Annotated in this window: 55 protein-coding genes and 2 pseudogenes (1 of these 57 only partly in view); 26 read left to right on the plus strand and 31 right to left on the minus strand. The window is 61.1% G+C overall.

Going from position 1 to position 54,845, the window contains the following annotated elements:
• Positions 1 to 28: 28 nt before the first annotated feature.
• Entirely contained in the window at positions 29 to 697 is a 669-nt protein-coding gene (locus BLO80_RS12670) for an HAD family hydrolase (protein ID WP_092328085.1), read from the plus strand.
• Positions 698 to 822: 125 nt separating this feature from the next.
• Here BLO80_RS12670 and ppnN read toward each other — a convergent pair whose 3' ends face one another.
• Positions 823 to 2,196 carry a nucleotide 5'-monophosphate nucleosidase PpnN gene (gene ppnN, locus BLO80_RS12675; protein ID WP_092196679.1) on the minus strand — a complete coding sequence of 458 codons (1,374 nt, stop codon included), beginning with the start codon at positions 2,194 to 2,196 and terminating at the stop codon, positions 823 to 825.
• Positions 2,197 to 2,413: 217 nt separating this feature from the next.
• On the opposite strand from ppnN, the gene BLO80_RS12680 reads away from it, so the two are divergent.
• The gene (locus BLO80_RS12680) at positions 2,414 to 2,947 is read left to right on the plus strand and encodes a DUF3087 family protein (protein WP_092328083.1); all 534 of its coding nucleotides are present in this window, start codon (positions 2,414 to 2,416) and stop codon (positions 2,945 to 2,947) included.
• A 4-nt stretch (positions 2,948 to 2,951) separates the two neighbouring features.
• On the opposite strand, the gene BLO80_RS12685 is transcribed toward BLO80_RS12680, so the two are convergent.
• The 9 genes from BLO80_RS12685 to BLO80_RS12725 form a co-directional block, all read right to left on the minus strand.
• Positions 2,952 to 3,422: an arsenate reductase ArsC gene (locus BLO80_RS12685; RefSeq protein ID WP_092328082.1), complete on the minus strand. Its 471-nt coding sequence runs from the start codon at positions 3,420 to 3,422 to the stop codon at positions 2,952 to 2,954.
• Positions 3,423 to 3,607: 185 nt separating this feature from the next.
• Positions 3,608 to 3,835 (minus strand): hypothetical protein, encoded by a 228-nt coding sequence (locus BLO80_RS12690; protein ID WP_092328080.1) that lies wholly within the window; start codon positions 3,833 to 3,835, stop codon positions 3,608 to 3,610.
• 63 nt (positions 3,836 to 3,898) lie between these two features.
• Positions 3,899 to 4,078 (minus strand): con-10 family general stress protein, encoded by a 180-nt coding sequence (locus BLO80_RS12695; RefSeq protein ID WP_082343568.1) that lies wholly within the window; start codon positions 4,076 to 4,078, stop codon positions 3,899 to 3,901.
• Positions 4,079 to 4,298: 220 nt separating this feature from the next.
• Positions 4,299 to 4,862, minus strand: coding sequence for an ATP-dependent Clp protease proteolytic subunit (locus BLO80_RS12700; RefSeq protein WP_092328079.1), 564 nt, complete (start codon positions 4,860 to 4,862; stop codon positions 4,299 to 4,301).
• A gap of 115 nt (positions 4,863 to 4,977) precedes the next feature.
• Positions 4,978 to 6,033, minus strand: coding sequence for a DNA topoisomerase IB (locus BLO80_RS12705; RefSeq protein ID WP_092328077.1), 1,056 nt, complete (start codon positions 6,031 to 6,033; stop codon positions 4,978 to 4,980).
• Positions 6,034 to 6,223: 190 nt separating this feature from the next.
• Complete coding sequence (modC, locus tag BLO80_RS12710; protein ID WP_092328076.1) at positions 6,224 to 7,303, minus strand: molybdenum ABC transporter ATP-binding protein; 1,080 nt, start codon at positions 7,301 to 7,303, stop codon at positions 6,224 to 6,226.
• A 3-nt stretch (positions 7,304 to 7,306) separates the two neighbouring features.
• The gene (gene modB, locus BLO80_RS12715; protein ID WP_092328074.1) at positions 7,307 to 7,987 is read right to left on the minus strand and encodes a molybdate ABC transporter permease subunit; all 681 of its coding nucleotides are present in this window, start codon (positions 7,985 to 7,987) and stop codon (positions 7,307 to 7,309) included.
• On the minus strand, positions 7,988 to 8,740 hold the full coding sequence (modA, locus tag BLO80_RS12720; protein WP_092328073.1) for a molybdate ABC transporter substrate-binding protein: 753 nt from the start codon (positions 8,738 to 8,740) through the stop codon (positions 7,988 to 7,990).
• Positions 8,741 to 8,965: 225 nt separating this feature from the next.
• Positions 8,966 to 10,039, minus strand: coding sequence for an NAD(P)H-dependent flavin oxidoreductase (locus tag BLO80_RS12725; RefSeq protein ID WP_092328072.1), 1,074 nt, complete (start codon positions 10,037 to 10,039; stop codon positions 8,966 to 8,968).
• Positions 10,040 to 10,186: 147 nt separating this feature from the next.
• Between BLO80_RS12725 and BLO80_RS12730 the strand changes: the two genes are divergently transcribed.
• Complete coding sequence (locus tag BLO80_RS12730; RefSeq protein ID WP_092328070.1) at positions 10,187 to 10,675, plus strand: GyrI-like domain-containing protein; 489 nt, start codon at positions 10,187 to 10,189, stop codon at positions 10,673 to 10,675.
• Here the strand turns inward: BLO80_RS12730 and ada are convergent.
• The 5 genes from ada to BLO80_RS12755 form a co-directional block, all read right to left on the minus strand.
• Positions 10,639 to 11,712 (minus strand): bifunctional DNA-binding transcriptional regulator/O6-methylguanine-DNA methyltransferase Ada, encoded by a 1,074-nt coding sequence (ada, locus tag BLO80_RS12735; protein ID WP_092328069.1) that lies wholly within the window; start codon positions 11,710 to 11,712, stop codon positions 10,639 to 10,641. The two genes, BLO80_RS12730 and ada, sit on opposite strands and share 37 nt — an antisense overlap.
• Before the next feature lie 87 nt (positions 11,713 to 11,799).
• On the minus strand, positions 11,800 to 12,480 hold the full coding sequence (gene alkB, locus BLO80_RS12740; protein ID WP_092328067.1) for a DNA oxidative demethylase AlkB: 681 nt from the start codon (positions 12,478 to 12,480) through the stop codon (positions 11,800 to 11,802).
• The gene (locus BLO80_RS12745) at positions 12,467 to 13,195 is read right to left on the minus strand and encodes a 2OG-Fe(II) oxygenase (protein WP_092328066.1); all 729 of its coding nucleotides are present in this window, start codon (positions 13,193 to 13,195) and stop codon (positions 12,467 to 12,469) included. The genes alkB and BLO80_RS12745 overlap by 14 nt, the downstream gene beginning before the upstream one ends.
• 300 nt (positions 13,196 to 13,495) lie before the next feature.
• Positions 13,496 to 13,666, minus strand: a complete 171-nt coding sequence (locus BLO80_RS29945) for a hypothetical protein (protein WP_092328064.1) — start codon at positions 13,664 to 13,666, stop codon at positions 13,496 to 13,498.
• Between the two features lie 28 nt (positions 13,667 to 13,694).
• Positions 13,695 to 13,997 (minus strand): DUF1883 domain-containing protein, encoded by a 303-nt coding sequence (locus tag BLO80_RS12755; RefSeq protein ID WP_003182962.1) that lies wholly within the window; start codon positions 13,995 to 13,997, stop codon positions 13,695 to 13,697.
• 202 nt (positions 13,998 to 14,199) lie between these two features.
• Here BLO80_RS12755 and BLO80_RS12760 point away from each other — a divergent pair, with 202 nt between their 5' ends.
• Positions 14,200 to 14,550: a hypothetical protein gene (locus BLO80_RS12760; RefSeq protein WP_092328063.1), complete on the plus strand. Its 351-nt coding sequence runs from the start codon at positions 14,200 to 14,202 to the stop codon at positions 14,548 to 14,550.
• Between the two features lie 108 nt (positions 14,551 to 14,658).
• Positions 14,659 to 14,889, plus strand: a complete 231-nt coding sequence (locus BLO80_RS12765; RefSeq protein WP_072411518.1) for a hypothetical protein — start codon at positions 14,659 to 14,661, stop codon at positions 14,887 to 14,889.
• Between the two features lie 30 nt (positions 14,890 to 14,919).
• On the opposite strand, the gene BLO80_RS12770 is transcribed toward BLO80_RS12765, so the two are convergent.
• Together BLO80_RS12770 and BLO80_RS12775 are read right to left on the minus strand one after the other, a co-directional pair.
• Positions 14,920 to 15,201, minus strand: coding sequence for a hypothetical protein (locus tag BLO80_RS12770; RefSeq protein ID WP_053122949.1), 282 nt, complete (start codon positions 15,199 to 15,201; stop codon positions 14,920 to 14,922).
• A 114-nt stretch (positions 15,202 to 15,315) separates the two neighbouring features.
• Positions 15,316 to 15,528 carry a hypothetical protein gene (locus tag BLO80_RS12775; protein WP_072411522.1) on the minus strand — a complete coding sequence of 71 codons (213 nt, stop codon included), beginning with the start codon at positions 15,526 to 15,528 and terminating at the stop codon, positions 15,316 to 15,318.
• Between the two features lie 234 nt (positions 15,529 to 15,762).
• Here BLO80_RS12775 and galU point away from each other — a divergent pair, with 234 nt between their 5' ends.
• From galU to ahpF, 4 genes are all read left to right on the plus strand, one after another.
• On the plus strand, positions 15,763 to 16,602 hold the full coding sequence (galU, locus tag BLO80_RS12780; protein WP_003182953.1) for a UTP--glucose-1-phosphate uridylyltransferase GalU: 840 nt from the start codon (positions 15,763 to 15,765) through the stop codon (positions 16,600 to 16,602).
• A gap of 292 nt (positions 16,603 to 16,894) precedes the next feature.
• The gene (gene gorA, locus BLO80_RS12785) at positions 16,895 to 18,250 is read left to right on the plus strand and encodes a glutathione-disulfide reductase (RefSeq protein WP_092328061.1); all 1,356 of its coding nucleotides are present in this window, start codon (positions 16,895 to 16,897) and stop codon (positions 18,248 to 18,250) included.
• A gap of 241 nt (positions 18,251 to 18,491) precedes the next feature.
• Positions 18,492 to 19,055 carry an alkyl hydroperoxide reductase subunit C gene (ahpC, locus tag BLO80_RS12790; protein WP_092328060.1) on the plus strand — a complete coding sequence of 188 codons (564 nt, stop codon included), beginning with the start codon at positions 18,492 to 18,494 and terminating at the stop codon, positions 19,053 to 19,055.
• Positions 19,056 to 19,178: 123 nt separating this feature from the next.
• On the plus strand, positions 19,179 to 20,741 hold the full coding sequence (ahpF, locus tag BLO80_RS12795; protein WP_092328058.1) for an alkyl hydroperoxide reductase subunit F: 1,563 nt from the start codon (positions 19,179 to 19,181) through the stop codon (positions 20,739 to 20,741).
• Positions 20,742 to 20,916: 175 nt separating this feature from the next.
• Here ahpF and gloA read toward each other — a convergent pair whose 3' ends face one another.
• Positions 20,917 to 21,438, minus strand: coding sequence for a lactoylglutathione lyase (gene gloA / locus BLO80_RS12800; protein ID WP_072411528.1), 522 nt, complete (start codon positions 21,436 to 21,438; stop codon positions 20,917 to 20,919).
• A gap of 195 nt (positions 21,439 to 21,633) precedes the next feature.
• Between gloA and BLO80_RS12805 the strand changes: the two genes are divergently transcribed.
• Positions 21,634 to 22,170 carry a DUF4946 domain-containing protein gene (locus BLO80_RS12805; RefSeq protein ID WP_092328057.1) on the plus strand — a complete coding sequence of 179 codons (537 nt, stop codon included), beginning with the start codon at positions 21,634 to 21,636 and terminating at the stop codon, positions 22,168 to 22,170.
• 108 nt (positions 22,171 to 22,278) lie between these two features.
• Here BLO80_RS12805 and BLO80_RS12810 read toward each other — a convergent pair whose 3' ends face one another.
• The 3 genes from BLO80_RS12810 to BLO80_RS12825 all read right to left on the minus strand — a co-directional run bounded on the left by BLO80_RS12810 (position 22,279) and on the right by BLO80_RS12825 (position 25,545).
• Positions 22,279 to 22,644 (minus strand): histone-like nucleoid-structuring protein, MvaT/MvaU family, encoded by a 366-nt coding sequence (locus BLO80_RS12810; protein ID WP_092328055.1) that lies wholly within the window; start codon positions 22,642 to 22,644, stop codon positions 22,279 to 22,281.
• A 224-nt stretch (positions 22,645 to 22,868) separates the two neighbouring features.
• Positions 22,869 to 24,413 carry an EAL domain-containing protein gene (locus BLO80_RS12815; protein ID WP_092328053.1) on the minus strand — a complete coding sequence of 515 codons (1,545 nt, stop codon included), beginning with the start codon at positions 24,411 to 24,413 and terminating at the stop codon, positions 22,869 to 22,871.
• A gap of 268 nt (positions 24,414 to 24,681) precedes the next feature.
• Positions 24,682 to 25,545 (minus strand): LysR family transcriptional regulator, encoded by an 864-nt coding sequence (locus tag BLO80_RS12825; RefSeq protein WP_092328050.1) that lies wholly within the window; start codon positions 25,543 to 25,545, stop codon positions 24,682 to 24,684.
• A 240-nt stretch (positions 25,546 to 25,785) separates the two neighbouring features.
• Here BLO80_RS12825 and BLO80_RS12830 point away from each other — a divergent pair, with 240 nt between their 5' ends.
• A complete protein-coding gene (locus BLO80_RS12830; RefSeq protein WP_092328048.1) occupies positions 25,786 to 26,730 on the plus strand; it encodes a DMT family transporter in 945 nt (314 codons plus the stop codon).
• Between the two features lie 250 nt (positions 26,731 to 26,980).
• Complete coding sequence (gene hppD / locus BLO80_RS12835; RefSeq protein WP_060741677.1) at positions 26,981 to 28,057, plus strand: 4-hydroxyphenylpyruvate dioxygenase; 1,077 nt, start codon at positions 26,981 to 26,983, stop codon at positions 28,055 to 28,057.
• A gap of 165 nt (positions 28,058 to 28,222) precedes the next feature.
• Here the strand turns inward: hppD and rarD are convergent, their stop codons facing one another.
• The 3 genes from rarD to BLO80_RS12855 form a co-directional block, all read right to left on the minus strand.
• Positions 28,223 to 29,107, minus strand: coding sequence for an EamA family transporter RarD (gene rarD, locus BLO80_RS12845; protein ID WP_092328045.1), 885 nt, complete (start codon positions 29,105 to 29,107; stop codon positions 28,223 to 28,225).
• Between the two features lie 145 nt (positions 29,108 to 29,252).
• Positions 29,253 to 30,266 carry an aldo/keto reductase gene (locus BLO80_RS12850; protein WP_092328044.1) on the minus strand — a complete coding sequence of 338 codons (1,014 nt, stop codon included), beginning with the start codon at positions 30,264 to 30,266 and terminating at the stop codon, positions 29,253 to 29,255.
• 195 nt (positions 30,267 to 30,461) lie between these two features.
• Positions 30,462 to 31,772 carry an MFS transporter gene (locus BLO80_RS12855; protein WP_092328042.1) on the minus strand — a complete coding sequence of 437 codons (1,311 nt, stop codon included), beginning with the start codon at positions 31,770 to 31,772 and terminating at the stop codon, positions 30,462 to 30,464.
• Between the two features lie 186 nt (positions 31,773 to 31,958).
• Here BLO80_RS12855 and BLO80_RS12860 point away from each other — a divergent pair, with 186 nt between their 5' ends.
• From BLO80_RS12860 to BLO80_RS12885, 8 genes and pseudogenes are all read left to right on the plus strand, one after another.
• Complete coding sequence (locus BLO80_RS12860) at positions 31,959 to 33,083, plus strand: sugar diacid recognition domain-containing protein (RefSeq protein ID WP_092328041.1); 1,125 nt, start codon at positions 31,959 to 31,961, stop codon at positions 33,081 to 33,083.
• 284 nt (positions 33,084 to 33,367) lie between these two features.
• Positions 33,368 to 34,504 carry a glycerate kinase gene (locus BLO80_RS12865; RefSeq protein ID WP_092328039.1) on the plus strand — a complete coding sequence of 379 codons (1,137 nt, stop codon included), beginning with the start codon at positions 33,368 to 33,370 and terminating at the stop codon, positions 34,502 to 34,504.
• Positions 34,505 to 34,690: 186 nt separating this feature from the next.
• Positions 34,691 to 35,461, plus strand: a pseudogene (locus tag BLO80_RS30615) (MCP four helix bundle domain-containing protein); the annotation flags it as partial.
• The gene (locus BLO80_RS30620; RefSeq protein WP_371914572.1) at positions 35,453 to 36,316 is read left to right on the plus strand and encodes a methyl-accepting chemotaxis protein; all 864 of its coding nucleotides are present in this window, start codon (positions 35,453 to 35,455) and stop codon (positions 36,314 to 36,316) included. The pseudogene BLO80_RS30615 and the gene BLO80_RS30620, both read left to right, overlap by 9 nt.
• 42 nt (positions 36,317 to 36,358) lie before the next feature.
• On the plus strand, positions 36,359 to 37,549 hold the full coding sequence (locus BLO80_RS12875) for a pyridoxal phosphate-dependent aminotransferase (RefSeq protein ID WP_092328036.1): 1,191 nt from the start codon (positions 36,359 to 36,361) through the stop codon (positions 37,547 to 37,549).
• A gap of 110 nt (positions 37,550 to 37,659) precedes the next feature.
• A complete protein-coding gene (locus tag BLO80_RS30260; RefSeq protein WP_256574196.1) occupies positions 37,660 to 38,517 on the plus strand; it encodes a hypothetical protein in 858 nt (285 codons plus the stop codon).
• A 126-nt stretch (positions 38,518 to 38,643) separates the two neighbouring features.
• The gene (locus BLO80_RS12880; RefSeq protein ID WP_256574197.1) at positions 38,644 to 40,767 is read left to right on the plus strand and encodes a hypothetical protein; all 2,124 of its coding nucleotides are present in this window, start codon (positions 38,644 to 38,646) and stop codon (positions 40,765 to 40,767) included.
• Positions 40,768 to 41,013: 246 nt separating this feature from the next.
• Positions 41,014 to 43,473: an autotransporter outer membrane beta-barrel domain-containing protein gene (locus tag BLO80_RS12885; RefSeq protein WP_092328034.1), complete on the plus strand. Its 2,460-nt coding sequence runs from the start codon at positions 41,014 to 41,016 to the stop codon at positions 43,471 to 43,473.
• Positions 43,474 to 43,523: 50 nt separating this feature from the next.
• Here BLO80_RS12885 and BLO80_RS12890 read toward each other — a convergent pair whose 3' ends face one another.
• Together BLO80_RS12890 and BLO80_RS12895 are read right to left on the minus strand one after the other, a co-directional pair.
• Positions 43,524 to 43,985 (minus strand): hypothetical protein, encoded by a 462-nt coding sequence (locus tag BLO80_RS12890; protein WP_092328033.1) that lies wholly within the window; start codon positions 43,983 to 43,985, stop codon positions 43,524 to 43,526.
• A 288-nt stretch (positions 43,986 to 44,273) separates the two neighbouring features.
• Positions 44,274 to 44,606, minus strand: a pseudogene (locus BLO80_RS12895) (efflux RND transporter periplasmic adaptor subunit); the annotation flags it as partial.
• A gap of 303 nt (positions 44,607 to 44,909) precedes the next feature.
• On the opposite strand from BLO80_RS12895, the gene BLO80_RS12900 reads away from it, so the two are divergent.
• Together BLO80_RS12900 and BLO80_RS12905 are read left to right on the plus strand one after the other, a co-directional pair.
• Entirely contained in the window at positions 44,910 to 45,611 is a 702-nt protein-coding gene (locus BLO80_RS12900; RefSeq protein ID WP_072411561.1) for a response regulator, read from the plus strand.
• A 4-nt stretch (positions 45,612 to 45,615) separates the two neighbouring features.
• Positions 45,616 to 46,917 (plus strand): ATP-binding protein, encoded by a 1,302-nt coding sequence (locus tag BLO80_RS12905; RefSeq protein WP_092328031.1) that lies wholly within the window; start codon positions 45,616 to 45,618, stop codon positions 46,915 to 46,917.
• A 55-nt stretch (positions 46,918 to 46,972) separates the two neighbouring features.
• On the opposite strand, the gene BLO80_RS12910 is transcribed toward BLO80_RS12905, so the two are convergent.
• Positions 46,973 to 47,614 carry a DUF1345 domain-containing protein gene (locus BLO80_RS12910; RefSeq protein ID WP_092328030.1) on the minus strand — a complete coding sequence of 214 codons (642 nt, stop codon included), beginning with the start codon at positions 47,612 to 47,614 and terminating at the stop codon, positions 46,973 to 46,975.
• 579 nt (positions 47,615 to 48,193) lie between these two features.
• Between BLO80_RS12910 and BLO80_RS12920 the strand changes: the two genes are divergently transcribed.
• Positions 48,194 to 50,272, plus strand: a complete 2,079-nt coding sequence (locus BLO80_RS12920) for a putative bifunctional diguanylate cyclase/phosphodiesterase (protein WP_092328028.1) — start codon at positions 48,194 to 48,196, stop codon at positions 50,270 to 50,272.
• Between the two features lie 6 nt (positions 50,273 to 50,278).
• On the opposite strand, the gene BLO80_RS12925 is transcribed toward BLO80_RS12920, so the two are convergent.
• Positions 50,279 to 51,382: a DNA alkylation repair protein gene (locus BLO80_RS12925; RefSeq protein WP_092328027.1), complete on the minus strand. Its 1,104-nt coding sequence runs from the start codon at positions 51,380 to 51,382 to the stop codon at positions 50,279 to 50,281.
• A 250-nt stretch (positions 51,383 to 51,632) separates the two neighbouring features.
• Here BLO80_RS12925 and BLO80_RS12930 point away from each other — a divergent pair, with 250 nt between their 5' ends.
• Positions 51,633 to 51,944, plus strand: coding sequence for an RcnB family protein (locus tag BLO80_RS12930; RefSeq protein WP_092328025.1), 312 nt, complete (start codon positions 51,633 to 51,635; stop codon positions 51,942 to 51,944).
• Positions 51,945 to 51,947: 3 nt separating this feature from the next.
• On the opposite strand, the gene BLO80_RS12935 is transcribed toward BLO80_RS12930, so the two are convergent.
• Together BLO80_RS12935 and BLO80_RS12940 are read right to left on the minus strand one after the other, a co-directional pair.
• The gene (locus BLO80_RS12935; RefSeq protein WP_053122893.1) at positions 51,948 to 52,271 is read right to left on the minus strand and encodes a protealysin inhibitor emfourin; all 324 of its coding nucleotides are present in this window, start codon (positions 52,269 to 52,271) and stop codon (positions 51,948 to 51,950) included.
• Entirely contained in the window at positions 52,271 to 53,332 is a 1,062-nt protein-coding gene (locus BLO80_RS12940) for a M4 family metallopeptidase (RefSeq protein ID WP_092328024.1), read from the minus strand. Before BLO80_RS12940 ends, BLO80_RS12935 begins: the two co-directional genes overlap by 1 nt.
• A gap of 145 nt (positions 53,333 to 53,477) precedes the next feature.
• Between BLO80_RS12940 and BLO80_RS12945 the strand changes: the two genes are divergently transcribed.
• Positions 53,478 to 53,819, plus strand: a complete 342-nt coding sequence (locus BLO80_RS12945; protein WP_092254046.1) for an FKBP-type peptidyl-prolyl cis-trans isomerase — start codon at positions 53,478 to 53,480, stop codon at positions 53,817 to 53,819.
• Between the two features lie 132 nt (positions 53,820 to 53,951).
• The gene (locus BLO80_RS12950) at positions 53,952 to 54,722 is read left to right on the plus strand and encodes an ArsR/SmtB family transcription factor (RefSeq protein WP_092328022.1); all 771 of its coding nucleotides are present in this window, start codon (positions 53,952 to 53,954) and stop codon (positions 54,720 to 54,722) included.
• Positions 54,723 to 54,782: 60 nt separating this feature from the next.
• Here the strand turns inward: BLO80_RS12950 and BLO80_RS12955 are convergent, their stop codons facing one another.
• Positions 54,783 to 54,845, minus strand: partial view of an AraC family transcriptional regulator gene (locus tag BLO80_RS12955; protein WP_092328021.1) — the 3' end only. The gene runs 732 nt beyond the window's last position; the window shows 63 of its 795 coding nt (coding positions 733-795); the start codon falls outside the window, past its right edge — the gene reads right to left on this strand; it ends in the stop codon at positions 54,783 to 54,785.

The raw sequence follows: 54,845 nt of genomic DNA on the forward strand, positions 1-54,845 counted from the left end.
TACCCGTCATGCCGCCACCGAGGATCCGATGCCTGCCAGCCCTCTACCCAACCTTGCTTACCGCGCCTTCCTCTTCGACATGGACGGCACACTGCTCAATTCCATCGCCGCCACCGAGCGAATCTGGACACGCTGGGCCCTGCGCCATGGCTTGGACGTGGCGACGTTCCTGCCGACCATCCATGGGGTGCGCGCCATCGACACCATCGCCCGCCAGCACCTGCCAGGGGTAGATGCCCAGGCCGAGGCCGAGCAGCTTACCCAGGAAGAAATCGAAGACGTCGAAGGGGTGGTGCAAGTGCCCGGTGCTCTGGCGTTTGTGAAAAGCCTGCCGCCAGAGCGATGGGCAATCGTCACCTCAGCGCCCATGGCATTGGCCTTGCGGCGTATGGAAGCGGCGGGGATCCCGCGCCCGGCAGTGATGGTCACCGCCGAGGACGTGAGCGACGGCAAGCCCGACCCCACCTGCTATCGCCTGGCGGCCGAACGCTTGCAGGTGACGCCCCAGGAGTGTCTGGTGTTTGAAGACGCCGAGGCCGGTATTCGGGCAGGCGAGGCCGCCGGGGCCGATGTGATGGTGGTGACGGCAACGCACACGCACCCTGTGGTCACCCTTCATCCGCAGATCAAGGATTACCGCAGCCTGGGTGTCGAGGTGGGTGCGGGCGGGTTGATGCGGTTGATTCCGATTTTGTGACCACAGCAAAACCCCTGTGGGAGCGGGCTTGCTCGCGAATGCGGTGTATCAGCCAACGTCAATATCCACTGATCTGACGCCTTCGCGAGCAAGCCCGCTCCCACACCGGCTCTGGGGCGTTGTGGTCAGGTCACCACGCGATAACACGGCACGTATGCCGCGCCGCCCGGCAGTTTCATGCGGTGTTGGGCGACGAAGGCCTGGAGCAGGCGGTCGAGGGGTTCCATGATGGCGGCGTCGCCGTGGATCTCGTAAGGACCGTGCTCTTCGATCAGGCGGATGCCCTTGTCCTTGACGTTACCGGCCACGATCCCCGAGAACGCCCGGCGCAGGTTGGCGGCCAGTTCGTGGGCGGGCAGGTCACGGCTCAGGCCGAGGCTGGCCATGTTGGCGTGAGTCGGGTCGAACGGGCGCTGGAAGCCCTCGTCGATCTTCAGCAGCCAGTTGAAGTGGAAGGCGTCGTTGCGCTCGCGGCGGAACTGCTTGACCTCCTTGAGCCCCTGGGTCATCTGCCGGGCCACTTCGGCCGGGTCGTCAATGATGATCTGGTAGTGCTTCTGCGCGGCCTCGCCCAGGGTCGCACCGACGAACGCATGCAACTGGTCGAGGTACGGCGCGGCGCTTTTCGGCCCGGTGAGCACGACGGGGAAGGGCAGGTCCTCGTTGGCTGGGTGCATCAGGATGCCCAGCAGGTACAGGAACTCTTCCGCCGTACCGGCGCCGCCGGGGAAGATGATAATGCCGTGGCCCACACGCACGAAGGCTTCCAGGCGTTTCTCGATGTCTGGCAGGATCACCAGCTCATTGACGATCGGGTTCGGCGCCTCGGCGGCGATGATTCCCGGCTCCGTCAGGCCCAGGTAGCGACCACCATGGATGCGCTGCTTGGCGTGGGCGATGGTGGCGCCTTTCATCGGGCCTTTCATCACGCCCGGGCCGCAGCCGGTGCAGATGTCCAGGCTGCGCAGGCCCAGTTCGTGGCCGACCTTCTTGGTGTATTTGTATTCTTCGGTGTTGATCGAGTGACCGCCCCAGCACACGACGATTTTCGGCTCCACGCCAGGACGCAGGGTGCGGGCGTTGCGCAGCAGGTGGAACACGTAGTCGCTGATGCCCTGGGACGAGCTGAGGTCGATGCGCTGGCTGTCCAGTTCGTTCTCGGTGTAGACGATATCGCGCAGGGCACTGAAGAGCATTTCCCGGGTGCTGGCGATCATTTCGCCGTCGACGAACGCATCGGCTGGCGCGTTCAGCAGCTCCAGGCGTACGCCCCGGTCCTGCTGGTGAATGCGGATCTCGAAGTCCTTGTAGGCTTCCAGGATGGTCTTGGCGTTATCGACATGGGCGCCGGTATTGAGAATGGCCAGGGCGCACTGGCGAAAGAGGGTATAGATACTGCCGGAACCGGCTTCGCTCAGTTGCTGGACTTCGCGCTGGGACAAGGTCTCCAGGCTGCCCTTGGGGCTTACCGAGGCGTTGATTACATGTCTTTGAGTCATTCAGCTTTCCTTGAAAACGATGCCATGCACACAACGACGGCATCTTGAAAAAAACGTCCACGCGGAAAGATCGCACGATCCTTGCGCTATCGCCATGGACTTCGATCCGGGCCCGGCTAGTCGGCGGCCATACAAAATGAGCCCCAGCATAGCTAAATCGACCAGGCAGGCGATAATGCGTGACTCTTTTGATGCCGTACAAGGAAATTGCGCCGCGATGTTCGAGATCAAACCGTGGGATGGCGATACCTACCGCAGGCAGACCCGCCGCAGCACCCTGATCATCGCGGTGGTGTTCCTGGCCCTGGCGATGCTGCTGTCCAGCCTGGCCGTGATGCTGTTGGGTACGCCCGGAGGCGATAACTTTCGCTTCAACCTCGGTGGGGTGATTGTCGCCGTGTTGGCGATGGCCGTGCTGATGCGCCAGTATTTCTGGTCGCAGCCGTGGATGGCCGCCGCGGTATATGGCTGGCAGCTCAAGCGCAGCCTGATGAAAATCACCAACGTGATGCATCAGGTGACGGCCGGTGTGCAAGCCCAGGACCCCACCGCCATGAAGCTGCTTCGCTTCTATCACCTGGGACTGGCCCAGATGCATCAGCTGGACGCCAACTCCAGCGCCCAGGGCTCATTGGCGCGTGAAGCCGACGGGCACCTGGCGAACATGCAGGCGCTGGGCCTGGACACCGAACAGTCGCGCCTGGACCCAAGCTGGATCGAGACGGTGAAGCAGGCGTATAACGCCGGTTGAGCTGTCAGAGGGTGCCGATGCGGTCCAGCTCGGCTTTCAGGGCCTGGGCGTCCAACTGGTCGAAGGGCAGGGCGAAGAAGGCCCGGCAGCGGGCTTCGATGCGGTCCAGGGTGCTGTGGAACGCCTGGCCGACCTGATCATCGTTGCCTTTGACCTCCGACGGGTCCGCCAGGCCCCAGTGGCTCTTGAGCGCCGGACCGAAATACACCGGGCAGGCCTCGTTGGCGGCGTTGTCGCACACCGTGATCACGATGTCCGGCGGGCTGCTCTCGAAAGCATCGTTGCCTTTGCTGCACAAGCCGTTGATACAGATACCGGCCTCCTGCAAGGTGCTCAGGCTGCGCGGCAGCACTTGGCCCTTGGGAAAGCTGCCGGCGCTGACGGCTTCGAACCCGGCCGGGGCCAGATGGTTGAACATCGCTTCGCTGAGAATGCTGCGGCAGCTGTTGGCGGTGCACATGAAGAGGACTTTCATCGATTCGGCTCCGATAGGCGCGGGGTGGGCTGCGCCGGAGTATATATGGATACTCGGATATATGAAATTCCATATTTCAGCGCCGTTGGATGGTTGGAATACCAGTGCGTGGCGAAGGAGTTTGCTCCTTAGCCGCAGGGTGTTCGAAGTGTCAAACAAACAGGGCGTTACGGAATTAGTTTGAATTATGGCTGTTTGAAATGTCCCGGCACGCCATGTTCTTCTTCGTTGGGCCTGGTTTTCTTCTGAACTTGCACATCGCTGAGTTCAACTTTCTCGAGTTCACTGAATGTCGCCCTCAACAAGGCTTCGGCTTCGCTGACACTCAATGTCTCGGAGCGGGCCTCGACCACGCGATTGTCGGGTTGGCCGTTGCTGATGAAACTGATAATGAATCGATCCCGGCTGCTCATGGGCGACCTCTGTACGGTCAAGCGCCAGGGCGCAGCGTGACTGCGTCCTGGCGGTTTTCCAGGTTACGATTTTCTGCCGCCGCCATGGCTGCGTTCGCCACCTTTCCTGCCGGCTTCAGAGGCTTTTTCCCGGTCGTTTGCAAAATTGCCGCCCGAAGCGTGTCCGCCTTTCTTGCCGGCTTCCGATGCTTTTTCACGATCATTTGCAAAATTACCTGGGTTCTTGTTTCCAGTGTTAGCCATGTTGAGAATCCTCATTTTGGTTAAGCGAGCAACTGCCTCGCCTAACTGTGAAAGAAGATTCCCGGGGGAAGTTTAATGAAAACGTTTCGTTGGCGACGAACGGTTATAGCTCGAATAAAAGCAAAGGGGAAAGTTATACAGCCGCTTCGCTTGAAAGTTGTACAGGATTACTGGGTTTTATTGATGAACCCATAAGCATTTTATTTATCAATGACATTGTTTAATCTTCACCGCCGCTGACTTTCCAGTGCTTGGCCTCCACAGGAAACACGACTTGCTCGACCCGATGGGCGATGCCGAAGGCCAGGGAATTTTCAGCCGGAATCACCCGTTCCTCGGCGCACAGGCACTTGAAGATATCCAATTGAGTCGCGGCGCCAGCGGTTTCCTTGACGTAGATCTCCACGTACCGCGCCACGTCGTTGTCCAGGCTGGACAGGTACTCACGCAGACGTGAATGGTCCACGGATTTCTGGCCGAAATACCAGTTCATCGGATGAATCAGGAACCTCGAGTGCGGGGTGGTGGTGCGGTCGCTGGCGGCCAGGAACATGATGATGCCCATCGACTCGATGTTGCCGGCGTTGACCGCCCGCACCGGCACTGGAAGGGACTTGATGAAGGTGTAGAGCGTAAAACCGAAGTTGGTGCTGCCGCCGACGGTGGAGAGGTTGAGCATCAGCGAGTCGGCACCTTTTTCAATGGCTTCCAGGCAATTGTCCCGGAAGCGTTCCGTGGTGCCCTGATCGATCTGGCAATGGAAATGGACAATGTGTTCGGACATCTGAAGCTCCTGTCGATTTCACCCTTTTAAAGTCTGCGCGTGGTCGTGCCGTAAAATTGGGAGTCCGGTGGCCTGCCGATGTTCCGCCTTCTTGGCTCGTTACGGGTGAATCGCGTCAAGCCGATTGCGCCTGTTCGCATGCCTCGGCGGCTTGTGTCATCCGTTGCAAGAATAGCGTCAATCCGGCTTCTTCTTCGCTGAGGCCTTTGCGGGCCCGGGGTTTGGGCAGTGCCTTCAGGGCGCCGAGCAGGAAACCCTCCACCACCGCCGGGTGGATGTAGCATTTGCGACAGACGGTCGGTGTGTTACCCAGTTGTCGGGAGACCTGCTTGACCATCTCGGTGACGTGTCTCTTGGCTTCGGTCTCAGTTTCCCAACGCAGCGCCCGCAGCCCGGCCAGAGCGGCTGCGCTGCCGGCCCAGGTGCGATAGTCCTTGGCGGTGAAGTCGGCGCCGGTCAGGGTCTTGAGGTAAGCGTTGATGTCCGAAGAACTGATGGAGTGGCGCTCGCCGTGTTCGTCCAGGTACTGGAACAGGTTCTGCCCGGGAATCTCCTGGCAGCGCTTGATGATCCGCGCCAGGCGCCGGTCCTTCACGGTGATCTGGTGCTCGATGCCGCTTTTGCCGCGGAACTGAAAGGCGATGGCACTGCCGTTGACTTCCACATGCTTGTTGCGCAGGGTCGTCAGGCCGTAGGAGCGATTGTCGCGAGCGTATTGGGGGTTGCCGACGCGGATCAGGGTCATGTCCAGGAGGGTGATGACCGTGGCCATGACTTTGTCGCGGCTGAAACCGGGCGTGGCGAGGATTTCTTCCAGGCGTTTGCGCAGGCGCGGCAGGGCGCGTCCGAATTCCAGCATCCGCGAATACTTGTCCGCATCGCGCACCTCACGCCAGCGCGCGTGGTAGCGGTACTGCTTGCGCCCGCGGGCATCGCGCCCGGTGGCCTGGAGATGACCTCGGGGGTCGATGCAGATCCACACATCCGTGTAGGCCGGCGGCACCGCCAGGGCGTTGATGCGCTGGATCTCGGCCGCATCGGTGATGCGCTGGCCCTGCGGGTCGAAATAACAGAACTTGCCACGCAATTTCTTGCGGGTGATGCCGGGGGCGGTGTCGTCGACGTAATGCAGGTCGGCCGGCAGTGCATCCGGCGGCAGGGTGTCGGGCATGAAGAAAGTCCTTGGCAGCGAATCCGGTGGCCTGTGATCGATTGACCGCAGCCCGTTGCGGTCGTGCCAAGATTCTGCGGCTACCCGCAACCCTTGTGGGAGCGAGCTTGCTCGCGATAGCGGTGAATCAGCTTGCATCAATGTTGGATGTACCGCCGTCATCGCGAGCAAGCTCGCTCACACAAGGGGACTACGCCAACACTGCCACCGCCTTGATCTGCGCCCACAACGCCAGCCCCGGCCGCAGGTTCAACTGGTCGCGGGAGTAACGGGTAATGCGCGCCAGCAGCGGAGTACCGGCGGCTTCCAGGCGGACCAGCACATGGGCGGCGTTGTCGGCGGCCTGTTCGCTGACTACCGTGACTGGCAGGCGGTTGAGGATGCTGGTCTGGGCATCGTTCGCCAGGCTGAGACTGACGTCCCGGGCCTGGACTTTGAAGCGCAGCGGCTGGCCGAGGGCCAGGGACGTGTGGGCGACGCGTACGGTCAGTTGGCTGTCGGGCAGGTTCAGGGTCAGCAATTGATACGCCGGGTCATAGCCGCTGACCTTGCCCTCGATCACCACCCCGGCGTCATCCCCCAGGGCCAATGGCAGGTCGAGCCGGGCCAGGGTTTCGCCGATGGGGCCGCTGGCCTGCGCGCGGCCAGCGTCGAGCAGCACGATGTGATCGGCCAGGCGCGCCACTTCGTCCTGGGAATGGCTGACATACAGCACCGGGATGTCCAGCTCATCGTGGAGTCGTTGCAGGTAGGGCAGGATTTCGTTTTTGCGCCGGGTATCGAGGGCCGCCAGCGGCTCATCCATCAGCAGCAGCCGCGGGCTGGTGAGCAAGGCTCGGGCGATGCCCACCCGTTGGCGCTCGCCGCCGGAGAGGTTGTGCGGCTGGCGCTCGAGCAAGTGCCCGATACCCAGCAGATCGGTGGCCTGGTTCATGTCCACTCGCCGTTGTGCCGGCGCGATGCGCTTGAGGCCGAACGCCAGGTTGGCCCGTACCGACAGATGGGCGAACAGGCTGGCCTCTTGGAACACATACCCCACCGGCCGCTTGTGGGGCGGCACGAACACGCCGTGCTCGCTGTCCTGCCACACTTGGCCGTTGACCTCGATAAAGCCCCGGGCCGGCCGCTCCAACCCGGCAATGCAGCGCAGGCAAGTGGTCTTGCCGGAGCCGGAAGGCCCATACAGGGCGGTCACGCCACGGCCTGGCAGTTGCACATCCAGGTCCAGGGAAAAAGCTCCGTGGTCGAGTTGCAAGTGCGCGTTGATCATCGATCAGCCCCAACCGGCACGGGTTCGGCGGCTGGAATACAACGCCAGCAGCACCAGGAATGAAAACACCAGCATCGCCGCCGCCAGCCAGTGGGCCTGGGCATACTCCAGGGCTTCGACATGGTCGTAGATCTGCACCGACACCACCCGGGTTTTCTCCGGGATGTTGCCGCCGATCATCAGCACCACGCCGAATTCGCCGACGGTGTGAGCGAAACCCAGAATCGCCGCGGTGATGAAACCGGGACGGGCCAGGGGCAGGATGACGCTGAAAAACGTATCCCAGGGCCCGGCTCGCAGGGTGGCGGCGACTTCCAGGGGGCGACTGCCGATGGCCGCGAAGGCGTTTTGCAACGGTTGCACCACAAACGGCATGGAATAGATCACCGAGCCGATCACCAGCCCGGTAAAGCTGAAGGTGAGGGTGCCCAACCCGAGGGCCTGGGTGAGCTGGCCGATCCAGCCGTTCGGCCCCAATGCCAGCAGCAGGTAAAAGCCAATCACCGTTGGCGGTAGCACCAACGGCAACGCCACCACCGCCCCCACCGGCCCGCGCAACCAGGAGCGGGTGCGTGACAGCCACAACGCGATGGGCGTGCCGACGAGCAGCAGGATCACCGTGGTCAAGGACGCCAGCTTCAGGGTCAGCCAGATGGCGGCGTAGTCGGCGCTGGTCAGGGGCATTTAGCGTTGGTAACCGTAGGCTTGGATGATGGCAGCGGCTTTCGGGCCTTTGAGGTAATCCACCAGGGCCACGGCGGCGGGGTTGTCCCGGCCCTTGGTGAGGATCACCGCGTCCTGTTTGATCGGGTCATGCAGTTCGGCCGGGACGATCCACGCCGAACCGCCGGTGACCTTGCCGTCCTTGTAGATCTGCGACAAGGCGACGAAGCCCAGCTCGGCGTTGCCGGTGGAGACGAACTGGTAGGCCTGGGTGATGTTCTGGCCTTCGACGAGCTTGCTTTTGACCTGGTTGGTCAAGCCCAGCTTGTCCAGCACCTGGGTCGCGGCCAGGCCATAGGGCGCGGCTTTCGGGTTGGCGATGGACAGGTGTTGGAAGTCGTTGCGCTTGAGGACCTGGCCCTGGTTGTCGACATAACCGGCCTTGGCCGACCACAGCGCCAAGGTGCCGACAGCGTAGGTGAAGCGCGAGCCCTTGACGGTGTCGCCTTCGCTTTCGAGCCTGGCCGGGGTGGTGTCGTCGGCGGCGAGGAAAACCTCGAATGGCGCGCCATTCTTGATCTGCGTGTAGAACTGCCCGGTGGCACCGTACGCCGCCACCAGTTTATGCCCGGTGTCTTTTTCGAAATCGGCGGCAATGGCCTGGATCGGCGCAGTGAAATTGGCGGCGACCGCCACCTGCACCTCGGCGGCCTGGACGGCGCCAATAGTCAGGAACGGGATCAACAGCAACGGCGCGAAGCGGGTGAGGCGCATAGATGAGGCTCCGAGGGCAGGTTCGCTATATATCGGAATATATAGCGAATGGCCGACAAACGGAACGCGGCATTTTGTCGGGGCAACGAGAAGGCGAGGACTGGCCCCATCGCGAGCAAGCTCGCTCCCACAGGGGATAGGGGAGCAACCGGCAATCCGGACACACCACTGGACCTGTGGGAGCGAGCTTGCTCGCGATGGCGGCCTGACAGGCGATGACGACCGTCAGGGCCGCCCACGGTTGTTGAATCGGGCCAATGCCTCTTCAGCCAACCGCCGGGTCAGTTCGGCGCTCGACAGCTCGCGGCCCATTGGAAACGCCTGGCCGGCCCAGAGGTTGCTGAAGTCCGCTTCGCCCTTGGCGCGCAACGGCATCAATGCGCCGCCCGCCAGGGGAAATGCCGGCGCGAGCGGGCTCATCGGGCCTACTTCGCGCATCACCCGGTTGACGATGCCCCGGGCCGGGCGGCCGGTGAACAGGTTGGTGACGGCGGTCTGGCTTTCCTTGGCCGTGCGCAACGCCCGGTGATGGGACGCGCTGATTTTCGCCTCGGGGGTGAACAGGTAGGCGCTGCCCAGTTGCACCGCCGAGGCGCCCAGGGCGAATGCCGCGACAATCCCGCGCGCATCGCCAATGCCGCCGGTGGCGATCACCGGTACCTTCACCGCATCCACCACCTGCGGCAGCAAGGCAAACAGGCCGACCTGGGTGTTGAGGTCGTCGCTGAGGAACATCCCGCGATGGCCTCCGGCTTCATAGCCCATGGCGATGATCGCGTCGCAACCGTGCTGTTCGAGCCAGATGGCTTCCTCGACGGTGGTGGCCGACGAAAGGATTTTCGCCCCGGTGGCCTTTACCCGGTCCAGCAGGGATTTTTCCGGCAGGCCAAAGTGGAAACTGACCACCTTGGGACGCATCTCCTCCAATACCCGGCAGGCGGCATCATCGAAGGGGGTGCGGTTGGACACCGGGGTCGGTGCGTCGAAGTCGACGCCCAGTTCCTGATAATACGGCTTGAGCCGTTGCTTCCAGGTCTCGGCCCGCTGTTCGTCGAAGGCCGGCGGTTGGTGACAGAAAAAATTCACGTTGAACGGCTTGTCGGTCTGTTCGCTGATGGTCGTCAGCGCCTGGCGCAACTGCTCGACATCGAGCATCGCCGCCGGCATCGAACCCAGCCCGCCGGCATTGCAGGTGGCGACCACCATGGCCGGCCCGGTCACCCCGGCCAGCGGCCCCTGGATGATGGGCAGCTCGATACCGAGCAGATCAAGAAGGCGAGTGTCTGGCCACTGGCTCATGTGCGGGTCTCCGACGGCAGAAGGAAACAGCGTTTTTAGCAGGTGTGGGCCGGCGAGGGCCAGTCGAGTTTTTCAATCGCCCTCGGCAACTTGATCCCGTCGGTGGGAGGGTTACCATGCGGCTTCAGTCATCAAGGAGCCTGACCCATGGACGTGAAACTCAAGACCGTCGAACCCTTCACCGTGGCCGGTTTGCAGGTGCACACCCGCAACACCGACGAGCAGCGGCCCGACACGGCGAAGATCGGCCCGATGTGGCAGCAGTTCTTCAACGAAGGGTTGTTCGACAGCATCCCGGCCCGGCAGTCGGAGTCGTTTGTCTATGGGGTGTATTCCAACTACGAGTCCGACGCCACCGGCTACTTCGATGTGACGGCCGGCGTACAGGTGGATGCGACGAGCGCCGGTTACCCCGCCGTGGACATCGAGGGCGGCGACTACCTGGTGTTTTCGGCCAAGGGGCCGATGCCCGATTGCGTGATCCAGACCTGGGGCCTGATCTGGGCCTACTTCGCCGATAACCCACAGACGCTACGCCGCTTCACCACCGATTTCGAGGTCTACAGCGGCCCCGACTCGGTGGCGATCTACATCGGCGTTCAGTCCCCGGCCGAGCGCTCCAGCGCCAGCAGCTGACGCTTGCGCTCCACGCCCCAGCGATAGCCCGACAGGTTGCCGTCGCTGCGCACCACCCGGTGGCAAGGGATCGCCACCGCCAGGCTGTTGGCGCCGCAGGCCTGGGCCACGGCGCGCACGGCCTTGGGCATGCCGATGCGCTGGGCGATCTCGGCGTAGCTGGCGGTGCTGCCCGCGGGAATGTCCCGCAACGCTTGCCAGACCCGTTCCTGAAAGGCGGTGCCGCGCAGGTCCAAGGGCAGGTCCAGGCCCAGGGCCGGTGCTTCGACAAAGCCCACCACTTGGGCAATCAACTGCTCGAATTCCCGGTCGGCGCCAATGAGGTTGGCCCGGCGGAATTTGTCCTGCAGGTCCCGCACCAGCGCGTCGGGGTCGTCTCCCAGCAGGATCGCGCACACGCCACGCTCGCTTTGCGCCACCAGGATCGCGCCGAGGGAGCATTGGCCGACGGCGAAACGGATGTCGGTGTTCTGCCCGGCGGCGCGGTAGTCCGTAGGCTTCATGCCCAATACCTTGTCGGCGGCTTCATAAAAGCGGCTGTTGGAATTGAAACCGGCGTCGTACAGCGCCTCGGTGATCGTGCCGCCATCGGCCAGGCGTGCGCGCACCTTGCGTGAGCGATGGGCGGCAGCGTAACCCTTGGGCGTCAGGCCGGTGACGGCCTTGAAGACCCGATGAAAGTGGAAGGGGCTCAAGCCGGCGCTTGCTGCCAGCTCATTCAGGCCTGGCAGTTCCTCGGCCGCCTCGATCTGCCGGCAGGCCGCCGCGACTCGGGCCGCTTGTTGGGCGGCGATCTGGGTCTGGTCCCGGGCCACGCGCTTGCTGGGCCGGTAGCCGGCGGCCTGGGCCTGTTCCGGCGTGTCGAAGAATTCGACGTTGCGTGGGTTGGGCAGGCGCGACAGGCTGCTGGGGTGGCAATAGATGCCGGTGGTTTTCACACCATAGACGAATTGCCCATCGGCGCGCGGATCCCGGGCGAGCACGGCGGCCCAGCGGGGATCCAGTTCAGGGGCAAGATTGTTCGAAGTATTGTTCATGGTCGTTATCCCATTGGCCCGTTTTGCCTACAGTAGCGAGCCATCCAAGTGACGACACTCCGGGGCTTGCGGTTGAATTCTGCACCTTCATCCGGCGGTGCGAAACGTCAGGTTGATTCGCTGGGCCCCCAGGCGCGGGTGTTGTCCTTCCTTGAGCGGCAACACGCCGTGGTAACGCAACCGGTCCACGCCGCCCCAGACCACGATGTCACCATGGAGCAGCGGGATGCGCAGGCTCTTGTCGCTGCGCTCGAAGCCGCCGAACTGGAACACCGCTGGCAAGCCCAGGGAGATCGAGACGATGGGCGCGGCGAGGGAGCGTTCGTCCTTGTCCTGGTGCAGCGACATCCGCGCGCCGGGCACGTAGCGGTTGATCAGGCAGCTGTCGGGTTCGAAATGCTCGAACTGCGCCTGCCGGGCGGCGGCCTGGGCCAGTTCGCGAAACACCGCCGGCATGTCGGGCCAGGGGTGGCCGGTCTGCGGGTCATGGGCGGTGTAGCGATAGCCGCTGCGGTCGGTGGTCCAGCCCAGGGCGCCGCAACTGCTCAAGGCCACCGACATGGTAAAGCCACCGGGCGTGACCATCTGCCGGAACGGCGCAGCCTGCAGGACGCTTTCCAGCGCCGGCAGCAAACGGTCGAGCCAGGGCAAGGCGAACCCACGCAGTACGAAGGATTGTTGGCCAATCTGTTCGATCTGGCCGGACGTGGTGGGCGCCTGGTCGGCGAACAGGTCCAATGTGAACGGTGTGTCGTTACTGCGCATCATGAAAAATGATTCCCAAGGTGTGCCGTCTGCCGCTGTGCACGCGGCTGACGCCATGGCGCATGTTCACCCGATAATAACCGCGAACGCCTTTGACTGGCCGTTGGTGCACGGCAAATACCACGGCGTCGCCCTGTTTCAGATCGATGACCTGGGGCCGCGACTGCATGCGCGGGCGCTGTTCAGTGAGGACAAACTCGCCGCCGGTAAAGTCCTGGCCCGGTTCCGACAACAGGATCGCGACCTGCAAGGGGAACACCTGCTCGCCATACAGATCCTGGTGCAGGCAGTTGTAGTCCTGCGGACCGTATTGCAGCAATAAGGGCGTCGGACGCGATTGTCCCGCAGCGTGACAGCGTTGGATGAAGTCGGCGTGCTGGTCGGGATATCGCCCTTCAAGGCCCATGCATTCGTTCCAGCGGTTCGCCAGCGGCACCAGCATTGGGTACAACGCCTGACGCAGCTGTTGGATGAGGTCCGGTAGCGGATAGCGGAAATACTGATACTCGCCGCGCCCGAATCCGTGGCGGGCCATGATCACCCGGGAACGAAAAAGCCCGCTCTCTGCGTATAAACCGCTGAGCATTCGACATTGCGTGGCGGGCAGCAGGTTGCGGATGAGCGCGCTGCCGTCCTGCTCGAGGCTGTGTTCCAGGGCCGACCCATCCAGGTGATTTATTCGTTGGGTCAGTGAGGGCAGATGCGGGGGAGTGGGCATGATGACAATCCTTGGTGCAAAGGATTGCTCAGTCTGGGGAGTGCTTCGTTGGTCAGCACTCCGGTTCTTGCGATGCATTAATGTCCTGAGTCGCTCCCGTCAGCAGGCACGACGAATCCTCTGTGGCGAGGGAGCTTGCTCCCGCTCGACTGCGTAGCAGTCGTAAAACCTGCCAGCGCGGTCTGCTTGCAAGAATGCACCAGACAATGGGGCGGCTTCGCCGCCCGGCGGGAGCAAGCTCCCTCGCCACAAAAGCATTGGGCCCACCTTGATGCCAAAAAAATTTATCAGGGTGAGTCTTTACAGCGCTTTGCTGACGCCGATGTCGCTGATCACATCGTCGGTTTCGCCATGCAGCTTTTGCAACGCGGCCCGGGCTTCTTCCTCGGTGCCGGTTTCCATCTGCGCGAATTCGAAGCGGCGTTCGCCGTTTAGCTTGTACTTGATGACATATTTGGTCGTCTGGGCCACGGTTTTGCCTTTCTTGAAAGGGCGATGCTCAGCTCAGTTTCGAGCTGGAACGCCGGATGATTTTGATCTTGTGGGTCAGGGTCGGCTTGCGCGTGACGCTGATTGCACGACGGTTGACGGTGTCGATGGTGATGTTCCAGAAACCGGTGCTCGGCGCCGTGATCCTGGCCGGGAACGTGTCGAACGCGCCACCGTGATAGGTGTGCCGGCCGCCGTTCTTGAAGCTGCGGAAGTTGGCGTCGTTCATCAAACGGATGTTGCACATTTGGGAGCATTCGATGACGACTATGTCGTCTTCGTTCAGGTGCTCGCGCTGGTGAATGAATTTCATGGGCGCCTCCAGAAGGGCTTTTTCTACAAAATCAAAACGATAGCAAGGGGCAATGAGGCGCAGTTTATCAGCCTCGAGTGTTAATATCCGTCTCGCGCTCCAGGCTTTGTTCATTTATCGCAGGTGGCGGGGAAAAAAAGCGGTGCGGCGCCGGAGCAAAACGGCGTCTGCACTGTCGGAGGATCTTTATTGGAGGAAACATATGAAGCGCAGCGTGTGGGTGTTGGCATTGGCCATGAGTGGATGTGCATCGGTATCGGACATCAATCAGACGCCTCCCACCATGAGCGTCATCTCCGGAAAGAAACCACACGAATATGCCAAGTGCGTTGCCGACAAGCTGGCCAGCAGCCGTGGCTCGCTGCAAATGGAGCCGCACAAGAGCGGCGTGCGGCTGATCGTGCCGGGCAAACTGTCGTCCTTGCCGGCGGCGGTGTTCGACATTGACGAGCGTTCCAGTGGCAGCAGCATCAAGCTGCACGAAAGCATGTCCAACGTGCCGGTGCGTCCGGGCGACGTGCAGGATGCGGCCAACGCCTGTATTTCCGGCTGAGCACCGTCAGCGCCTGACGAGCGGGCGGCCATCGGCTAGACTGGCGCCCTCGACAAAAAATGCCGCCACGGTCAACGTTGGCGGCATTGTCATTCATGGAGTCAGTCGATGAAACGCGAGCAGGTGCGCGAGCGCCATGCAGAAGGCCTTATTTATGCCACCCACGTGATTCAGAACCCGGCGAACCCGGGCGAATGGGTGGTGTTCTTCAAGAAAAGCGCAGGGCGCAGTTTTTTCCTGGTGGATGAGCAGGACGAAGTCGAGTCCTTCAGCCAACTCGATGACCTGATCGAGACCATACGCGGGCTGGGCATCAAGACCGCCGAGATCCACATCTAGTGTCCTGTATCGCAGATACAGGACACTCGCTTATTTACAGACCACCACGACACTGCGGCTGCTGAAGTTGCCGACGTCGACGCCCAGGGTCTTCTCGCTTTCCTTGGCCTGGGGCGTGCCGTCGGTGCCGACGATGCGGTAGCCGGTGCCGGCACAGGACGCATCGGCCTTTTCATAGCAAGTCGCCCAGGAATTGGCCTCGCCCGAGCAGTCGATGGCCAAGCCCTGCTCGCCATTATCGAGATAGGTTTTTTCGGCCGAGGCACAGCCCGCCAGGGCCAGGACTGTAAACAGCGCCAGAAGTGTCTTCATGGGATCGTCATCGAGGAGGAAAGGGCAACGGCGAGATTATAGCGAATGGCCATTGCGGTACAGCGAAACCGGCCTCGTTCGATGCCCGGGTGGCATCGACTAGGGCCGGTCTGGTCATTTCTTGCGGCGGGGGCTGCGTGCGGGGGCGCTTTCGCGTTCATTCGTCGCTGGGGCAGCGCGTTCGTCCTGGAATACCGCAGCCACTTCCACTGCCATGGCCTTGCTAGGCAAGGGACCGGCGACCTGCTCGCCGTGGTAGTTGATAATCCACCACTGGCCGTCCTTGCCCTGGCTGACCGAATAACCGTTTGCGTTTCTTGCCGACATCTAGCTGCCTCAATTGGCTTGATCAAGGACGCCATGATACGTCAAATGCTCGCAAACAGCGCTCACTGGCGTACAGTGGACCGCTGCTGCCATCGAAACGAAAGGCGATTGAACTATCCGCCGTTTTTTATTTCTCTATGATGGCACCGGTTGGCCAGTGCGGGCATTGTAAGGTGCCCGTCGCCTGATTAGACTGCGCCGAAACTCGTACACACCGCCTTTTCAAGGACTTATATGATCAAGAAATGCTTGTTCCCAGCAGCCGGTTACGGTACTCGCTTCCTGCCAGCGACTAAAGCCATGCCCAAAGAAATGCTGCCGGTGGTGAACAAGCCACTGATCCAGTACGGCGTCGAAGAAGCCCTCGATGCGGGCCTGACTGAAATCTCCATCGTGACTGGCCGTGGTAAACGCGCGCTGGAAGACCATTTCGACATCAGCTACGAGCTGGAAAACCAGATCAAAGGCACCGACAAGGAAAAGTACCTGGTCGGCATCCGCAAACTGCTGGATGAGTGCTCGTTCTCCTACACCCGCCAGACCGAAATGAAAGGCCTGGGCCACGCGATCCTGACCGGCCGCCCATTGATCGGCGACGAACCGTTCGCCGTGGTCCTGGCGGACGACCTGTGCGTCAACCTCGAAGGCGACGGCGTCCTGACCCAGATGGTCAAGCTGTACAAGCAGTTCCGCTGCTCCATCGTGGCGATCCAGGAAGTCGATCCGCAGGAAACCAACAAGTACGGCGTGATTGCCGGCGAAATGATCCGCGACGACATCTACCGTGTTCACAGCATGGTTGAAAAACCAAAGCCTGAAGACGCACCGTCGAACCTGGCGATCATCGGTCGCTACATCCTGACCCCGGACATCTTCGACCTGATCGAACAGACCGAGCCAGGCAAGGGCGGCGAAATCCAGATCACCGATGCCCTGATGAAACAGGCCCAGAACGGCTGCGTCATGGCCTACAAGTTCAAGGGCAAGCGTTTCGACTGCGGTGGCGCTGAAGGCTACATCGACGCGACCAACTTCTGCTTCGAGAACTTCTACAAGACCGGCAAGGCTTACTGATAGCCGCCGCGCCTTGAAAAACGCCCCGACTGGTTCGGGGCGTTTTTTTGCGCGGGGAAAAGTCTCGCACACAAGCAAACCCCCTGTGGGAGCGAGCTTGCTCGCGATCGCGGTGTGCCAGCCAACATCAATGCTGCTGATCCGACGCCATCGCGAGCAAGCTCGCTCCCACAGGAATTGCGTTTAATCCAGCCCGGCTGGCTTTTTTCGTTTTCCGCCCCCATAACCCACCGCAACGCTGCCTCAGGTGAAAACAGCAGGTATGCTGATGACCTGCCGAAGGAGATAGAAAATGGCCTATGATTTTGACTTGTATGTGATTGGCGCCGGTTCCGGTGGTGTGCGAGCTGCGCGGTTCGCCGCCGGTTTTGGGGCAAAGGTGGCCGTGGCGGAAAGTCGCTATCTGGGCGGGACCTGCGTCAACGTGGGCTGCGTGCCGAAAAAACTGCTGGTCTATGGCGCGCATTACGCCGAGGACTTCGAGCAAGCGTCGGCCTATGGCTGGACGGCGGGCGAGGCGAGTTTCGAATGGGCCACGCTGATCGCCAACAAGGACCAGGAGATCAATCGCCTCAACGGCATCTACCGCAACCTGCTGGTCAACAGCGGCGTCACGTTGCACGAAGGTCACGCCAGGCTGACCGGGCCCCATGAAGTCGAGATCAACGGCCAGCGTCACACCGCCAGGCATATCCTGATCGCCACCGGCGGCTGGCCGGTGATCCCGGACATTCCGGGGCGCGAGCACGCCATCAGCTCCAACGAGGCGTTCTTTCTCAAGGAGCTGCCCAAGCGCGTCATCGTGGTGGGCGGTGGCTACATTGCGGTGGAGTTCGCCGGGATCTTCCACGGCATGGGCGCGCAGACGTCGTTGCTGTATCGCGGCGAACTGTTCCTGCGCGGTTTCGACGGTGCGGTGCGCAAGCACCTGGCCGAAGAACTGACCCGTCGTGGCTTGGACTTGCAATTCAACGCCGACATTAAATCCATCGAAAAACTGGACGACGGCAGCCTGAGGGTCGAGCTCAAGGATGGCAAAACGTTAATCACCGATTGTGTGTTCTACGCCACCGGCCGGCGGCCGATGCTCGACAATCTCGGCCTGGAGAACACCACCGTCGCGGTGGACGAGAAGGGTTTCGTCAAGGTCAACGAAAAATACGAGACCACCGAACCGTCGATCCTGGCCATTGGCGACGTGATCGGTCGCGTCCAACTCACCCCTGTCGCCCTGGCCGAAGGCATGGCGGTGGCGCGGCGTCTGTTCAAGCCCGAGCAATATCGACTGGTGGATTACCGGATGATCCCCACCGCCGTGTTCAGCCTGCCGAACATCGGCACGGTGGGCCTGACCGAGGAGCAGGCCAGGGAAGAGGGGCATGAGGTCGAGATCTTCGAAAGCCGTTTCCGGCCGATGAAGCTGAGCTTGACCGACTGCCAGGAGCGCACCCTGATGAAACTGGTGGTGGATGCCCAGACCGACAAGGTCCTGGGTTGCCACATGGTCGGCCCGGATGCCGGTGAAATCGTCCAAGGCTTGGCCATCGCCCTCAAGGCCGGTGCCACCAAGCGCGACTTCGACGAGACCATCGGCGTGCACCCGACCGCCGCCGAAGAGTTCGTGACGATGCGTACGCCCGTCGCCTGACGCGGCCCGTAGCCGTTGCGTAGGAGCTGACGAGTGCAACGAGGCTGCGATCTTTCCCCCAGACACTTGAGTCCCCAGCGGAAGATCGCAGCCTCCACCAGCACCTACAGATTTTTTCTATCTATATAGATTCCTGATAGCCAAAACCAATCATTCACATCAGGTTTGCCAATGAGCCAGCGGGGGGATGAGTGGTTAAGATTCCCTCCATCAACTTCTCAACCCTGATGGAGAAACATCGATGCCTATCATCAACAGCCAAGTTAAACCGTTCAACGCTACCGCTTTCAAAAACGGCGCATTCGTCGAAGTCTCGGATGCCGACCTGAAAGGCAAGTGGTCTGTCGTGTTCTTCTATCCGGCCGACTTCACCTTCGTTTGTCCAACCGAGCTGGAAGACCTGGCTGACAACTACGCCGAATTCCAGAAGTTGGGTGTCGAGGTCTACAGCGTCTCCACCGACACTCACTTTGCCCACGCTGCCTGGCACAACACTTCGCCAGCCATCGGCAAGATCCAGTACACCATGATCGGCGACCCGACCCACGTCATCTCCCGCAACTTCGACGTGTTGATCGAAGAAGTCGGCCTGGCTGACCGCGGTACTTTCGTGATCAACCCTGAAGGCCAGATCAAGATCGTCGAAATTAACGACGGTGGTGTAGGCCGCGACGCTTCCGAGCTGCTGCGCAAGATCAAGGCCGCTCAGTACGTAGCCGCTCACCCGGGCGAAGTCTGCCCAGCCAAGTGGAAAGAAGGCGAGGCCACCCTGGCTCCGTCCCTGGACCTGGTCGGCAAGATCTAAGTCTGTGAGTCATCCGAGGGCGATCCGCTCTTAATCAAGTAAGCCGCTTCGCCCCAAAAAACGCCCGGGCGAGATTCGCTCGGGCGTTGTTTTTTCTGAAATTCAAAAATGGAAATCGCCCGTATGTTGGACGCCAATCTTAAAGCTCAGTTGAAGTCATACCTGGAACGGGTCACCCAGCCGATCGAGATCGTCGCCTCCCTCGACGACGGTGCGAAATCCCAGGAAATGCTCGCGTTACTCCAAGACGTTGCCAGTCTTTCCGACAAGATTACTTTGCTCGACAACGGTACCGATGGGCGCAAGCCGTCGTTTTCGTTGAACCGCCCGGGCGCCGATATCAGCCTGCGTTTTGCCGGCATCCCCATGGGCCACGAATTCACTTCGCTGGTGTTGGCCCTGCTGCAAGTCGGCGGCCACCCATCGAAGGCCAGTGTCGAGGTCATCGAACAGATTCGCGCCCTTGAAGGCGAGTTCAACTTCGAGACGTATTTCTCGCTGTCGTGCCAGAACTGCCCGGACGTGGTCCAGGCGCTGAACCTGATGGCGGTGCTGAACCCGAACATTCGCCACGTCGCCATCGACGGCGCGCTGTTCCAGGCCGAAGTCGATGAACGTCAGATCATGGCCGTGCCCAGCATTTACCTGAACGGCGTGAACTTCGGCCAGGGCCGCATGGGCCTGGAAGAGATTCTCGCCAAGATCGACACCAGCGGCATCGAACGCCAGGCTGAGAAAATCAGCGCCAAGGATGCCTTCGATGTGCTGGTGGTCGGCGGCGGCCCGGCTGGCGCTTCGGCGGCGATCTACGCGGCCCGTAAAGGGATCCGCACCGGTGTGGCGGCCGAACGTTTCGGCGGCCAGGTGCTCGACACCATGGCCATCGAGAACTTCATCTCGGTCCAGGAAACCGAAGGGCCGAAACTGGCCGTTGCCCTGGAAGAACACGTCAAGCAGTACGACGTGGACATCATGAACCTGCAGCGTGCCGACGCCTTGCTGCCGGGCAAGGACGGCAGCCTGCATGAAATCAAGTTCGCCAGCGGTGCGAGCCTCAAGGCCAAGACCGTGATCCTGGCGACCGGTGCTCGCTGGCGCGAAATGAACGTGCCGGGCGAGCAGCAATATCGCAACAAGGGCGTGGCGTACTGCCCGCATTGCGACGGCCCGTTGTTCAAAGGCAAGCGCGTGGCGGTGATCGGCGGTGGTAACTCCGGCGTCGAGGCGGCGATCGACCTGGCGGGTATCGTGGCCCACGTCACCTTGCTGGAGTTCGATGTGCAATTGCGTGCCGACGCGGTGTTGCAGCGCAAGCTGCACAGCCTGCCAAACGTGACAGTGGTGACCAATGCCCAGACCACCGAAGTGACGGGGGACGGCCAGAAGGTCAATGGCTTGCGCTACAAGGACCGTCCGAGCGGTGAAGTGCGGGACGTGGCGCTGGAAGGGATCTTCGTGCAGATCGGCCTGTTGCCCAACACCGATTGGCTCAAAGGCACCGTCGAGCTGTCGCCGAGGGGGGAAATTATCGTCGATGCCCGTGGTGAGACCTCGATCCCAGGCGTGTTCGCCGCCGGTGACGTGACCACTGTGCCGTACAAGCAGATCGTGATCGCCGTGGGCGAGGGCGCCAAGGCTTCGCTGAGCGCCTTCGACCACCTGATCCGCACCTCCGCGCCGGCATAAACAGCCGAAAGCGGCAAGACAAAACCCCATGGGCCATGGCTCATGGGGTTTTTTATCGACCATCATTCTGTGGGAGCGAGCTTGCTCGCGATGGCGGTGGGTCAGCTTGCCTCAATGCTGAATGTGCTGCCCTCATCGCGAGCGAGCTCGCTCCCACAATGGACATCAGTACAGCTTACAGCGGCGCAGGCTGGATGATTTCGACCCAGTAGCCATCCGGGTCCTTGATGAAGGCCAGGCTTTTCATGCGGCCATCGGTCAGGCGTTTCTGGAAGTCACAGCCCAGTGCTTCGAAGCGCTCGCAGGCCGCGACGATGTCCGGTACCGAGATGCAGATGTGGCCGAAACCGCGTGGGTCGGTGTTGCCGTTATGGTAGGCGAACGCCGGGTCGCTTTCGGTGCCGTGGTTGTGGGTCAGTTCCAGGATGCCAGGGATCGATTTCATCCATTCGGTACGCGCCGCCGCGTCCGCCGGAATCTGGTTCTTGTCCACCAGCGCCAGGAAGTACAGGCTGAATTCGGCTTCCGGGAAGTCGCGTTTTTCCACCAGCGAGAAACCCAGCACGCGGGTGTAGAAATCCAGGGACTTGGTGATGTCCTTGACCCGCAGCATGGTGTGGTTGAAGACGAACCTGGCCGTGGCAGCGTCAGGTTGTGCGGTGACGCCAGGGAAAGTATTGAGTTCGTGCAGGCTCATGGGCCCTCCAGAAAATAAGTGGGGCAAACGGCGTCGCAAGCATGGTCGCGACGGTTCCTGGGCTTGCGTCAGACGGCTTCCTTGCAGGTGCGCCCATGATACGCAAGGGGCGCGGCATCGCCAAACCACACGTGGCTATTGCCTGGTGCTGCACCGGGCTTCAGACTTTACGATTCGTCCTTGAGTGGCCTCGCAATGATTCGACCGTTCCTTTCGCTGTTTGTCCTGCTGTTTGCCAGTCTTGCGAGTGCCGGTGGTGTCCAGGCCGACGAACCGCAGATCCTGTGGCCCCAGGGCTGGGTCGTCGAACCGCTGCCGGCAGACGCATCGGCCTCGGCGCCACCCGGAACCCTGCGCCAACGGGCAACCAAAAGTGATCCCGCAGGCAACGCCGTGATGGTCATGGAACTGACTACCACCCCCGTCGAGCCCGATCATCAGGTCAACTTGCAAGGCGTATTGTTGGAAATGCGCAAGTCAATCCAGAAGGATTTTTTCCAAGGTGGTTACCAAAGTGTATGCACTAAGGTCCATGCCTCAATGTTGGGCGGTGTAACTGCATTGGAAACCACTTGCACGATCACGCAAAACGGACGACATGTATTGTCTCAGGCACTCGTCGCGGCACTAAATGAGGGCAAGGCTTATGTGCTGTCCTATGCAGGGCAGGCGCAGGTGTTTGTTGAAAGCCAGGATGAAATACAGTCGGTGCGAAACAGTTTGAAACTATGACGTCTTCAGCGTAATACGCCAATGGGTTTAATCCTAAAGTCCTGCCCATAAAAAAGCCCTGAGTGTGCAGGGCTTTTTTGCGTCTTGGGGGTTGTCAACCACGCACTGTCAACCACGCAGCCAAGAATCGACGGTCTTTGCACCGTACTGTTCTTTCCAGGCTTTCAGGCCGCGGTGATTGCCGCCCTTGGTCTCGATCAGTTCGCCGGTGTGCGGGTTCTGGTAAACCTTTACCACGCGCGCGCGGCGTGTCTTGGTGGGCTTGGTCGATTGCAGGCTCGCCTTGGATGGGTTCGGATCGAGGATCGCGACGATGTCGCGCAGGTTCTTGCCGTAGGTTTTCATCAGTCCCTGGAGCTTTTCCTCGAATTCGATTTCCTTCTTGAGCCCGGCATCGTTCTTCAGCGATTCCAGCTGCTTGAGCTGTTCTTGAAGGGCCTTTTCGGCTGCACGAAATTCAGCGAGTCTGGACAAAATGATTACTCCAATCAAAATATTTGGCTGATACCAACCGCAAACAAAGCTATAAGCCAAGCGCCTTGAAGCGACTCGGTGTTAATGACTCTCTCCTGTTATGTGGCACAGGTAGAAAAATTGTAGTAGTTAATCCGGAAAGTGTAAATCGTAACTTTTTCGTTATGTAACAACAGCAAACGCTTTTATCAATTGGCAGGACATCGTCAATAGATCGACGGCAGTTAACTGCCATTAGTGCCGGTCAAGGTCTCGACGAATGCCTGCCCGCTCATCGGTCGGCCAAATAGATAGCCTTGTAGAAAGTTCACCCCATGGGCGTTCAGGTAGTCGCTTTGTTCGACGGTTTCGATGCCCTCGGCAACCATGTCCAGGCCCAACTTGCCCGACAGTTCGATGATGCTATCGAGGAGGTGGCGCGACAGGGCGTCGGCACCGATCATCGCGACAAAACTCTGGTCGATCTTCAGGAAGTCCACGTTGAACTGGCGCAAGTACGCCAGGCTGGAATGACCGGTGCCGAAATCGTCGAGGGCGATCTTGACGCCCAAATCCCTCAGCTGGTCGAACAGTTGCCGGGTCACGGCTGTCGGTTCGATCAGCTCGCGCTCGGTCAACTCCAGCACCAGGGTCATCGCTCCCGGCGCGAAGGCATTGAGGAACTCGCGGCAATCGTCCACCAGCGCCAGATCCTGGCAGTGGCGGGCGGTGATGTTGATGCCGACATGAAACGGCGCTTCGAGTCGAGGCGCAAGCGGCACCAGCAGATGCATGGTTTGCTGCATCAGCGCACGGGTCATCGGCACGATCACGCCACTGTGTTCGGCGAAGGGGATGAACAGATCCGGGCGGACCAGGCCTTCCTTGGGATGGTTCCAGCGCATCAGCACCTCGACGCCGGCCCAGCGTTTACTGTCGCTGTGCACGACTGGTTGCAGGTAGGGCACGAACTCGCCGGCTTCCAGCGCCCGTTGCAATTCACGGCTGGGAGACGAGGCGCGCTGTTGCAGCCAGTGTCCGAGTGTCCCGGCCACAACGCCGAAGAAAATCAGCAGGCTGAACAGCGGCGGATATTCCCTGGCCATGTAGCGCCAGGTTTCACCCTCGTCGAATCCGGCTTCCACATTGAAGGCGTAGCGCGCTGAACCCAGTTCGGTCTGGGCCACCGGCGACCCGGGCAAGGGCGCTGGCCGGACCTTGCCGTCCGCCGCCAGCCAATTCGGCCCGACTTGCAGCCGCAGCCGGGCCTGGCGGCCGATCAGGCGCAGGACGTTGGCCAGGTGATACCCGTCAAGGGTGGCCAGGGCGCCTTGCCGGCCCTCATTGAGTCGGTAGATCAGCAACGCGGTGTCCGGCGTGACTGGGTTGCCGTCCATTAGCCACAGCGTGCCTTGGTGATAGTCGCTAGGATTGAGGCGTTCCTCGAAGGCCCCGAACAGCGAGCTGCAATAGAGGTTGTTATCCCAGATCAGGTTGGTCGAGCGGACGAAGGGCCGGCGCGTCACCTGTTCGCGCAAGGCCAGCTTCACCGCTTCGCAGGGCTGGCCGGCCAGGGGCAATAGTTCACGGGCCGCCAACGCGGTGTTGTCGAGCATCAGTTCGATCTGCCGGACCGACTCCTCGGCGGTCTGCCGGGTGTGTTGCGCCAGCGTCCGTTCGGCCTGCATGTACAAAATGACCAGCCCCGACAGGATCGGCACCAGGCCGCAAAGCAGGGTGACCAGATAGCGACGGGGCCGGGTGTGCGAGCGGGTGGCGGTCAAGGGCATCGGCACAACCTGAGGGAAAGGGGATGAGGGGGAGCGTCAGATGTCGACCATGATAGATGGCCTGTCGGTGACTTGCCTGTCTGTGGGCAGGCCCGCAATTGTTGCAAGCTGACCCACCGCCATCGCGAGCAAGCTCGCTCCCACAGGGAGCCTGCGACGCTCACGCCCATACTGTGGGAGCGAGCTCGCTCGCGATGACGTCGTGACGTTCAACCTCGATGCAAGCTGATTCGCCGCCATCGCGAGCAAGCTCGGCCCCCACAGAGGCTCATGACTGTCGGGCCAGTTCGATGAACGCCAGGGTGGCGGGCGAGGCCTGGCGGCTGTCCAATACCGCCAGGCCGATCTGGCGCGGCACCCGTGGCGACAAGGGCCGGGCAACGTAACCGGGATTTCCATCGTCCGGCAACGACCCTTCGGACACCACGCTCACTGCCTCGCCACGCCTGACGACATCCAGGGTGCTGAGCAACTGCGAACAACGAAAACGCACGTTCGGTGTCAGCCGGGCGGCATTGAACAGGCGCGTAACCAGCTCCGACGACCCCGCCTCGGTATGCACGAAGGGGTCGTTGCACAGGTCCTTGAGGCTCAGGCTGGCCTGGGCGGCGAGGGGATGTGAGGCGGGCAGTAGGGCGACCATCTGATCTTCCAGCAACGCGAACGTATCGAAGCGCTCCTCGGGCAGTACCACGAAACCGACGTCGATCCGTCGTTCGTCCAGCCATTGGATGACCTGCCTGTCGGGCCCTTCGTCGATGTGCACTTCGATCCCGGGATGCAAGGCTCGATAGCGCCGCAGGATCGCGGGCAACAGTTTCATTGATGACGTCGGCCCGAACGAGCCGATGCGCAAGGAGCCGCGGCGCATGCCCCGGGCATCGGCGGCTTCCTGACGCAAGGTGTTGGCCAGCCCGAGCATGGCCCGGGCCCGCAGCAGCAGCTGCTGACCAATGTCGCTGAGCTCCACCACCGACTGATGGCGTCTGAGCAGTTCCACGCCCAACTCTTGTTCCAGGGATTTGATGGCGTGGGACACCGCGGACTGGCCGATGCCCAAGCGCGTGGCTGCGGCGGTGAAACCCCGTAGCTCGGCGACCAGGGAGAAGATTTCGAGTTGGGTGAGGGTCATGAGTGATCGCTCATTTTACGATGACAAAGCATGAGCCTGATGATGAGGCATCTGATTCGAATCAGAAAGCAATACAGAACTTTGTGGCGAGGGGATTTATCCCCGTTGGGGCGCGAAGCGGCCCCCACGAACTCCAGACACACCGAGTCGTCAGGTTTGGGGCCGCTGCGCAGCCCAGCGGGGATAAATCCCCTCGCCACAGGTTTTGTGAGTGACTTCACTTACAGGTTTCGGTGCACCATGAAAACCCTCGAACAAACCGTCCCCATCCCGTCGGACCTGCCGGTCTACCTGAAGCTCGCCACGGTCACCATGATCTGGGGCGGGACGTTCGTGGCCGGCCGGATCCTTGCCGATGCCCTGGCGCCGATGTTTGCAGCCAGCCTGCGGTTCCTGCTGGCGAGTCTCGCGCTGCTGGCGTTTCTCGCCCTGGCCGGGATCCCGCTGATCAAGCCCACAGTGAAGCAGGGGCTGCAATTGGCAGCGCTGGGGTTCTTCGGCATCTTTTTCTACAACCTGTGCTTCTTCTATGGCTTGCAGTACATCAATGCGTCGCGGGCCTCCTTGATCGTGGCCTTGAACCCGGCGGTGATCGGGCTGGCGTCCTGGTGGTTGTTCAAGGAGCGGTTGAGCGGCCTGAAAGTGACGGGCATCGTGCTGTGCATCGGCGGGGCGGGGTTGGTGATTGTCAGTCGTGATCCGTCCTTGCTACAAGGCGCGGCGCAAGGCTGGATCGGCGACCTGTTGATTTTTGGCTGCGTACTGGGCTGGGGCATCTATTCGCTGTTTTCGAAAAAACTCAATGACAGTCTCGGCCCCTTGCAGACCGTGACCTGGTCGATTCTGCTGGGCACGCTGATGTTGTGGCTGACCTGCGCGGCGGCGGGCGAGATTCGGCTCGACGCCCTGCGCGTGCTGGACATGGAGCAATGGCTGAGCCTGTTGTACCTCGGCGTGCTGGGCTCGGCCCTGGCCTATATCGCCTGGTATGACGGCATTCGCCGGATCGGCGCGACCCGGTCCGGCGTGTTCATCGCGCTCAACCCGCTGACGGCGGTGCTGCTGGGAGCGCTGCTGCTGGACGAACGGCTCACGGCCTTGATGTGTGTCGGCGGGGGCGTGATCCTGGTGGGTATTTTCCTCTGCAACAAACCCCTTGCGCGTTCGAAGGAAAAGGCGATTTGATACAGAAGGCGGACAAATCCGGTTACGCTGTGTAGAATCGATTTACGCATATAAGAATAACGTCTTCTGGCAGCAGAAGCCTCGCCCGCAAGAGCCTTGGGTCGACAATGAAGATACTTGGGTTTCAACTGATCTACGGCGATTTCCTCGCCCGCAGCGTTCGTGGCATTTCCTGCGCGCCGCCCCGTGTCCCCAGCATTGCCTGCAACTAACGTTTTTTGTTAATTGACCAGAATGATGAGGCGCCGACATGGCAGATCTATACGAAAACCCCATGGGCCTGATGGGCTTCGAATTCATTGAATTCGCATCCCCGACCCCCAACACCCTGGAGCCGATCTTCGAGATCATGGGCTTCACCAAAGTGGCCACCCACCGCTCCAAGGATGTGCACCTGTATCGCCAGGGCGCGATCAACCTGATCCTCAACAACGAACCCCACAGCGTGGCCTCGTACTTTGCCGCCGAGCACGGTCCGTCGGTGTGCGGCATGGCGTTCCGGGTCAAGGATTCGCAACTGGCCTACAAGCGTGCCCTGGAACTTGGCGCCCAGCCGATCCACATCGAGACCGGCCCGATGGAGCTGAACCTGCCGGCCATCAAGGGCATCGGCGGCGCGCCGCTGTACCTGATCGACCGTTTTGGTGAAGGCAGCTCGATCTATGACATCGATTTCGTGTTCCTCGAAGGCGTGGACCGCAACCCGGTGGGCGCGGGCCTGAAAATCATCGATCACCTGACCCACAACGTCTACCGCGGGCGCATGGCCTACTGGGCCGGCTTCTACGAGAAGTTGTTCAACTTCCGCGAGATCCGTTACTTCGACATCAAGGGCGAATACACCGGCCTGACCTCCAAGGCCATGACCGCCCCGGATGGCATGATCCGCATCCCGTTGAACGAAGAGTCGTCCAAGGGCGCCGGGCAAATCGAAGAGTTCCTGATGCAGTTCAACGGCGAGGGCATCCAGCACGTGGCCTTCCTCACCGATGACCTGATCAAGACCTGGGACCACTTGAAAAGCATCGGCATGCGCTTCATGACCGCGCCGCCGGACACCTACTACGAAATGCTCGAAGGCCGCCTGCCGAACCACGGCGAACCGGTGAATGAATTGCAATCGCGGGGCATTTTGCTCGATGGTGCTTCCGAGCAGGGTGATAAGCGCCTGCTGCTGCAGATCTTCTCGGAAACCCTGATGGGGCCGGTGTTTTTCGAATTCATCCAGCGCAAGGGCGACGACGGCTTTGGCGAAGGCAACTTCAAGGCGCTGTTCGAGTCCATCGAACGCGACCAGGTGCGTCGGGGTGTGCTGGCGACCGAGTAACACCTGATCCATGAAAAAGCCCGCCCGGCAGTGATGTCGGGCGGGCTTTTTATTGAACGACGCAGAGCCAGAGTGGGAGCGGGCTTGCTCGCGAAAGCGGAGTGTCAGTCAATACCAATGGTGCCTGACACATCGCTTTCGCGAGCAAGCCCGCTCCCACAGGTTTCAGCCCCTGCGCCGCTGCCGCACCAAGTGCTTGAAGCCTTCGAACACCAACACCGCCACGGCTATCCAGATGGGGATGTAGGTCAGCCATTCAGTGGCCTTGATGCTTTCGCCCAACAGCAGCGCAACGCCCAGCAGCAGGACCGGTTCAACGTAACTCAACAAGCCGAAGAGACTGAACGGCAGCAGCCGGCTGGCAACGATGTAGGACACCAGCGCGCTGACGCTGATCACCCCGAGCAACGGGATCAGCAGCGACAGCCGCGGGTATTGATCGAACACGTTGAAACCCTGTTCACCGCTTTGCACGAACCACAGCGCCACGGGCAGCATCAGGGTCATGTCCAGCCAGAGCCCGCCGAGGTTGTCAGTCTTGATGCGTTTGCGCAGGATGAAATAGATCGGGTAGCCGATCACCACCAGCAAGGTTGCCCAGGAAAAACCACCCACCCGGTACAACTCGTTGAACACGCCAAGGGTGGCGAAGAACACGGCGATTTTCTGCAGGTAGGACAGGCGCTCGCCATAGACGATACGCCCGGTCAGGACCATCGACAGCGGCAACAGGAAGTACCCCAGCGACACGTCCAGGCTGTAGCCATTGAGCGGCGCCCACATGAACAGCCACAGCTGCGCGCCCATCAGGGCCGAAGAGACGATCGCCGCGATCAACAGCCGTGGCGTGGCGACCAGGCGGCGGAGCAGCGCCGTGACCAGGTGCCACTCCCGTACCACCAACATGAACACGGTCATGCATGGCATCGTCAGCAGCATGCGCCAGCCGAAAATCTCCAGGCCGGTCAACGGTGAGAGCAACGAGGTGTAGTAGTACATGACGGCGAACAGCGCAGAGGCCGAGACCGATAGAGCGATGCCTTTGGACACTGAGGCCTCTTATTTTGATGGGCAGGAACACCGTTGTGGCGAGGGAGCTTGCTCCCGCTCGGCTGCGCAGCGGCCGCAACTGAAGGGGCCGCTACGCGGCCCAGCGGGAGCAAGCTCCCTCGCCACGTTCTTGTTCGATGAATGATTATGACGTACGCGGCACTCGCCCCGACACGAAATGACTCACATCATTGAACCCCGGCGTCGACGCATGCCCCGGAGTCACCAGCGAATCGATGAAGGCTTCATCTTCCGCGCTGATCTTCACCGCCTGCGCCTTGATGTACGAATCCCACTGCTCCTCGGTGCGCGGCCCGACGATGGCCGAGGTCACGGCGCTGTTGTTCAGCACCCAGGCGATGGCGAACTCGACGATGCCCACGCCCAGGCCCTGGGTGTATTGCAGGATCTGCTGGGCAATGCGCAGGGACTCGACCCGCCATTCGGTTTCCAGGATGCGTTTGTCCTGACGCCCGGCACGGCTGTTGGCGTCCGGTGCTACATCCGGCGCGTACTTGCCGCTGAGCACGCCGCGGGCCAGCGGGCTGAACGGCACCACGCCGAGGCCATAGTGCTGCGCCGCGGTGATCTGCTCGGTTTCCGCCTGGCGGTTGACGATGTTGTACAGCGGTTGGCTGATCACCGGTCGGTCGATGCCCAGGCTGTCGGCGATCCGGATCACTTCGGCGATGCGCCAGCCACGGTAGTTCGACAGGCCCCAGTAGCGGATCTTGCCCTGGCGAATCAAGTCGCCGATGGCCGACACGGTGACGTGCAGCGGGGTGTTGTGGTCTTCGCGGTGCAGGTAATAGATGTCCAGGTAATCGGTGCCCAGGCGCGTCAGGCTGGCCTCGATGCCATTGAACAGGTGCTTGCGGCTCAGGCCGCTGCGGTTGGGCACGCCGTCCGGAGGGCCGAAGCCGACCTTGGTGGCCAGCACCCATTCGTGGCGGTGACGGGCGATCGCCTCGCCGACGATTTCCTCGGAGCGACCGTGGGTGTAGACGTCCGCGGTGTCGATGAAATTGATGCCCTGGTCCCAGGCCTTGTCGATGATCCGCAGCGAATCCTCGGTGCTGGTCTGTTCGCCGAACATCATCGTGCCCAGGGTCAACGTCGAGACTTGCAACCCGGAATGGCCTAGCGTGCGGTAGCTCATGACAAGATCCTTTTATCCATGGAGAAAGGCTCAATCAAACCCCAGAACCACCGTGCGGATCAAACAGATTTATCAAACACCGCTGAATCCCTGTGGGAGCGAGCTTGCTCGCGATAGCGGTCGAACAGGCAACATCAATGCCGACTGATCCGGCGTTATCGCGAGCAAGCTCGCTCCCACAGGGAAAAATGGGCGTCAGGTGCGCAGGGTGCGGGTCATACGCAGTGCCAGCAGGCTGCCACACACGATCACCCCGGCGAGCAGGTACAACGCCGCGTCGGTCGAGCCGGTGGCGTCCTTGACCCAACCCACCAGGTACGGGCTGAGGAAGCCGGCCATCTGACCCATGGAATTGATCAAGGCCAAGCCACCGGCGGCGGCTCCGGCGCTGAGCAGGGCGGTGGGCACCGGCCAGAACATCGGCAGGCCGGTGAGGGCACCCATGGTGGCAATGGATAGGCCGATGATGGCGATGGCCGGGGTGGTGGCGAAGTTGACGGCGATCAGCAGCCCGGCCGCGCCCATCAGCATCGGCACCACCAAGTGCCAGCGACGTTCCTTGTGCAAGTCCGCCGAGCGACCCACCAGCAACATGAATACCGCAGCCAGCAGGTAGGGGATCGCGCTCAGCCAGCCGATCACCAGGTTATCGCTGAAACCCAGGCTCTTGATGATCGACGGCAGCCAGAAGTTGATCGCGTACACGCCGCTCTGGATACAGAAGTACACCAGGCCAAAGGCCCAGATCGCCGGGTTCTTGAACACCGCCAGCAGGGAGTCGCTGGTGGTCTCTGGTTTGTTCGCCAGGTCTTGTGCGTGGTCAGCGGTGAGTACGGCGCGTTCTTCAGCGGTCAGCCACTTGGCGTTGGCGAAGGTGTCGCTGAGCAGGAAGAACGCCAGAGCGCCGAGGATCACCGTCGGGACACCCTGCAGCAGGAACATCCACTGCCAACCCGCCAGGCCGCCCTGGCCCGCGGCGAAGTGGTTGAGGATCCAGCCGGAAAACGGGCTGCCCAACAGACCGGACACCGGGATGGCCGACATGAACAACGCCATGATCCGGCCGCGGCGGAACGTCGGGAACCATTGCGAGAGGTACAGCACCACGCCAGGAAAGAATCCGGCTTCGGCCGCACCCGTAAACAGCCGCAAGGTATAGAACTCGGTGGGCGTGGTGACGAACAGCAGGCAGGTCGACAGCGTGCCCCAGGTGATCATCATCAATGCGATCCAGCGCCGGGGGCCGAACCGGGTCAGGGCCAGGTTGCTCGGTACTCCACACAGCACGTAGCCGATGAAGAAAATTCCGGCGCCGAGGCCATACACGGTTTCACTGAATTTCAAGGCATCGAGCATCTGCAGCTTGGCGAAGCCAACGTTGACCCGGTCGAGGTAGTTGAACAGGTAGCAGATGAAGATGAAGGGGATCAAACGCAGGGTGATGCGCTTGTAGACGGTATTCTTTTCGTCGTGGGTAGCCAGGAGGGCTGCTGCGCTCTGGGACATGGCGAGGTCTCTCTTTATTATGATTTTTGCGAGCCAGGGGGTAACGTTGACCGCCCCTTGAGTCTCGTCCAGCCCAAGGTCCGGTGTCTTTGTGCTTGAGCACAGGATTTGAATGCCGGCCCTGTGCGCCTGACCAACCCCATGCCTGATAACAACAATTCATGCCCCCTGCAAGGAACACCGCCCATGTTCGAACTCGATCACGACCTGGCACAGGACATCGTCGACCGGGCGATGGCGATCCTGCCGTATAACGTCAATGTCATGGACAACCAGGGGCTGATCCTCGGCAGTGGCGAGCGCGAGCGGGTCAATACGCGCCATGAGGGTGCGCAACTGGTCCTGGCCAATGGCCGGGTGGTGGAAATCGACGAGCACACCGCGATGCACCTCAAGGGCGTGCAGCCGGGAATCAACTTGCCGCTGATGCTCGATCAACGGCTGATCGGCGTCCTGGGCATCACCGGCGAGCCTGCGCAACTGCGTACCTATGCCGAACTGGTGCGCATGACCGCGGAGATGCTGGTGGGCCAGCGCAACCAGCAGGCCGAACAGCAATGGCGTCGCCAGCGTTGCGATGACTTGCTGGCGTTGCTGCTGGGGGACGCCGGGGATTCGCCACGCTTGCTGGATGAAGCGCGGCAGATGGGCCTCAAGCCGCAACTCTCACGGGTGCCGTACCTGTTCGAACTGGGCCTGGAGCACGGGTCCGGCCAGACCGTCGAGACATTGAGCGCCTGGCTGATGTCTCGCTACCCGGACAGTTGGTGCCTGACGTCGTCCAAATCTTCCCTGCTCTGGTGCCGGCCGGTGACCGCCTCGGTGGAGAACGAGCGCCTGCTGGGCAAGCTCGACGGGTTGGGCTGGTGCATTCTGCGCGTGGCGGTGGGCGGCCAGGCCGAAGGGCTCGCGGGCCTGCGTCGTTGCTACCGGCGAGTCGGGGACCTGCTGGCCTACGGGCGCGATGTGTTGCCGCAGTCGCGAATGCTGACCCTCAACCGTTATCGCTTGCCGGTGATGCTCTGGCGTCATCGCAGCGATGACGCCCTGGATGAATTGCTGACCCCGCTGCGCAAGGTCATCGCCAAGGACAGCAACGGCCAATTGCTCGCCACCTTGCGCAGTTGGTGCGAGCATGACGGCCAGAGCCAGGCCTGCGCCGAAGCCCTGGGCATCCACCGCAACAGCCTGCGCTACCGCATGGAACGCATCGCCGAGCTCAGCGGCGTGGATCCGTTGCGGCTGGATGGGATGCTGGCGTTGTACCTGGGGGTGCAACTGTTGCCGCAAACTGAAAGCACACCGCTGTAACCCTGTGGGAGCGAGCTTGCTCGCGATGACGGTGGCACATCCAATACCTGTGCAAGCTGACACACCGCTATCGCGAGCAAGCTCGCTCCCACAGTTTGATCTGCGGCACTACTTCTGTGGGAGCGAGCCTGCTCGCGATGAGGCCGGCAGCTTCAACCTGAATCCTCCTGGAAAACCGGTATTTGTGAAAGTGAACAATAATGCCCGGTGTCTTTTGTGCGGCAGACCGGCGTCACGGCTGCGGTCAACTGGCAGCATGCTGTGCATCGGAACCGGAGAATAATATGAAAATAATCATCGCCCCCGACTCGTTCAAGGACAGCCTCAGTGCCCAGGGCGTCGCCGATGCCATCGCCCAGGGGCTGGCCCAGGTCTGGCCGGATGCCCAATTGGTCAAGTGCCCAATGGCCGACGGCGGCGAGGGTACGGTGGAGTCGGTGCTGGCCGCCTGCAACGGTGAGTGGCGTCACACCCGGGTCCGCGGCCCCCTGGGCACTCCCGTCGAGGCCCGCTGGGGCTGGTTGGCCGACAGCCGCACCGCGATCATCGAGATGGCCGAAGCCAGTGGCTTGCAGCTCGTGCCACCGGAGCAGCGCGATGCCTGTTCCAGCAGCACCTACGGCACCGGCGAGTTGATCCGTGCCGCCTTGGACGAAGGGGCCGGGCGGGTGATCCTGGCCATCGGCGGCAGTGCCACCAACGATGGCGGTGCCGGCGCGATGCAGGCCCTGGGCGTGGCGTTGCTGGATGACCAGGGCCAACCCCTTCCGCCCGGCGGACTGGCTTTGGCGAACCTGGCGCGCATCGACCTGGGCGACCTGGATCCGCGCTTGGCCCAGGTCAGTTTCGAGATCGCCGCCGATGTCGATAACCCGTTGTGCGGGCCCCATGGCGCTTCCGCGGTCTTCGGGCCACAGAAGGGCGCCTCCGCCCGGCAGGTGCAGGACCTGGACCGGGCCCTGGGACATTTCGCCGACCATTGTGCCCAGGCGCTGGGCCGGGATGTACGCGACGAACCGGGCAGCGGTGCCGCTGGCGGCCTGGGTTTCGCGGCCAAGGCATTCCTGCGGGCGCAGTTCCGGACCGGCGTGGACGTCGTCGCCCAGTTGACCGGGCTGGCCGATGCGATTGATGGCGCCGACCTGGTGATCACCGGCGAAGGCCGTTTCGACGCCCAGACCCTGCGCGGCAAGACCCCCTTCGGCGTGGCCCGCATCGCCCGCCAGCATGGCGTACCGGTGGTGGTCATTGCCGGCACGCTGGGGGAGGGTTACCAGGCACTGTATGAGCATGGCATCGACGCCGCCTTCGCCCTGGCCAGCGGGCCGATGACCTTGCAGCAAGCCTGCGTCGACGCCCCGCGCCTGTTGAGCGAACGAGCCCAGGACATCGCCCGGCTGTGGCGGGTGGCGCGCCGATAAAACCGGTCGCGCATACCTGTGGCGAGGGAACAAGCTCCCTCGCCACGGAAGCCTTGTGAAATATTTTTTACATTCCCCTGCAAAAAGCCTGGAGCCCGGCCGATAACCACTCAGGCGTACACACAATTATTCCAACCCGTACGCTGGCGGCATGGATGCTCGACCCCATCACAGCGAGGTCTCCCCATGTCTCTACGCAGCTTGAATATCGCTCCCCGGGCTTTTCTGGGCTTCGCCATCATCGCGTTGCTCGTCGTTATCCTCGGCGTATTCGCCGCCAATCGCATGTCAGTCATCCGCCAGGCTTCGCTGGACATGGAGCAGACCCAGGTGCCCAGCGTCGGCTACCTGGCCAATGTGCTGGAAAGCGTGTTGCGCATGCGCATTCTTTCGTTCCGGATCCTGGTCAACCGCGACCCGGCCAGCCTGACAGAGGCCGACGGCCGCATTGGTGTGCTGGTGGAAAAACTGAACAAGGCCAATAGCGGTTACGCGGCGTTGCCGGCCTCGCCGCAAGAGGCTGAGCTGTACAAAGTCTTTTCGGCGACCCTCGACAAATATCTGCAAGCCCAGAAAGAAATGCTCGAGTTGTCGCGCCAGAACAAGACTGACGAACTGCGTACCCACATCAATACGCGGATCAAGGAAGGCACCGACCTGATGGGCGAGCAGCTCAATAAGCTCATTGCCCTCAATGTGGCCAGTGCCGGTGAGGCATCGGCCCTGGCCGGCGAGCATTACAACAGCGCCATCACCGGCATCATCGTCGTCTCGCTCATTGCCGCGCTGGCCACGGTCGTGTTGGCCTTGCTGCTGACCCGCAGTATCGTCGCGCCACTCAACCGGGCCTTGGAGGCCGCCCGGATCATTGCCAGCGGCAACCTGGTCCAGGTCATCGCGGTTGACGGCAAGGATGAACCCGGTCGCTTGCTTCAGGCCTTGGCCGCGATGCAGGGCAGCCTGCGCCAGACCATCGAGCAGATCGCCGGCTCCGCCAGCCAATTGGGCGCGGCGGCTGAAGAACTGAGCGCGGTCACCCAGGAATCCTCCCGCGGCTTGCAACAGCAGCACAATGAAATCGAACAGGCCGCCACTGCCGTCAACGAGATGACCGCCGCCGTGGAGGAAGTGGCCCGCAACGCCGTGTCCACGTCCGAAGCGTCGAACCAGTCGACCCAGGCCGCCCAGGAAGGTCGTAGCCGGGTGGTGGAAACCGTCGATGCGATCCAGACCATGACCCATGACGTGCAAGCCACCGCCACCATGGTCGAGGGCCTGGCCGTCCAGGGGCGCGACATTGGCAAGGTGCTGGATGTGATCCGTGCCATCGCCGAACAGACCAACCTGCTGGCGCTCAACGCCGCCATCGAAGCGGCCCGTGCGGGGGAGGCCGGACGCGGTTTCGCCGTGGTCGCCGATGAAGTCCGGGCCCTGGCCCATCGCACTGCGCAATCGACCCAGGAAATCGAGAAAATGGTCGCCGGCATCCAGAACGGCACCGGCGAGGCGGTGCAATCGATGCAGCAGAGCAACCAACGCACCCAGAGCACCCTGGAACTGGCCCGTGCCGCCGGCGTTGCGCTGGAACAGATCACCCAGTCGATCCATCAGATCAACGAACGTAACCTGGTCATCGCCAGTGCCTCGGAAGAACAGGCCCAGGTGTCCCGAGAGGTGGACCGTAACCTGGTGAACATTCGTGACCTGGCGACGCAGTCGGCCTCGGGCGCGCAACAGACGAGCGACGCGACCCACGAACTGTCGCGCCTGGCGGTGGGTTTGAATGCGATGGTGGCGCGGTTTGTGATTTGAGATAGGGTTGAGGCTGGACACCGCATAAACCAGGAGCCGTACATGCGCTATTCAGCCTTGACCCAACGCATCACTGGCGAGGGGGCTGCCGCGTGGCAGATCCACGACCGGGCACTGGCCATGCGTGAGCAGGGTAGAGACGTGTTGTTGCTGTCGGTGGGCGATCCGGATTTCGACACGCCGCAGGCCATCGTCGACGCCGCCGTGGACAGCCTGCGGGCCGGGGACACTCACTATTGCGACGTGCGCGGCCTCCACGGTCTGCGCGCCAGCATCGCGGCCCGTCATCGTCGGCGTAGCGGCCAGCCGGTCGGGGCTGAGCACGTCACGGTACTGCCGGGCGCGCAATGCGCGGTGTATGCGGTCGCGCAATGCCTGCTCGACCCTGGCGACGAAGTCATCGTGGCCGAGCCCATGTATGTTACCTATGAAGCCGTGTTCGGCGCCTGCGGAGCGAAGGTGATACCGGTGGCGGTACGCCCGGAGAATGCGTTCCGGGTCGAACAGGCCGATGTCGCCCGCCTGATCACCCCAAAGACCCGAGCCCTGCTGCTCAACAGCCCCAACAACCCCTCTGGCGCGAGCCTGCGATTGCCCACCTGGCAGGCGTTGGCGCAACTGTGCATCGAGCATGACTTGTGGCTGATCAGTGACGAGGTCTACAGCGACCTGCTGTACGAAGGCGAGCACATCAGCCCGGCCAGCCTGGCGGGCATGGCTGAACGCACCGCGACCATCAACAGCCTGTCCAAATCCCACGCCATGACCGGTTGGCGCATCGGCTGGGTCATCGGCCCCGAACCCTTGGCCGAACACCTGGCGAACCTGTCGTTGTGCATGCTGTTCGGCCTGCCGGAATTCGTGCAGCGGGCAGCCCAGGTGGCGCTGGAGGAAGAGCTGCCTGAAGTGGCGTCCATGCAAGACGAGTATCGCCAGCGCCGGGACCTGGTGTGCGCCATGCTGGATGATTGCCCTGGGCTTACCCCGCTGCGGCCCGACGGTGGCATGTTCGTAATGGTGGACGTGCGCCGGACGGGACTCGGTGCCCAGGCGTTTGCCGAGCGGCTGTTGGACGGGTATGGCGTGTCGGTGCTGGCGGGGGAGGCGTTCGGACCCAGTGCGGCGGGGCATATACGGATCGGGTTGGTGCTTGGGCTCGCGCAACTCGAAGATGCCTGCCGACGGATTATCTGGTGTGCAGCGGACTCACTGGAGCCGCGGCCGCGAGGATGATTGCCCCGACGAACGGACCTCAGACCTGTCAGATCTGACAGTAGGCGCATCCGGGATATCCACGTCTAATTCTTCCAGACCCTTTGAAGGTTCGGTCTGGAGGATGGCGTATGGCCTGGTCAGATGAAAACAGCAAGAGCGGGGGAATCCTGGCGGCGCCTTTGATCGTCGAGGGCGTCGGCACGAGTGGTGTGCTCCCGCCCGAGGCCTCCGTGGTGGGCGCCAGACTGTTGATTCCGATGTGGACAAACCCTTCGATTGAACCTGGCAAGAGCGATCTGCTGGATATTTGGGTGCTCCAGCCTGGCGACCTGGATGAAGTGCATTTCTACAGCACGGCGTTTCCTGTGCCCGTACAGCCGCCTCCCGTTATTACCTTGCCGGCGCAATACCTTCAGCGCGATGGAGAGATTCGCTTGAAGTATCGGGTTACTGCCGGAGACACCGGCAACCCGGATACATCGATCCCTCAAGTGTTCATTGTCAATCGTTCGCCGCCGGTGAATCTTGAAGAGCCGACGTTTCCCAACGCCACGTTATGGGGCTATCTCAATTGCGATAGCCAGCCAAAGTTATGGGAACGGGTAGTGGTCCATGTACCCGCACAACCGGGACGCTTCGAGACGGGCGACAACTGTGCGCTGGATTGGGAGGGATTCAATAGCCTGAATGGTACAGCGCCGATCGTGGATACGGCGTTGCGACTGACCAAGTCATTAACGCAAGAAGAAGCTTCGTCTGCGCAGGGATTCGATTTTGTATTGGGGAGCGATAAATATGAAAAATATATAAAGCCGATGGAAAGAAATGCGTCGGCCACGGCCAGTTACACACTTTATCGAAATGGGGTCGGGTTAGGGAAGTCCGCTCTGGGATTGGTAAAGATTGATCGAATTGTTCCAGGGCAAAGTGTTCCCTGTGGTCCAGGTGGTGTATCAGGGCTGGGTTCGTCCGCTGAGAATGATTAAGCATTATTGAGTGGGAAAAGTTACAAGGCATCAATGCCAGGAGCCTGTGACCTGCCATCGTGCGGTCCTTCATCGGGTCATGACGTTGATTGTCCAATGATTAACTCATCGATGGAGTTTACTAAAATGAATACACAGGTAAAGTCGGGTGAAGTGTTTGCGGAAGAGCCGGTCGTGGTCGATCTGTTGCCAGATAATCGGCTCACTTATAAACAGCTCAAGGAAGATCGGAATATCAAAGTGCGGTTGATGGGTATCGATAGTACAGATCCCGACAGTGGCGCAACGGTGGCACTCTATATCCTTCCAGAAGGTGAGGACATCGTTGAGGGTGACCCCACGTACTTGGTCGCTACGAAAGAGAAAAGCCAGCAGCCCGGCGGAGATTGGTCATTTCCGGTAGAGTTTGATTTGGACACCAGTGGCTTGGGTTTGGAAGATGTCCATGATTTGGCGGGTGAATACAATCCTTATAATTTTGCATTTGTTATCTTCGATATCTATGACAACGTCGATACATCGACTTATACCCCCGTTCTGGTTGATTTGACGGCGCCCTACCAGCGTCAACCCGGCACGGGCAATGGCACGGGCGTGAGGCCATACCGATTAACCCTGGACGCTACAGTCCCTGCCATTGTTGACGACGCTTGGCTCAACGATCCCGCCAATGCCGGAGGATTGAACCTGACTATTCCCCACGCCTATCAAAAGTTCGAAGCGGATAAAGACAAGGTCAACTTTTATATCTCGACCCAGACGACTTTTTCCCTGATGCAAGGAGAGCCCCCCGCCTTTACAGGAGCGGTGCCGGCCACGGGTATTATCAATATTCCGCTGGCTTTTCTGCGGGCGCTGGACGAAGGGACCTATTATTACTCCTACAATCTCACTGACCTGCCGGGGAATATCAGCAATAACGCCAACATCACGCTGCTGTTTCAACGAGTGAAAACAGCGGCCCCGGTTCTCCATCCTCCAAAGATTCCGGTGACCAATGGAGGTCAATTGCCCATCAACTTCTCGTTGGTGACGGAGCCTCCCACTACCCGGGTCATTATGGAAATCGATATCCCGGACAATGCACTTCCGGGTGACAGTATCATCCCCTACCTCTTCTCGACAGAAGACGGACCCATAGCCTTGCCGGAAGATAGCGTTCCGCCTGTCGGCACCCCTGGACCGTTGAGGTTCGAATTGGACTATTCAACATTGGCAACGTTGTTTGGAGATGCCAACAAGGAGGATGAGACCGAGCTGGAGTACTGGTATGAACTGGAGCGCTCCACTATTTCACCCAATCCGGTTTCGGAGCGCAGGTTTGCTGTCATTGACTTTTCCTATGCCGGACCTGAACAACCTAATCTGCCCGATCCGGAAAACCCTAACATTGCTCCCGTGGTGGTACAGGGTGCAGGCACTCCGGTACCTGCTCCAAACACCCTGGGGCCGAACCAGGCAGGTTTCCCGGCGGTCATGAGCTGGCCGGTGTGGAACGACCCCAATCGACCCGTGACCGGGCGTGAAATCGTCAAATTCTACTATCAGGGTAAACAGGTGGGTGCTCCCGTACCGGTGCGGCAGGGCGCCACGACAGTCACCACCGAGCTGCCTTGGTTAACCATCCTGACGGAAGGGAATGGCTCGGCAGCGGGCGGGGACGCCAGGGAGGCTTACATCACCATCGAGTATCCTGGCGGGAACCAGATGAAACAGCAGGTCACCACCAAGGTCGACGTGACGGCCATCGTGATCGACTTGCCTGCGCCACAAATTGTGATCTCGTCGTTCAGAAGCCCAACAGGAACGACGGTGCCGGAACGAATCGCCACCCTCATCAACTGCCCTAGCCTCAATCATCCGCAGGTTGCCGATGGCCCCATGCCCCCCTATGCGCCGCGCTACCTGCGTATCCGGATCCGGCGTGATGCCAACATCCCCAACGGCGCCACGGTCGATCTGGAGTTCGAAGGGCGCGTGACCAATACGCCGGGTGGTGCTGCGATCCCTAACACGCTCATTACGGAGTCGGCACCGATGCCTGCGACGGGGGATCTGGAGTTCAGGCTGACGGATTACGCAAAAATCCGTGAAATCCAATTGCCGAAGAACGGTACACAACGGCCACCTGTTCGGTACGCGCGTATTGCCTATACGGTCAATGGTATCGAATCGGAAACTATCGCTACGGTACAGCTGCTGAACTCCAGTCTGGTTTATTGCGACGAGGAACGCCCTGAAACGCCATGATTTGATCTTCATAATATAAAGTTAAGGGCGATGATATGAGTCGTCCTTAACTATTGAAGTAGCTTTCGTTGTTCAGCTGCAGAGCTATTGCAGAAAAAAAGGAAAAGTCCTACGCATTTACGGATGTGTCCTACATAAGACTGGATGGGTAAACCTTAGTCTGGCGGCCGCTTTTTATTCCGGCTCCGACATATTTGTGGGTCGGAGATCCGTTCCTTATGGAATGTCATCGAGCAGGACTTAATTATGTTGTCTAGACCCGCATTTCTCTTTCATAAAACCTCACTCAGCCTGTCGGTCATGTTGTGCATACCGTTGCTGACTCACTCATTATCGGCTCAGGCCGGCGTCGTTCCCGGTGGGCAAAGCGAAACCATTGACGCCAATACCCCAGTGGAAACATGGAGCGTTGGAGCCGGAGCGACACTGATTGGCACGGGCGCCACGACCTTAGGCATCACCAGCACCAACGGCGGCGTGGTCAACCTGACCGACTCGACGGTGAATTCCGCCGGAGGAGGCGGAATCAGCCAAGGCATTTTCCTCACGAATGCCAGTGCCACCTTGAATAACTCCAATGTGACCAGTACCACGGGCATCGGGATATCTGCCGTGCGTGACGTCAACAGTGCTGGCGGCTCCAAGGTGACGTTGAGTAATAACAGCGTCGTGAGAGGACTGTTGGGTGGAATCGCCGGGAACCGCTTTAGTGAGCTGTCTTTGCAGAACTCCACCGTGGAAGGCACGGGCGCCAACAGTTTCGGCATGCGCCTGCTCGAAAGCACGCTGACGGCCAGCGGCAGCACGATCAAGGGTGGTCTGAACGGGATAACCGTGGGCACCGATACGGGCGCAACAACGGTCATTCCTACCTCCATTGTGCTGGATGGGACCCGGGTGGAGGGCGTCACCGGTTCGGCCATTGTCGTGGGTATCAATGCTCCGAATTTTCCAACCGTGGCCAACATTGAAGTACGTAACGGTTCAACCCTGGTTGGCGGTAACGGTACCTTGCTTGAGGTACGCAACGGTGCTACGGCTGGTTTGCTTGTCGACAACAGTCAACTGACGGGCAATATCGTGGTAGATGCAGGCGGTTCTGGCAACGTCACCCTGCAAAACGCGGCCTCCTTGACCGGAGATATGCAGAACGTCACTAACGTGACACTCAACAATCAGGCCCGTATGACTGGCAATGTACTGGGCGCCTCCAGTGTGGTGGTCAACAACGCATCCACGCTCACGGGTAACTTGCAGGATGTTGCCAACGTATCGATCAACAACCAGAGCGTGATGGTCGGTGATGTGACAGGCGCTGCCGACAGCGTTTCCAGCCTGACGTTGGACAACGGTGCCAGCTTGACCGGTAAGGTGAACAACGTCTCCAATTTCGCCATCAGCAACCAGGCCCTGTGGCAGATGACCGAGAGCCAGTCGGTAAGCAATCTCACGCTAAACAGTGGTGGTACGGTACGGTTGGGGGGCAATCAGGAGTACTTTCAGTTGGACGTGGCCAACCTGGCAGGCAACGGCCGGTTCGAGATCGGTACCGATTTCAATCAGGGTATCAGCGATCTTTTGAACATCACCGGCAGCGCAACCGGCAATCATCAATTGTTGGTTGCAAGCTCAGGGCTTGATCCGGTCAATGATGCGTCGATCAAGGTGGTGCAGAGCGTCGCATCCGGCGCGCAATATGACCTTGTCAATGATCGGGTGGATGTTGGGGCGTATACCTATCGCCTGGTCAAGAATGGCGATGATTGGTATCTGCAACCCGATAAGGATGTCATCAGTACACCGACCCGTTCGGTTATGGCCATATTCGGTACTGCCCCCACCGTCATTTATGGCGAGATGGCGTTATTGAACAATCGCATGGGTGATCTTCGCGTCAACGGTGGGCAGACAGGTGGATGGATTCGTTCCTTCGGCAGCCGATACAGCATCACCAACAAGGCTTACGGCAACGGTTACAGCCAGAACCAGCATGGCATTTCCATGGGTGTCGATACGCCGGTCGAGATCGCGGGTGAACGGGTACTGCTGGGGGCATTCGCCGGTTACAGCAAGTCAAACCTTGACTTGAGTCGCGGCAGTTCCGGGGAAATCGATAGCACGTCTATTGGTATGTACGGTACTTGGATGGGTGACAGCGGTTACTATCTGGATACCGTCGCCAAGCTCAACCACTTCCGCAACGATGCCAAAGTGACGATGAGTGATGGAACCAGAACCAAGGGTGGCTATAACAACCTGGGGGCCAGTGCGTCCGTTGAGTTTGGCAAGCACATCGACATCAAGGATGGCTACTACGTGGAGCCGTTCACGCAATGGCAAGTAGCGACGGTACAGGGTAAGGATTTCAACCTGGACAATGGGTTGAAGGCTGACGCCGACACGACGCGCTCCATGCTTGGCAAGGTGGGTGTGACCGTCGGGCGAGGCATGACTCTGGACGATGGCAGCGTATTGCAACCGCATATTCGCACGGCGGTGGTTCAGGAGTTTGCCAAGCACAACGAAGTTCAAGTCAACAATAACAAGTTCAACAACGACCTTTCCGGTACCCGCTTCGAAGTGGCCGCGGGGGCCTCTTGGACATTGAGTGATCGTTGGCAGGTTCATGCTGAACTCGACACCAGCAAAGGTGACAATCTGACCAAGGACTTCGGCTTCAATTTTGGAGCGCACTACGCGTTCTGAACAAAATAAAAGGGAAGCTCTGGCTTCCCTTTTTATACCGCCAGAGCGGATTATCTGGCCTTGAGCACTTGGAACTGGCCCTTCAGGATGAAGGTTTCTCCATTGGTATCCGGCAGCTCGAGATTGACATTGAATTTCCCTTTGATATTCCCCTCCGGCGCCGGTACCAGGTCAATCGTACCTGAAACACCTTCATAGATAGTCTTGTCGGATTCTCTGAGGCTAAAGCTCACATCATCACGTGTTTTCAGCTCATAGCTGCCGGGTTCATAATCGGCCGGAATGCTGATAATGAGTTCACGTTTGGATGTAATCGATGCCCTTGTCTGTTTTTCTTCCCGATCAACTGCCGTAATCACTACGGTTTCTGTTTGTTTGACTCCCGCTTTTTTCTTTTCAATCAGTCGCGAAGTGGCAGCAAACTCAGGGAACTCCTTGTCATGGTTTGAGAAAGCTGACGCAGTGACATAATTGCCTTTGGCAAAACTCAATTGATTGATGACAGCATTCATGGATTCGATCTCCGTGCTGGAATTGAGATACCCAGCGACTCTGTGAGCCGTGATTCTGGATGAACCATGAAAGCCCGTAGGCCAGAGCTTGTAAACTGTCACCTATAACAGTTTACAAGCTGCTGTTTTTGTGGATTTGTCTCACCGCATGACGCCGCATCGCGCGTTCTTCCAAGTGTGCACGTTGCCGACATCAGACACCCCAGGGCATTGGCCTGATTGCGGTCGACTTCCGCATCAGCGTGGCATGGCGGCAACATCGTCGGCGGTCTGGCGGTCTGGCGGTCTGGCGGTCTGGCGTGCGGCGGCGCGGGCGTTGTCGTAGTCCTGGGCGCTGATGGCATTGTCCTCGATCAACTGGACGTAGCGCTGCGCCTGCAAGCGCGTCTGGAACGCGTTGGCCTCGGCCTTGCGCAACGCCGCCTCGCGCTGTCCAGGTCGGCCTTGAACGGCGCCGGATCGATGCGGAACAGCACGTCGCCCTTTTTCACGTCGCGGCCTTCGCGGTAGAGCCGTTGCAAACACCACGCCGGGCACCCGTGCGCGGACTTCGGCGATGCGTGGCGGCGGCGAGGCCTTGTCGCAGGCGCTCAACGACAGTACCCCGAGCAACAGGCCCAGGGTGGCGAAAGAGTTCTTTGGCGTGGTGCTTCCCCAATGATGAACCTCGCCATGCTACGGAGAGCGGTTGGGGACAGCGGTAAAGCTTTGTAGGGCGTGTGTGAAATTGTGTAAGGGGTTTGCTCGCGGGTGGGTGAGGACGTATATCCTTGGCAGCTTGAGATTTTTCTGCGCCTGTTACACCGCCATCGCGAGCAAGCTCGCTCCCACAGTGGTTTTGTGTCGTTCCCAAGACCCTTGTGGGAGCGAGCTTGCTCGCGATAGCGGCATTGCCGGCGCCACAGCACTTTTCTGGAAACACCTATGCCCAACATTCTCCTGGTGGAAGACGACGCCGCACTCTCTGAACTGATCGCCAGTTACCTGGAGCGCAACGGCTATCAGGTCAGCGTCCTCAGCCGTGGTGATCATGTGCGTGAACGGGCACGGGTCGATCCGCCGGACCTGGTGATTCTCGACCTGATGCTGCCGGGGCTGGACGGCCTGCAGGTCTGCCGCCTGTTGCGGGCCGACTCCGCGACCTTGCCGATCCTGATGCTCACCGCCCGGGACGACAGTCACGACCAGGTCCTGGGCCTGGAAATGGGTGCCGACGACTACGTCACCAAACCGTGCGAGCCCCGGGTGTTGCTGGCGCGGGTGCGCACCTTGTTGCGCCGCAGCAGCCTCACCGAGCCGCAGTCGGCGAATGATCGTATCCTCATAGGCAACCTGTGCATCGACCTGTCCGAGCGCACGGTGACCTGGCGCGGGCAGGCGGTGGAATTGTCCAGCGGCGAATACAACCTGCTGGTGGTGCTGGCCCGGCATTCCGGCGAAGTGCTGAGCCGCGACCAGATCCTGCAGCGCCTGCGGGGTATCGAATTCAACGGCACCGACCGTTCGGTGGACGTGGCGATTTCCAAGTTACGGCGCAAGTTCGACGACAACGCCGACGAAGCCCGCAAGATCAAGACCGTGTGGGGAAAGGGCTACCTGTTCAGCCGTTCCGAGTGGGAATGCTGAGACGATGTGGAAGCTGCTGATCCGCCTGTACCTGGTCACCATCGTGTCCTACAGCGCGGCGATCTACCTGATGCCGGAACTGGTGGTGCGCCTGTTCCACGAGCGTTTCCTGACCTACAACCTCGATTATTCCCGGGGCCTGCAAACCTTGTTGGTCAAGCAGTTCCGCGCTGTGCCCAGCGAACAGTGGCCGACGCTGGCGGCGCAGATGGACAAGGAATTCGACCCGCTGCGCATTCAACTGGCCGCCATCGATGACAACGGTTTCAGCGCCGAGGAGCAGGCGCGTCTCAAGCGTGGCGAGAATGTGGTTCGCCTTGGCGACTGGGCCTGGCGAACCCTGGCGGCGGCACCGCTGGATGAGCGCACGGCGGTGAAGATGGTCGTGCCGCCGGACCCTGCCGATGTCAGCTGGTTGTACTGGAGCATCAACGTGTTGATCGGCGCGACGATGCTGGCCTGCCTGTTGCTCTGGCTGCGGCCTCACTGGCGCGACCTGGAACGCCTGCGGCGCACCGCCGAGCGTTTCGGCAAAGGTCATCTGGGGGAGCGTACGCACATCGCCTCCAGTTCGAACATCGGCAGCCTGGCCCACGTGTTCGACACGATGGCGGGGGACATCGAGAACCTGCTCAACCAACAGCGGGATCTGCTCAACGCCGTGTCCCACGAACTGCGCACGCCCCTGACGCGGCTCGACTTCGGCCTGGCCCTGGCGCTGTCCGATGACCTGCCGGCACCCAGTCGCGAGCGTCTGCAAGGGCTGGTGGCGCACATTCGCGAGCTGGATGAGTTGGTATTGGAGCTGCTGTCCTACAGCCGGTTGCAAAACCCGCAACGTTTGCCCGAACGGGTCGAGGTGGCGTTGGACGAGTTCATCGACAGCATCCTGGGCAGCGTCGACGAGGACCTGGCGGCGCCGGACGTGGTGATCGACGTGTTGTTGCATGGGACGCTGGAGCGTTTCGTGCTAGACCCACGACTGACCGCACGGGCGTTGCAGAACCTGCTGCGCAATGCCATGCGTTATTGCGAAAAGCGCATCCAGATCGGCGTGCTGGTGGGTGATCAAGGCTGTGAGATCTGGGTCGACGACGACGGCATCGGCATTCCCGACAGCGAACGCGAGCGGGTGTTCGAGCCGTTCTACCGCCTGGACCGCAGCCGCGACCGCGCCACGGGCGGCTTTGGCCTCGGCCTGGCCATTAGCCGCCGGGCCCTGGAAGCCCAGGGCGGCACACTCACCGTCGAGGCCTCGCCACTGGGCGGGGCACGTTTCAGGCTGTGGCTGCCAACACCACCCTGAATCCTGTGGCGAGGGAGCTTGCTCCCGCTGGACCGCGAAGCGGTCCCACGGCCCATTACCCAAACAACCCCGCCGCAATATTGATCGAAAACCCCAGGATCGCCGTGTTGAACACAAACCCGATCAACGATTGCGCCAATACGATCTTGCGCAATTGTCGCGTGGCAACCCCCACATCCGAGGTCTGCACCGCGACCCCGATGGTGAAAGAGAAATACAGGAAATCCCAATAGTTGGGTGTGGTCAGCCCTTCGGCAAACCGCAGCGCCGGCTCCTTGCCCTCCCAGGTGTAATACAGCCGTGCGTAGTGAACGCTGAAAATCACCCCGATCAGCAACCATGAGCCGATCACGGTCATTGCCGTGAAGCCATAATGCAACAGCTTGCCAGCGGCTTGCAGGTCGCGGCTGCCGGCCAGCTCGAAGGTGATGGTCGCCAGGCTGGCCAATGCCGCGACGCAGACCGTCAGCAGCACCAGCCCGGCATTTTCATCTTCGATTTCGGCGATGCGTTTCACATCGGGCGCCTTGGCCCGCACGGTCAGCCAGAACATCAGCACCAGGTAGGTCCAGACCCCGGCATTCCAGCCGATCAGGATTTTGCTAATGATCGAGTCTATGGGAGCCAGGATTCCCACCGCCAGGCCAAGGACCGTGGCGCTGGAAAGGCGCGGGTGAGTGCGGGCGAGGAAGGGCATGGAGGCTCACTGTCCGGAAAAGAGGCGCCTAGTATGAGCCATCAAGCGAAGGGGCGACTGTCTATCGCGCTGGATTCGATCAATTGCACACCCGCTTCCTGCATCCGCCGGATCGCCGCCTCCATCGAGCCCTCCCTGTCGATGTCCGGGTTGCAGCCTTTGCGAATGACCAGCTTGGCATGGTAGCTGAACGGCCCGGGGCCCGTGTGCAGACTGACTCACCGCTATCGCGAGCAAGCTCGCTCCCACACTGGATCTCCAGTGAATCTAAAACCTGCGCCCGGCCCAAATCCCACTGTGGGAGCGAGCTTGCTCGCGATGACGGCGGCTCATCAACATTGATGCAAGTTGACCCACCGCTTTCGCGAGCAAGCCCGCTCCCACATTGGAGCTGCGGTGAACGCATGATGGATGGCTTGCAAAAAAAAACCGGCTCGGGGGAGTGTCTTTCGTCGAAAATATTCCAGCGTTGATGGCTTTTTGACATTTGCTTCGTGCGTCCCTGTCACGATTCAGTACAATCGCCGACCTCCAACCAGGCATGGAAGCAGTACGGCTCTTCTGTTACGAGAAAAAACCATGCTCATCGGCAGTTATTCCCCCGCCCTCGTTTCGATTTCCTTGTTTGTTGCCGTACTGGCTTCCTACACCGCGTTGGATCTGGCCGGGCGTATCGCGACCGCCCAGGGGCGTGCCGCGCATTTGTGGATGACCGGGGGCGCGCTGGCGATGGGGGTGGGCATCTGGTCCATGCACTTCATCGGCATGCTGGCGTTCACCTTGCCGGTTGAGCTTGGCTACGATGTCTCGATCACCGCGCTGTCGCTGCTGACCGCCATTCTTTCCAGCGGTTTTGCCCTGTGGCTGGTCAGCCAGCCGCGATTGCCGGCGTGGCAGTTGGCCTTCGGTGCGCTGATCATGGGCGCCGGGATCAGCGCCATGCATTACACCGGCATGGCCGCGCTGCGGATGCAGCCGGGCATCGATTACGACCCGACGCTGTTCGGGGCTTCGTTGGTGATTGCTGTCGGCGCGTCGGCGGCGGCGCTGTGGATTGCCTTTCGCCTGCGCCAGAACAGCCCCCACGTGCGTCTGGCTCGTGCGGGCGCCGCAGTGGTCATGGGCATCGCCATCGTCGGCATGCATTACACCGGCATGGCCGGGGCGCGGTTCAGCGAGGGCAGTTTCTGTGGTTCTCTGGACGGCTTGAGCGGCAAGGGCCTGGACAATCTGGTGTTGATCACCACCCTGGCGGTGTTGGCCATTGCCTTGCTGACGTCGATTCTCGATGCACGCCTGGAAGCCCGCACCGCCGAGCTGGCCCAATCCCTGACCCGGGCCAACCGGGAGCTGACGCAGTTGGCCCTTCACGATCCCCTCACCGGGCTGCCCAACCGTGTGCTGCTGGCCGACCGGATCGACCAAGCCATGCATCGGGTGCAAGAGCAGGGCGGCTGCTTCGCCTTGATGTTCATCGACCTCGATGGTTTCAAGCCGGTCAACGATGCCTTTGGTCACCACATGGGCGATTTGTTGCTGCGGGACGTGGCCCTGCGCTTGCGCGAAGACCTGCGCAGCCAGGACACCCTGGCGCGGATCGGTGGTGATGAGTTCGTGCTGCTGGTGCAACTGGCCGAGCCCGACGATGCCCTGCGACTGGCGGCACGCCAGGTCGGCTTGATCGGGCGCACGTTCCGGGTGTCTGAGCATGACTTGCAGATCTCCGCCAGCGTCGGCATCGCCCTTTATCCTGGCAACGGCCAGAGCGCTGAAGAGCTGCTGATGAACGCCGATGCGGCGATGTACCACGCCAAGGGCGCCGGCAAAAACGGCTACAGTTTTTTCGACGCCTCGATGAACAGCAACGCCCGCAAGCAATTGCAGCTGTTGCAAGACTTGCGCATGGCCGTCGAACAGCGACAGTTCAGCCTGCATTACCAGCCCAAGTTCGACGCGGCCAATGGCCGTCCGGTCGGGGCCGAAGCCTTGTTGCGCTGGACCCACCCGACCCAAGGCCTGTTGATGCCCGACACGTTCATCGACCTGGCGGAAAAGACCGGGTTGATCATTCCTATCGGCGAATGGGTGTTGAACGAAGCCTGCCGGCAGATGCGCGAATGGTACGTGCTCGGTTATACCGACTGGCGCATCGCGGTGAACCTCTCGGCCTTGCAGTTCTGCCACACCGGTTTGGTGCAGAGCGTGGCCAAGGCGTTGGAAACGCACAAGCTGCCGGCCAACAGCCTGACTCTGGAAATCACCGAAACCACCGCCATGAGCGATGCGGACGCGAGCATGACGGTGTTGCAGCTGCTCTCGGACATGGGCGTGGATTTGTCCATCGACGACTTCGGCACCGGCTATTCGAGCCTGATGTACCTCAAGCGCCTGCCGGCCAACGAGCTGAAGATCGATCGCGGCTTTGTGCGGGACCTGGAGCACGACAGCGATGACGCGGCCATCGTCTCGGCCATCGTTGCCCTCGGCCAGGCCCTGGGCCTGCGGATCGTCGCAGAAGGCGTGGAGACCGACATGCAACAAGACTTCCTGACCCAGTTGGGTTGCGATTCGCTGCAGGGCTATCTGTTGGGCCATCCGCTGCCGGCCGAGCGTTTCCTGCAGGACATTCGCCAGGCGAAAACCATGGCGATAGCCTGACCCCCCTCAGGAGACGATATCGAACGCCGTGCTGCCCAGCCGCTCGCCGTTGACCAGCAGGTGCACGGCATGTCGGCCCGCGTAGTGTTTGCGGGTGGTCAGCTCGCGAATATGTTGCGAACGGCTGAGGTTGACGCGACCCTGGGCGGGCAGGTCGAAGGTCTTGAGTTTGAAGACCTTGGCCGAGGTGCCGCCCGAGGCTTTCACGTAGTCGACGGCGTAGTCGATCACCAGGCGCTGGCTCTGCCCGAGGGTTGATTGAACCGTGAAGGACAGCGTGACCTGTTCTCCCAAGCGAATCACCGCCGGCGTCACCTGCAAATCCAGCACCTGGACCTGCGCCTTGCCGCCGGCGCCGATGACTCCCAGCGCCCTCGGGTTACCTTGTTTGATCAAGCTACGCAGCGCATGCCGGGCAATCCACGCGGTGTGGCGGTCTTGTAATGGCCAGCCTTCGATCTGGTCCAGCACCCAGTCGGGATGCTGCTTGGTGACGTCGTTGAGGTGGTTGGCCACGGATTTGCGCACATAAAGGCTGTCGTCGGCCTTGAGCGTGTCGAGGATCGCGGCGGCCAGGTCGGGGTTGGCCTGGATCGGTTCCAGGTGAAACGACCACGGCAGGCGTGGCCGACTACCTTCGCTGGCCAGGCGGCGCACGTGCTCGTTGGCGTCCAGGGCCCAGCCGTGCATGACCTTGAGGGTGCGCTCCAGGTCGTCCCGCAAGAAGTGCCGCACGGCGAACTCCGACGAGCCGAACCGAGTGAAATACTGGAGCGCGTCCAACGACATGTCGAAGTGATTGCGGCCGTAAGACGCCACGTAGTGCGGCAGGAACATGCTGACAAACATGCTGTTCAGACGCGGGGCCAGGGCGCGCAGCACCTCCAGCGACGCTTCATAATCGAGGGGCAGCACGGCGTGCAGGCACTCGCTGACCCGGGCCATGCGCTGCATCACCGACAACTCGGCCAGCCCGTCGTTGGCCATGCGCAAGAACGCCTTGGCGTCGAAGGCCGGATACACCGCGCGCATTTCGCTGGCGATGTGTTCCAGGCGGGCGCTGTTGAAGATTTCCTTGAGGGCAGGGGAGGCAGTGGTCGGGGTCGTCATGGCAGGGTCCGTCGTGCAGGGTCTGTCACTATATCCCGTGGCGAGGGAGCTTGCTCCCGCTTGGCTGCGCAGCAGTCGTAACCCCCGTGAATGCCGTATCATTGAATGACCACGTCGCCTGGATTGGGGCGGCTGCGCAGCCAAGCGGGAGCAAGCTCCCTCGCCACGGGTACAGTTTCCATGAATTAAGGAATGATTTGCCGCTCGCGAAGTCCCAGATTCAGTCCCTCGAATAACTGGAGTTTTTTCTATGCGCAAACCCACCCTGATCGCCAGCCTGGTCCTGATTGCCAGCCTTGGAACAACCCTTGGGCCTGTTGCGCAAGCGGTCGAGAAAACCGGAGACGCCCTGGAGCATTCGCCGAGCAATGGCCGCAGGCTGGTGGAGAACGACCGGGTACCGGCGGACTACCAGCGCGCGGACAGGGCCATGAAAGACTGGAAGCAGAAGAAGCTGGAACAGCCGACAAGCGAGCAGCAATGGGTGCAGATCGACGACAAGTACCTGCTGATCGAAACCGTGTCCGGCGCGATCGTCAAGATCGTACCGGCCACACGTTAATCTTCAGAGCACTTCGCCTTTGTCCCATAGGTGAACCAACTCGCCGGGTGCCCGGTCCTCGGGCACCTGCAGCACCATCTCGTCGTCCTGGTCGTTGGCGCGATAACGCACCTCGATCTGGAAAAACCGCTGGTCGCCGCGCCCGGGCGTGGAGGAGGTCAGCGGCAGGCAGCCCTCCAGGACTGAACAGATGCGTGTGCGCTGGTCGAGGTCGCACTGGGCGAACTCGATTTCCCGTGGCCGGGTCAACGCATGGATGGCGGCCACGCCGCCCTGGCGCGACAGCCGTACCACGGCTTTGTCGTCGAGGTCTGGAAGGGTTTTCATCAGCTCTCCTGTGTCAAGTCGACGCCGACCTGGGCCCAGCCGTTTTGTACCGCTTGCACTTCCCGCGTGCCGAAGCGCTGGCGGGCATGCTCGACGGTCAAGCGGGCGAAGGCGCTGAAGGACGCGTCATTGGCCAGTCTTCGGTCGCACAAGGTTTCATACCAGATCCGGCCGGCCTTTTCCCAGGCAAATCCGCCCAGCGTGGTCGCCACCAGATAAAAGGCCCGGTTGGGAATGCCGGAGTTGATGTGCACGCCACCGTTGTCTTCACGGGTAATCACGAATTCGCGCATGTGCGCCGGTTGTGGGTCCTTGCCCAGCAGCGGATCATCGTAGGCGCTGCCAGGGTTGGACATGCTGCGCAGGCCGTCGCCGTTGATCTTGTCGGTGAGCAGGTCGGCGCCGATCAGCCAGTCGGCCTGGTCGGCGGTCTGCTCGAGCACGAACTGCTTGACCAGCACACCGAACACGTCGGAGATGGACTCGTTCAACGCACCGGACTGGTTGGCATAGATCAATCCGGCTTCGCTTTCGGTGACGCCATGGGCCAGTTCGTGGGCCACCACGTCGAGGGAGCGGGTGAAGCGCTGGAAGATTTCGCCGTCGCCGTCGCCGAACACCATTTGCGCGCCGTTCCAGAAGGCGTTTTCATAGCCCTGGCCGTAATGCACGCTGCCCACCAGGGCGAAGCCTTTGTTGTCGATGGAATCGCGCCCCAGGACCTTCCAGAAAAAATCGTAGGTGGCGCCCAGGGCGTCGTAGGCCTCGTCCACGGCGGGATCGCCACTGGCCCGCTGGCCTTCCAGGCGTACCGGCTGGCCGGGCAGTTCCATGCTGTTCTGGGCGTCATGCACGCTGCGTTGCGGGTGTCCGGCCTTGCCGGGCTTGGGCAGCGCCGCCGCGACGGGCGGGGAGCTAGGCGGGCCAGGGTTGTGCCGCAGGTTGCGCACGTGGGTCAAGGTGCCGAGGGCGCTGGAGCGTTGCTGTTCGGAACCGTGGGCAATGATGCGATTGAGGATGTACGGCGGAATGAAGCCGTGGAGCGGACGAGAGTCGATCATCAGAAAATCCTTATCTGAAATGCAGGGTCGATACCCATGTGAACCGAATAGGTCGTTGCGGTTCCCTGATGCGTGGCAGACAACGTTTGCCATGCAGCCTGATTTCTGCGAAAACCCCGCGCCTGGATCACACGAGGGATACGCCATGAATGAAGAACTGCAAATCATCGACCTGCAACAGGGCGACGGCAAAAGCGTAGTCAAAGGTGCGCTGATCACCACCCAATACCGCGGCACCCTCGAAGACGGCACCGAATTCGATTCGTCCTACAGTCGCGGCAAACCCTTCCAATGCGTGATCGGCACCGGTCGCGTCATCAAGGGCTGGGACCTGGGCCTGATGGGCATGCAAGTCGGTGGCAAGCGCAAGTTGCTGGTGCCGGCCCACCTGGCCTACGGTGAACGGTCCATGGGCGCACACATCAAGCCCAACGCCAACCTGATCTTTGAAATCGAGTTGCTGGAAGTGCTGACCCGGGACGATTGAAGGATGCAGGAGCCGGTCCGCAGGCTCGTGTAGCAGGGGGACGTGTCCATGACGAGATGCTTTGATCGTGAGGGGAAAAGTGCTGCTACTATCTCCAGTCGATGCATGGCCTGATTCGTCCTGGAGCGAAATATGAACGCAGAGCGTCATGACGTAGGCGTGTCCCAAGTGGCCGCAGCGATTGCCGAGCCGGCCCGTACCCGAATGCTCTGCGCCTTGATGGACGGTCATGCCCGGACCAGCACTGAGTTGGCGAGCATCGCCGAGGTCAGCGCATCGACCGCCAGCGCCCACCTGACGAAACTCAAGGACCTGGCCTTGGTGCGGCTGCATGTCCAGGGCCGGCACCGCTATTACAGCCTGGCGGATCCCCGTGTCGCCCAGGCCCTGGAAGCACTGATGGTGATCGGCCAGAATGCCGCGCCGACCTTCACGCCGCGTACTCCGGATCGCTTGCAATGGGCGCGCACCTGCTACGACCACATGGGCGGCACCCTGGCGGTGCGGCTGCATGATCGGATGATCGAGGCCGGGTGGCTGGTGGAGGTGCCAGAACAGGGCTATCGGTTGAGTGAAGCCGGTGTGGGGCTGTTCGAGGGGTTGGGCATTGACCTCCAGGTCGTCGCCGCGCAACGACGCCGATTCGCGTGCCCCTGCCTGGACTGGAGTATGCGCCGTCCGCACTTGGGCGGGGCCCTGGGAGCGGCGTTGCTGCAAGTGGCGATCAAGCGCAAGTGGGTGATCCAGGACCTGGATAGCCGGGCGCTGGGCGTGACGGCCATTGGTCGTCGGGAGCTGGCGGGGCGGTTCGGGGTCAGTGCAGAGAGGGATGTCGAGCCCGCCATCGCCATCGCGAGCAAGCTCGCTCCCACCATGGACCTGCGGCAAGCGCAGGATCTGTAGACAACGGATAACCTTGTGGGAGCGAGCTTGCTCGCGATAGCAGTATCAGCAGCCCCCTCGCTATCCGGTCATATGTTGGCGCCGATACTCATCCGGCGTCGTCCCCATCATTTTGCGAAACAT

It is taken from the genome of Pseudomonas sp. NFACC56-3, from assembly GCF_900100025.1.
Taxonomy (GTDB): Bacteria; Pseudomonadota; Gammaproteobacteria; order Pseudomonadales; family Pseudomonadaceae; genus Aquipseudomonas; species Aquipseudomonas fluorescens_AA.

What these genes read in the sequence shown, in the direction of transcription:
- BLO80_RS12670 (WP_092328085.1), top strand. Translation starts at nt 29, where the DNA reads ATGCCTGCCAGCCCTCTACCCAACCTTGCTTACCGCGCCTTCCTCTTC.
- ppnN (WP_092196679.1), bottom strand. Translation starts at nt 2,196, where the DNA reads ATGACTCAAAGACATGTAATCAACGCCTCGGTAAGCCCCAAGGGCAGC.
- BLO80_RS12680 (WP_092328083.1), top strand. Translation starts at nt 2,414, where the DNA reads ATGTTCGAGATCAAACCGTGGGATGGCGATACCTACCGCAGGCAGACC.
- BLO80_RS12685 (WP_092328082.1), bottom strand. Translation starts at nt 3,422, where the DNA reads ATGAAAGTCCTCTTCATGTGCACCGCCAACAGCTGCCGCAGCATTCTC.
- BLO80_RS12690 (WP_092328080.1), bottom strand. Translation starts at nt 3,835, where the DNA reads ATGAGCAGCCGGGATCGATTCATTATCAGTTTCATCAGCAACGGCCAA.
- BLO80_RS12695 (WP_082343568.1), bottom strand. Translation starts at nt 4,078, where the DNA reads ATGGCTAACACTGGAAACAAGAACCCAGGTAATTTTGCAAATGATCGT.
- BLO80_RS12700 (WP_092328079.1), bottom strand. Translation starts at nt 4,862, where the DNA reads ATGTCCGAACACATTGTCCATTTCCATTGCCAGATCGATCAGGGCACC.
- BLO80_RS12705 (WP_092328077.1), bottom strand. Translation starts at nt 6,033, where the DNA reads ATGCCCGACACCCTGCCGCCGGATGCACTGCCGGCCGACCTGCATTAC.
- modC (WP_092328076.1), bottom strand. Translation starts at nt 7,303, where the DNA reads ATGATCAACGCGCACTTGCAACTCGACCACGGAGCTTTTTCCCTGGAC.
- modB (WP_092328074.1), bottom strand. Translation starts at nt 7,987, where the DNA reads ATGCCCCTGACCAGCGCCGACTACGCCGCCATCTGGCTGACCCTGAAG.
- modA (WP_092328073.1), bottom strand. Translation starts at nt 8,740, where the DNA reads ATGCGCCTCACCCGCTTCGCGCCGTTGCTGTTGATCCCGTTCCTGACT.
- BLO80_RS12725 (WP_092328072.1), bottom strand. Translation starts at nt 10,039, where the DNA reads ATGAGCCAGTGGCCAGACACTCGCCTTCTTGATCTGCTCGGTATCGAG.
- BLO80_RS12730 (WP_092328070.1), top strand. Translation starts at nt 10,187, where the DNA reads ATGGACGTGAAACTCAAGACCGTCGAACCCTTCACCGTGGCCGGTTTG.
- ada (WP_092328069.1), bottom strand. Translation starts at nt 11,712, where the DNA reads ATGAACAATACTTCGAACAATCTTGCCCCTGAACTGGATCCCCGCTGG.
- alkB (WP_092328067.1), bottom strand. Translation starts at nt 12,480, where the DNA reads ATGATGCGCAGTAACGACACACCGTTCACATTGGACCTGTTCGCCGAC.
- BLO80_RS12745 (WP_092328066.1), bottom strand. Translation starts at nt 13,195, where the DNA reads ATGCCCACTCCCCCGCATCTGCCCTCACTGACCCAACGAATAAATCAC.
- BLO80_RS12755 (WP_003182962.1), bottom strand. Translation starts at nt 13,997, where the DNA reads ATGAAATTCATTCACCAGCGCGAGCACCTGAACGAAGACGACATAGTC.
- BLO80_RS12760 (WP_092328063.1), top strand. Translation starts at nt 14,200, where the DNA reads ATGAAGCGCAGCGTGTGGGTGTTGGCATTGGCCATGAGTGGATGTGCA.
- BLO80_RS12765 (WP_072411518.1), top strand. Translation starts at nt 14,659, where the DNA reads ATGAAACGCGAGCAGGTGCGCGAGCGCCATGCAGAAGGCCTTATTTAT.
- BLO80_RS12770 (WP_053122949.1), bottom strand. Translation starts at nt 15,201, where the DNA reads ATGAAGACACTTCTGGCGCTGTTTACAGTCCTGGCCCTGGCGGGCTGT.
- BLO80_RS12775 (WP_072411522.1), bottom strand. Translation starts at nt 15,528, where the DNA reads ATGTCGGCAAGAAACGCAAACGGTTATTCGGTCAGCCAGGGCAAGGAC.
- galU (WP_003182953.1), top strand. Translation starts at nt 15,763, where the DNA reads ATGATCAAGAAATGCTTGTTCCCAGCAGCCGGTTACGGTACTCGCTTC.
- gorA (WP_092328061.1), top strand. Translation starts at nt 16,895, where the DNA reads ATGGCCTATGATTTTGACTTGTATGTGATTGGCGCCGGTTCCGGTGGT.
- ahpC (WP_092328060.1), top strand. Translation starts at nt 18,492, where the DNA reads ATGCCTATCATCAACAGCCAAGTTAAACCGTTCAACGCTACCGCTTTC.
- ahpF (WP_092328058.1), top strand. Translation starts at nt 19,179, where the DNA reads ATGTTGGACGCCAATCTTAAAGCTCAGTTGAAGTCATACCTGGAACGG.
- gloA (WP_072411528.1), bottom strand. Translation starts at nt 21,438, where the DNA reads ATGAGCCTGCACGAACTCAATACTTTCCCTGGCGTCACCGCACAACCT.
- BLO80_RS12805 (WP_092328057.1), top strand. Translation starts at nt 21,634, where the DNA reads ATGATTCGACCGTTCCTTTCGCTGTTTGTCCTGCTGTTTGCCAGTCTT.
- BLO80_RS12815 (WP_092328053.1), bottom strand. Translation starts at nt 24,413, where the DNA reads ATGCCCTTGACCGCCACCCGCTCGCACACCCGGCCCCGTCGCTATCTG.
- BLO80_RS12825 (WP_092328050.1), bottom strand. Translation starts at nt 25,545, where the DNA reads ATGACCCTCACCCAACTCGAAATCTTCTCCCTGGTCGCCGAGCTACGG.
- BLO80_RS12830 (WP_092328048.1), top strand. Translation starts at nt 25,786, where the DNA reads ATGAAAACCCTCGAACAAACCGTCCCCATCCCGTCGGACCTGCCGGTC.
- hppD (WP_060741677.1), top strand. Translation starts at nt 26,981, where the DNA reads ATGGCAGATCTATACGAAAACCCCATGGGCCTGATGGGCTTCGAATTC.
- BLO80_RS12850 (WP_092328044.1), bottom strand. Translation starts at nt 30,266, where the DNA reads ATGAGCTACCGCACGCTAGGCCATTCCGGGTTGCAAGTCTCGACGTTG.
- BLO80_RS12855 (WP_092328042.1), bottom strand. Translation starts at nt 31,772, where the DNA reads ATGTCCCAGAGCGCAGCAGCCCTCCTGGCTACCCACGACGAAAAGAAT.
- BLO80_RS12860 (WP_092328041.1), top strand. Translation starts at nt 31,959, where the DNA reads ATGTTCGAACTCGATCACGACCTGGCACAGGACATCGTCGACCGGGCG.
- BLO80_RS12865 (WP_092328039.1), top strand. Translation starts at nt 33,368, where the DNA reads ATGAAAATAATCATCGCCCCCGACTCGTTCAAGGACAGCCTCAGTGCC.
- BLO80_RS30620 (WP_371914572.1), top strand. Translation starts at nt 35,453, where the DNA reads ATGCAGGGCAGCCTGCGCCAGACCATCGAGCAGATCGCCGGCTCCGCC.
- BLO80_RS12875 (WP_092328036.1), top strand. Translation starts at nt 36,359, where the DNA reads ATGCGCTATTCAGCCTTGACCCAACGCATCACTGGCGAGGGGGCTGCC.
- BLO80_RS30260 (WP_256574196.1), top strand. Translation starts at nt 37,660, where the DNA reads ATGGCCTGGTCAGATGAAAACAGCAAGAGCGGGGGAATCCTGGCGGCG.
- BLO80_RS12880 (WP_256574197.1), top strand. Translation starts at nt 38,644, where the DNA reads ATGAATACACAGGTAAAGTCGGGTGAAGTGTTTGCGGAAGAGCCGGTC.
- BLO80_RS12885 (WP_092328034.1), top strand. Translation starts at nt 41,014, where the DNA reads ATGTTGTCTAGACCCGCATTTCTCTTTCATAAAACCTCACTCAGCCTG.
- BLO80_RS12890 (WP_092328033.1), bottom strand. Translation starts at nt 43,985, where the DNA reads ATGAATGCTGTCATCAATCAATTGAGTTTTGCCAAAGGCAATTATGTC.
- BLO80_RS12900 (WP_072411561.1), top strand. Translation starts at nt 44,910, where the DNA reads ATGCCCAACATTCTCCTGGTGGAAGACGACGCCGCACTCTCTGAACTG.
- BLO80_RS12905 (WP_092328031.1), top strand. Translation starts at nt 45,616, where the DNA reads ATGTGGAAGCTGCTGATCCGCCTGTACCTGGTCACCATCGTGTCCTAC.
- BLO80_RS12910 (WP_092328030.1), bottom strand. Translation starts at nt 47,614, where the DNA reads ATGCCCTTCCTCGCCCGCACTCACCCGCGCCTTTCCAGCGCCACGGTC.
- BLO80_RS12920 (WP_092328028.1), top strand. Translation starts at nt 48,194, where the DNA reads ATGCTCATCGGCAGTTATTCCCCCGCCCTCGTTTCGATTTCCTTGTTT.
- BLO80_RS12925 (WP_092328027.1), bottom strand. Translation starts at nt 51,382, where the DNA reads ATGACGACCCCGACCACTGCCTCCCCTGCCCTCAAGGAAATCTTCAAC.
- BLO80_RS12930 (WP_092328025.1), top strand. Translation starts at nt 51,633, where the DNA reads ATGCGCAAACCCACCCTGATCGCCAGCCTGGTCCTGATTGCCAGCCTT.
- BLO80_RS12935 (WP_053122893.1), bottom strand. Translation starts at nt 52,271, where the DNA reads ATGAAAACCCTTCCAGACCTCGACGACAAAGCCGTGGTACGGCTGTCG.
- BLO80_RS12940 (WP_092328024.1), bottom strand. Translation starts at nt 53,332, where the DNA reads ATGATCGACTCTCGTCCGCTCCACGGCTTCATTCCGCCGTACATCCTC.
- BLO80_RS12945 (WP_092254046.1), top strand. Translation starts at nt 53,478, where the DNA reads ATGAATGAAGAACTGCAAATCATCGACCTGCAACAGGGCGACGGCAAA.
- BLO80_RS12950 (WP_092328022.1), top strand. Translation starts at nt 53,952, where the DNA reads ATGAACGCAGAGCGTCATGACGTAGGCGTGTCCCAAGTGGCCGCAGCG.